A 56,992-nucleotide genomic window follows, 5' to 3' on the forward strand; every position below is an offset into this window, starting at 1 on the left:
ACGCCGCCGCCGCCCGCCGCGAATACCTCGACGAGACCGGCGGCCGCTACGTGCACGTGCTGGCCGACGGTGACATCCACACCTCCGGTGACCTGGCCAAGGCCATCGCCTGCGGTGCCGATGCAGTGGTGCTCGGCACCCCCCTGGCGCAGGCCGCCGAGTCGCTGGGCGACGGCTGGTTCTGGCCGTCGGCGGCCGCCCACCCCTCACTGCCGCGCGGGGCGCTGCTGCAGGTCGCCGTCGGGGAGCGGCCGTCGCTGGACCGGGTGCTCAACGGGCCCTCCGATGATCCGTTCGGGTCGCTGAACCTGGTCGGCGGGCTGCGCCGGTCGATGGCCAAGGCCGGTTACTGTGACCTCAAGGAATTCCAGAAGGTCGGTCTGACCGTCGGAAGCTGATCGGACGAACTTAGGTCGCCCTTTCTAGCTTGTTACCGGCCAGTAAGTTCATACTGGTTCGATGGAGCCGGATTTCGACGTTCTGATCATCGGTTCGGGTTTCGGCGGCAGCGTCAGCGCGCTGCGCCTCACCGAGAAGGGCTACCGGGTCGGCGTTTTGGAAGCCGGCCGTCGCTTCGCCGACCACGAGTTCGCCAAGACGTCTTGGCGGCTGCGGGAGTTCCTGTGGGCGCCGCGGCTGGGGTGCTACGGCATCCAGCGCATCCACCTGCTGCGCAACGTGATGATCCTGGCCGGGGCCGGTGTGGGCGGTGGTTCGCTGAACTACGCCAACACCCTCTACGTGCCGCCGGACCCCTTCTTCAACGACCCGCAGTGGAAGAACATCACCGACTGGCGCACCGAGCTGATGCCGCACTACGACCAGGCCCAGCGGATGCTGGGCGTGGTCAAGAACCCGACCTTCACCGATGCCGACCGCATCATGAAGGAAGTGGCCGACGAGATGGGTGTCGGCGACACCTTCACCCCCACCCCGGTCGGGGTGTTCTTCGGCCCGAACGGTGAAAAGACGCCCGGCAAGACTGTCGCCGACCCCTACTTCGGCGGCGTCGGCCCGGCCCGCACCGGCTGTATCGAGTGCGGCGAGTGCATGACCGGCTGCCGGCACGGCGCGAAGAACACTCTGGTCAAGAACTACCTCGGCCTGGCGGAAAAGGCTGGGGCGCAAGTCTTTCCGATGACCACCGTCACCGGCTTCGAGCAACGGCCCGACGGCGTGTGGGAGATCCACACGGTGCGCACCGGTCGGCTGGCCCGCAGGAGTTCGCGCACCTTCACCGCCCGCCAGCTGATCCTGGCCGCCGGCACCTGGGGCACCCAGAAGTTGCTGTTCACGATGCGCGACACCGGAAAGCTGCCCAAGCTGTCCGACAAGCTCGGTGTCCTGACCCGTACCAACTCGGAGTCCATCGTCGGCGCGGGCCGGCTGGAGGCGCGTCCGGACCTCGACCTCACCCACGGGGTGGCCATCACCTCGTCGATCCATCCCACCCCCGACACCCACGTCGAGCCGTGCCGCTACGGCAAGGGGTCCAATGCGATGGGGCTGCTGCAGACCCTGATGACCGACGGTCCGGGTCCCGAAGGCAGCGACGTCCCGCGGTGGAAGCAACTGTTCACCAACGCCGGCGCGGATCCAAAGGGCATGCTGCGGATGCTCAGTCCGCGCCGCTGGAGTGAGCGCACGATGATCTCGCTGGTCATGCAGCATCTGGACAACTCGATCACCACCTACACCAAGCGCGGGGTGCTGGGCATGCGCCGCATGACCAGCAAGCAGGGTCACGGCGAGCCGAACCCGACGTGGATCCCGGTCGGCAATCAGGTCACCCGCCGGATCGCCGAGAAGATCGACGGCGTTGCCGGCGGAACCTGGGGCGAGCTGTTCAACATCCCGCTGACCGCCCACTTCCTCGGCGGCGCCGCGATCGGCGACAGCGCTGAGCATGGGGTGATCGACCCCTATCAGCGGGTATACAACTATCCGACGCTGCACGTCATGGATGGTGCGGCGATCTCGGCCAACCTCGGAGTGAACCCCTCGCTGTCGATCACGGCGCAGGCCGAGCGGGCAACCTCGTTGTGGCCCAACAACAACGAGGACGACCAACGTCCCGCTCAAGGGCAGCCCTACCAGCGGCTGGCGCCGATCGCACCGAAGAACCCCGTGGTGCCTGTCGACGCGCCGGGCGGGCTGCGTCACCTGCCGATCGAGCCGGTCAACACCGGGCGTTAGTCCGGGCCCGGCAGTCGCTGATCCCGCCACTGCGGCGCGCGCCCCGGCGGTTGGGTCGGTTCGGGAAGCTGCGGTGGGCAGCTCGTGATCGGGACCGTCGTCGGACGGCGGGTGGTCAGGGTGAGGTCGTCCCCCGCGTGGCGGATGGTCAGTTCCCCGTCCGGGCCGTCGCGCAGCACATAGGTCACCGCGGTGTGGTCGATGGCTGCGCGCAGCCGGAAGTTGCGCCAGCGCAGTCCGAACTCGAGACGCGAAATACCTTCCGGCAGCCGTGGATTCAACGACAAGACGTGCTCGTCGTCGCGCAGGCCGCCAAAGCCGGCGACCAGCGCCGTCCAGGCCCCGGCCAGTGATGCCATGTGCAGGCCGTCGCCGGTGTTGGCGTGCAGGTCACGCAGATCCACCAAAGCGGCCTCCTTGGCGTAGGCGTGGGCCAGCTCCAGGTGCCCCACCTCGGCGCACATCACCGCCTGCGTGCACGCCGACAGCGACGAGTCACGCACCGTCCGGCGCTCGTAGTAGTCGACGTTGCGGGCCTTCTGATCGGCACTGAAGGCGTGGCTCTGCCACTGCATGGCCAGCACTAGATCCGGTTGCTTGACCACCTGCGCCGGGTAGAGCCGTACGTAGGGCTCGTTGAGCAGCAACGGATAGACGGTGTTGGCGTCGAAGTCCCACTCCCGCAGGGTGGTGAATCCCTCGCATTGCGGGTGCACGCCCAACTCCGGGTCGTAGGGGATGTGCACGGCGTCGGCGGCGTCGCGCCAGGCGGCGGTCTCCTCGGTGGTCACCCCCATGTCGCGGGCCGCCTCGGCATGACGCACGCAGGTGTTCACCGCGGCGCGAAGGTTGGCCGCGGCCATCAGATTGGTGAAGACGTTGTCGCGCACCACCGCGGTGTACTCGTCGGGGCCGGTCACCCCGTCGAGATGCCACACCCCGTGCCGGTCGTGATGCCCCAACGACATCCACAGTCGGGCGGTGTCGACCAGCACCGCAAGACCGCATTCGCCGTCGAGCGAGTTGTCGCCGGTGACGGTGCGATAGCGCTCGAAGGCCAGCGCGATATCGGCGTTGATATGCCATGCCGCCGTGCCCGCCGGCCAGTAGGCCGAGCACTCCTCGCCATGGATGGTGCGCCACGGGAATGCTGCACCCGCCAGGTCGAGCTGGGTCGCACGCTCGCGGGCCAGATCCAGGATCGAGGCCCGCCAGCGCAGTGCGTCCGCGGCCGCTTCGGGCTTGGTGTAGGTCAGTACCGGCAGCACGAAACCCTCGGTGTCCCAGAATGCGTGGCCGTCGTAACCCGGTCCGGTGAGCCCTTTGCCGGGGATGGCACGGCGTTCGGCGCGGGCGCTGGCCTGCAGCACGTGGAACAAGCCGAACCGCACCGCCTGCTGGCAGTCCGGGTCGCCCTCCACCTCGACGTCGGCGCAGTCCCAGAACTCGTCGAGGTAGTCGCGTTGCGTGGTGAGCAGCCCCTGCCACCCGGTGTAGCGGGCCCCGGACAGCGCACCGGCCACCTGATCGTGCAGCGCCGGCCGCGACCGCAGGCTCGACCAGCCGTAGGCCAGGTATTTCACGATCCGCAGCTTCTGCCCCGGACGCAATCCACAGATCACCGTGGTACGCGCCAGGTTCTCCCGGGCGATGGTGTCGACCTCGACGCGGCCGGGAACCTCCACCAGGTGGTCCATCGCGGCGGCGACCGAGAGCTTGCTGGCCTTGGTCCGGTGCAGCAGCAGTGCGCCTTCCTCGGTGACCTCGTGGTGCAGGGGCTCCAGCGGGTTCTTCAGCACCGCCGATACCCGCGGGTCCCCGCTGCTGTGCGGCAGGTCCTCGTTGGCCACCAGCTCGGATTGGACTGTGATGAGGGCGAATTCGTCGAGCGCCTCGACGATGTACTCGATGGCTGCCACGCTGCGCTGGGTCAGCGAAACCAGCCGCGTTGAGACGATGCCGACCTGCTTGCCCGCCGGGGAGCGCCATCGGGCCCGCCGGGTCAAGGTGCCGGCGCGCAGATCCAGCACCCGCTCATGCTCTTTCAGGTCGCCGTAGCGCACATCGAAGGGTTCGTCGTCGACGAGCAGCCGCAGGATTTTGCCATTGGTGACGTTGACGATCGTCTGGCCGGCCTCGGGATAGCCGAAGCCCGCCTCGGCGTACGGCAACGGCCGGATCTCGTAGAAGGAGTTCAGGTAGGTGCCGGGAATTCCGTGGGGTTCCCCCTCGTCGAGATTGCCGCGCAGCCCGATATGGCCGTTGGACAGGGCGAACAACGATTCCGCCTGCGCCAGTTGATCCAGATTCAGATGTGTTTCCCGGATCTGCCAGGGTTCGACCGGAAAACCGTCGCCGCCGATCATCCATTCTCCAGCAAATCGGCCAGATCGCTGACAACGACGTCGGCACCGTTGTGCCGCAACGCTTCTGCGTGTCCGACTCGGTCGACACCCACCACGAAGCCGAACTTGCCGCGCCGGCCGGCCTGCACGCCGGCCAGCGCGTCCTCGAACACCGCCGCGGCCGCCGGCGCCACGCCCAGGAGTTCGGCGCCGCGCAGGTAGGAGTCGGGGGCCGGCTTGCCGGTGATGTTCTCCTCGCGCATGGTGACACCGTCGACCCGCTGCTGCACGAAGCGGTCCAGACCGGTGACCTCGAGCATCTCGCGGGTGTTGGCGCTGGAGGACACCACCGCCGCCGGCAGCCCGGCCTGCTTGGCTGCGATCAGATAGCGCCGCGATCCCTCGAATACGTCCACGCCGTCGTCGTGCAGGACCTTCTGGAAAAGTTCGTTCTTGCGGTTGCCGAGCCCGTTGACCGTCTCCGCATCGGGCGAATCGTCGGTGTCGCCGTCGGGGAGTTCGATGCCGCGGCTGGCCAGGAACGAACGCACCCCGTCCTGGCGTTTCTTGCCGTCGACGTATTTCTGGTAGTCAGCCTCGGCGTCGAAGGGGACGAAGTCCGCCCCGGTGCGCCGGGCGCGGTCGTGCAGGTAGGCGTCGAACATCGTCGCCCAGGCTTTAGTGTGCACGCTGGCTGTGTCGGTGAGCACACCGTCGAGGTCGAACAGGCACGCGCGCACTCCGTCGGGCAGCCCCAGCACACCGACCTCCTGTGTTTCTCCTGATGCGTTTCTGCTGGGGTCCATTCCCGTTCTGAGCGCAGAACATGCGTCGGAAACCGATGCGGTGGGGCTCGCCACTAGACTCGACCCGTGACATCCTCATCGCCTCGGCCCGTGTTGGTGGTCGATTTCGGTGCCCAGTACGCCCAGCTAATCGCCCGGCGCGTCCGGGAAGCCCGGGTGTTCTCCGAGGTCATCCCGCACACCGCGACGGTCGACGAGATCAAGGCCAAAGACCCGCAGGCGATCGTGCTCTCCGGTGGCCCGGCCAGCGTGTACACCGAGGGCGCTCCGCAGCTGGACCCCGCGCTGTTCGACCTCGGGGTGCCGGTGTTCGGTATCTGCTACGGATTTCAGGCCATGGCCCAGGCGCTCGGTGGTGAAGTCGCCCACACCGGCACCAGTGAATACGGTCGCACCGAGATGGAAGTGATTGGCGGCGAACTGCATTCGGGACTTCCAGGTAAGCAGCCGGTGTGGATGAGCCACGGTGACGCTGTCACTGCGGCGCCGGCGGGATTCGAGGTGGTGGCGGTCAGCTCCGGCGCACCGGTCGCCGCGTTCGAGGACCGGTCCCGGCGACTGGCTGGGGTGCAGTACCACCCCGAGGTCATGCACTCCCCGCACGGCCAGCAGATCCTGAGCCGTTTCCTGCACGATTTCGCCGGGATCGGGGCCAGCTGGACGCCGGCCAACATCGCCGACTCGCTGATCGAGCAGGTCCGCCAGCAGGTCGGCGACGCCCACGCCATCTGCGGGTTGTCCGGCGGGGTGGATTCCGCGGTGGCCGCCGCGCTGGTCCAGCGAGCCATCGGTGACCGGCTGACGTGTGTGTTCGTCGACCACGGCCTGCTACGCGCCGGGGAACGGGCACAGGTGCAGCGGGATTTCGTGGCCGCCACCGGGGCCAAACTGGTGACGGTGGACGCCGAGGAACGCTTCCTGCAGGCGCTGTCCGGTGTGCACGATCCTGAAGGCAAGCGCAAGATCATCGGCCGGGAGTTCATCCGCGCCTTCGAGGGCGCGGTGCGCGACCTGCTGGCTGAGGGTGACTCGGACGGCCACCCGGTGGACTTCCTGGTGCAGGGCACGCTGTACCCCGACGTTGTCGAATCCGGCGGCGGCGCAGGCACCGCGAACATCAAGAGCCACCACAACGTCGGCGGCCTGCCCGCCGACCTGAAGTTCAAACTCGTCGAGCCACTGCGGCTGCTGTTCAAGGATGAGGTGCGCGCGGTCGGCCGGGAGCTGGGCTTGCCCGAGGAAATCGTTGCCCGCCAACCCTTCCCGGGGCCCGGGCTGGGTATCCGCATCGTCGGTGAGGTGACCGCGGACCGGTTGGACACCTTGCGTCGTGCCGACCTGATCGCCCGCGAGGAACTCACCTCGGCCGGCCTGGACGGCCAGATCTGGCAGTGCCCGGTGGTGCTGCTCGCCGACGTCCGCTCGGTCGGGGTGCAGGGCGACGGGCGCACCTACGGCCACCCGATCGTGCTGCGGCCGGTCTCCAGTGAGGACGCGATGACCGCGGACTGGACCCGGGTGCCCTACGAGGTGCTCGAGCGTATCTCCACGCGCATCACCAACGAGGTTCCCGAGGTGAACCGGGTGGTGCTCGACGTCACGAGCAAACCACCCGGCACCATCGAGTGGGAGTAACCGGCTAAGTTACGTCCTTGAGGCGGAGGCGATTTCGGCGATCGCCTCGTCGAGTGTCTTGTCGAACTCGTCGTCGCTCTGCTGGGCGGTCAACCCCTCGGTCAGGGCGCGGGAGAAGCTTGCGATGACGCCGTGGTTGCGGGCCGGCCGCTCGCAGGCCTCGGCGCGGGAGTATCCGCCGGACAGCGCGAGCACCCGCATGACCTTGGGGTGGTCGACCAGGTCGCGGTAGAGGTCGTCGACGTCGGGCAGGGTGAGCTTGAGCATCACCTGCTGATCGTCGCCGAGGGTGCCGAGATGATTCAGGATCGCGACCTTGAGCTGGGCCTCGGCCTCGCCCTTCGCGGGGGAGTGGATGTCGACCTCCGGTTCGATGATCGGCACCAGCCCGGCGGCCAGGATCTGGCGGGCGATCTCGAACTGCTGGTCGACGACGGCCTCGAGCCCGGCGCCGGGCAGTTTGATGACCGAGCGCATCTTGGTGCCGAAGATGCCTTTGGCGACCGCGCGGGACAGCAACCCGTCCAGACCGTCGATCGGCTTCATCACCTGGGCGCCGTCCTGTTCGGCGGCCAGGCCCTTGTCGATCTTGAGGATCGGCACGACCTTCTTGACGTTCCACAGGTAGTCGGCGGTCGGCCGGCCCTCGATGTCGCGGTCCATGGTCATCTCGAACAGGATCGCGGCGATGATCCGGTCGCCGTCGAAGCTGCCGCTGGTGATGATCCGGGTGCGCATCTGGTGAACCAGATCGAACATCTGCTCGTCACCGGAGTAGGCGTCCTCAGCGATGCCGTAGAGCGTGAGCGCCTTGGGAGTGCTTCCGCCGCTCTGGTCGAGCGCGGCGACGAAGCCGTTTCCGTGGCTGAGCTTCTCGGCTTGTTCGGTGTTTCGTGCCATCGCTGTCGTCCCCTTTCCCCGCGGTCCCGTCGTTGGGTGGTACCCGCCTGAGTGCATGGTGCCAGCCGGCGGGCGGCCGGCGGGACGGGGGTGCAACGCGACCGGCGCACCTCTGCTGCCTCAGCTGTCACGGGCGTCATGGATGGCTTGACGCTGTCGGTGGGTGGGTGTTTACTCGGATCATCGAACGTGCGTTCGAATATAGTGGATGTCGATCGCAGCTGGAGGTGGGCGATGACGGCGGCGATTGCCCTGGGTGAACATCAGCTTAACCGTGCTGAGCAGCTACAACAGCTCAGGCGCCAGATGGCGGCGGTGTCGGGGAAGGTCGGCGGCGGCCGGGGTGCGGTTGAGCGTGCCGATGAGGTGTTGCCGACCTCGGAAAGTTTGCTGCCGATCCCGGAATCGCTGGCCGGACCGCTGCCGATGGGGTTGCCGCGCGGGGTGGTCGCGGTGGCCTCGGGTGCCCGGTCGCTGCCGGTGAGTATGGCTGCAGCCGTGACGGCCGGCGGTGGACATGTGGCCGTCGTCGGGCTACCGGACTTCGGCCTGCTGGCCGCCGTGGAGATGGGTGCGGACCTGAGCCGGCTCGCGGTGATCCCGGACCCGGGAACCGATCCGGTCGAGGTGGCTGCGGTGCTGATGGACGGGATGGATCTGGTGGTACTGGGCCTGGCCGGCCGGACGGTGAGTGCCTCCCGGGCGCGGGCGGTGGTGGCCCGGGCCCGGCAGAAGGGCTGCACCCTGCTGGTCGTGCAGGGGGAGTGGCAGGGCGCCTCGATGCGCCTCGACGCACGGGTGCGCGGTTATGAGATGACCGCGGGCACCGGGGGCGCTCCGGTGTCGGGCTGCGGCCGCATCAGCCGGGTCCGGCTGTCCGTGCGGGCGCATGGTCGCGCCGCGCCGTCCAAGGCCGGCTGACGTGGCCGGCCGGGTCCTGGCGATCTGGTGCATGGACTGGCCCGCGGTGGCCGCGGCGGCGGCTGCCGGGCTGCCGGCGACCGCCCCGGTCGCGGTCACCCTGGCCAACCGTGTGATCGCCTGTTCGGCGGCTGCCCGCGCGGCCGGGGTGCGTCGCACCCTGCGGCGGCGTGAGGCCCAGGCGCGCTGCCCGCACCTGCAGGTGGCCACCGCCGACCCGGCCCGTGATGCCCGCTTCTTCGAGGGGGTGACGGCCGCGGTGGACGACGTAGTGCCCCGCGCCGAGGTGCTGCGGCCGGGGCTTCTGGTGCTGTCGGTGCGCGGCGCCTCCCGCTACTTCGGCTCCGAGCAGGCCGCCGCCGAGCGGCTGGTCGACGCCGTCGCCGCGGCCGGTGCCGAATGTCAGGTGGGGATCGCCGACCAGCTGCCGACGGCGGTCTTCGCCGCCCGGGCCGGGCGGGTGATCGAACCCGGTGGGGATGCGGCGTTTCTGGCCGCCCTGTCGATCCGGCAGTTGGCGAGCGAGCCGAGCCTCTCGGGTCCCGGTCGGGAGGAACTGGCTGACCTGTTGTGGCGCATGGGTATTCGCAACTTCGGCCAGTTTGCGGCATTGTCCGGCACGGATGTGTCCTCCCGGTTCGGGGCCGACGCGATGGCCGCACACCGGTTCGCCCGGGGCGAGCCGGTGCGCGGGCCGTCCGGTCGTGAGCCGGCCGCCGAGCTCGATGCGGTACTGCACTGCGATCCGCCGATCGACCGGGTCGACGCGGCGGCGTTCGCCGGCCGAACGCTGGCCAGCGCCCTGCATCGCAGCCTGGAGGCGGCGGGCGTGGGGTGCACCCGGCTGGCCATCCACGCCGTCACGGCGGCGGGCGGCGAGCTCACCCGGGTGTGGCGGTGCGCCGATCCACTGACCGAGGACGCCACCGCCGATCGGGTGCGCTGGCAGCTCGACGGTTGGCTGACCTCCAGGCGGGCAGGAGCAAAGCGACTCGGGGATGGATTCAGCAACCCCGGCGTGCCCAACGCGCCGGTGACGATGCTGCGGTTGCAACCGGTGGAAGTGGTTTCGGCCGAAGCGCTTCAGCTGCCGCTGTGGGGTGGCATCGGAGAAGAGGATCGGTTGCGCGCTCGCCGCGCGCTGGTCCGGGTGCAGGGCCTGCTGGGTCAGGAGGCGGTCCAGCTGCCGGTGCTCTCCGGTGGGCGCGGTCCCGCCGAGCGCATCACCTTGACCCCGCTCGGCGACGAGCTGGTGCCCCGGGTCGAACCCGACCGGCCTTGGCCCGGCCGGCTGCCGGAGCCTGCTCCGACGGTGATCCTCGATGATCCCGTGGAACTGCTTGATGCCCAAGGTAACCCGGTGCGTGTGACTGCCCGTGGGATGTTCACCGCCGAGCCGGCCCGGCTGGACGGCGGCGGTCGGCACTTCCAGGGTGAGCTCAGCTGGTGGACCGGGCCGTGGCCGGTCGACGAACGGTGGTGGGACCAGGGTCACCAGGCCAGGGCCGGTCGGACCGCGCGCGCCCAGGTGTTGGTGGACAACGGTTCCGGCGCTTCGCCGGGAACCGCACTGCTGCTGTGCTACCGGCAGCGGCGGTGGTATCTGGAGGGGGTCTACGAATGAGCCAGCCGCCGCGCGAACGGCCCCACTCGTTCGATGAACCGGTCGAAGAACGCCGCCGGATCCACGTCGACACCGACGTGTGCGTTGGGTTCTCGGTCCCACCGCCGGCTCCAGTCGGCGATCGTCATACCGCGGGTCAACGTTCCGGTGATTTCGACGTCGACGGTCGTCGTGCGAGTCTGGACCAGGCCGGGATCCAGGGCCACCGCCGCCGCGAGCGGATCGTGCAGGTGGGCCAGATATCCCTCGCCCTGATCGAAGTGGAACTCGAAGTAGAACCGCATCGCATCCTCGAGCGCCCGGATCAACGGGTTGTCGGCCACCGAGCGGGTGCCCCGGGAATCGAGCACGCTCATCGCCACCGTCGTCGACTCCGACGCGCCGGCCAGACGGGCCAGGATGGCCGGCGTCAGCGCGATGTTCTCGGTGAGGTTCAATCCGCACACGATGGGAAGCTGATGCGGTCCAACCGCTTTCGACTCCGCGGCCCGCCCCCAGGCGGCGAACACCTCGGCTGCGGCCTCCGGGTCGACGCTGATGTTCCATTCGGCCACCGGAGTCGTGTTGCCTCGGTAGTCGAAGGAGCCGCCCATGATGACCAGTCGGCGCAACAGAGACGGCAGGTTCGGTTCGGCGCGCACCGCCAGCGCCAGGTTGGTCAGTGGTCCGGTGACCAGACCGATCAGCTCACCGGGTGCGGCGTGCGCGGCGCGCACCCACGCCTCGGCGGCGTCGTAATCGGTGAGTTCGCGCTCGTGCGCGGGCAGCTCGGCGTAGCCCAGTCCGGCCGGTCCGTGGGTGTCCTCGGCGGTGCGCATCGGTGCGTCGAGCGGATGATCGAGCCCGCGTGACACCGGGATGGCGGGTGCGCGGCACAGTTCGAGAAGGCCGAGGTTGTTGCGGCACACCTGATCCACCCCGACGTTGCCACCGGTGGAGGCGATGCCGACGAGCGCCGCATCGGGACTGGCCAGCAGGTACACCAGGGCCATCGCGTCGTCGACGCCGGTGTCCACATCGGCGAAAACGGGCAGCGCAGGCTGGTCTTCCCCGATCGTCACCGCGGTAACGATACCGGCCCCGGCATCACATCCGGAGACCGCGCGTACCGCCCTGGCGGATGATCGCGGCCAGGCCGTCACGATCGGACACATCGAGTTTGAGGCACGCGCGGTACACATGGCCCTCGACGGTGCGAACCGAGACCGAGAGCTGTTGCGCGATTTCCCGGTTCGGCAGCCCCGCCGCCACCAGTTCGGCGACTTCCAGCTCGCGCGCGGTCACCGGCAGCGGTCGGGCCGCCGCCCGGATGGCGGGGGATGAGGCGCCACCGCACAGTGCAGCCAGCTGCATTGCGCGGGTTACCGATTCGATCTCCTGACGCCGGGCACCGCGATGCTCGTGGACCACGGCTGCCTGCGCGGCAGCGTCCGCGGCCGACAGCAGCAGCCCCGCCTTCTCGAAATCGACGCTGACCTCGTCAAGCGCATCGGCATCGGAATCGGCCACCGCGGCGGCGTGGCGGACGTACAGCTGCGGCAGCGGACCATCGACGATCGCTGCCAGCGCCCGCAGCCGTTGCCTCGGTTTGCGGTCGCCGAACCGCGCCGCGTCGTGCAGGGCTTCGGCCTCCACCGCGTACTGCCCGCTGTGCTGAGCGGCGTCGGCGGCCGCGCGGGCCAGGTCGATGGCTCGTCGCCCGCCGCCTCGGGCCGCCGCGATCCATGCATTGGCGATCAGCACCTGGGCGTCGAACAACGCGACCCGGGCACCGGTGTGCTCGGCAGCCTCACCGAGCACCCGCTCGGCGTCGTCGGGCCGTCCCGACCCGGCATAGGCGCGGGCCAACACAAGCCGGCCCGGCAGCCGCCACGGCAGTGAATTCTCGGCGTTGAGCGCCGCCAACGCCTGTTCGAGCGCGGGGATCGCCTCGGGGAATCTGCCGCGGCGCGTCGCGACGAGGCCGGTCATCACCTTGGCGATCGCCCACCCGAGAAACTCGCCTGAGGAAGAGAATTCGCTGTATGCCGTCGCGAGGGCCTCGGCCTTGTCGAGCTCCCCGGCGTAGACCAGGGCAAGTACCTCGCCGTACCGGACCAGCATCCGGATCAGCCCGTCGGTTGATTTCTGGCCGTCGAGGCAGCGTGCGGCGATCGCGGCGAACTCCGTGCCGCGGCCGGCGAACGGCATGGCCAGGCCGGCGACGAACGCGGCGGTCTCCACCGCCTGTTCCGGTGCCTGCGGATTGGACAACACCGCTTCGGCCATCGCCAGACCTTCGGACAGCCTGTCCTGGAAGGTCGTGAAGGCGGCGTCGGCGGCGTCGACCATCGGCCGCAGGACCGGGTCGTCGACGCGGTCGCGCAGCAACGCCATCACGTCCTCGGCGCGTGTCACATCCCCGAGCGACCAGAACACGATCGCCGCCCGCGGGATCCCCCATAACACCAGTGGCCCCTCGTCGAGGTCGTCGGGGTCGAACCGGGCCAGGATCTCGGCGGCTTCCCCGGGCCGGCCCTGCCACATCAATGCCCTGGACAACAGGTGGGCGGCGCGCAGGCCGTCGCCGCGCTCGAAAGCGGTGCGCGCCAGCCGTTCCCCCAACGGTGCATTGGCCAGCGACACCGCGTCCTTGGCGGCGGCGACCAGCAGCCCGGTGTCGGCGGTCTGGTCGCTGTCCAGGTACAGCTCGGCAAGCCGGATCCGGCCCGCCGCCGATGCCGTCTCTCGCCGGTTCAGCACGGTGACGATCTGGCCGCGCAGCATCCGCGCGGACGCGGTGCCGATCCGGCGGCGCACCACGTCGCCGTAGAGCGGGTGGCTGATCCGCGCGTTGAGGGTCGTCCCGTCACGGTCGATGCGGATCAGGTGCGCCTTCTCTGCCGCGTCGATGGCCCGCTCGCCGGCGAGCTCCACCAGCGCATCGATGTCGAGCGGTTCGCACAGCGACAGCAGCCGCAGCACCGTGACCGCATCCGGGTCGGCGTTCTCGAACCGGTTCTCCAGCAGCGTGGCCAGGCCGGAGGACACCGTGGTGGCGCCGCGCAACTGCCACACCCCGTTGACCTTGCTCAGGGTTCCGGCCTCCAGCGCCGCCTCCACCATGTGCCGCAGGAACAGCGGGTTCCCACCGGACTGCGACCAGATGACGTTGGCGCTCAGCTCTTCCAGAGTCCCATCCAGCACCGATTCGACCAGCGCGACGCATTCCTGTTTGGTGAACGGCTCGAGGTCGATGCGGTGCAGATAGCCGTCTTTCCACAACGTCATGACCGATTCGGGGACCGGTTCACCGCTACGTACCGTCGCCACAATCGAACCGGTGCGTTCCATCGCGATCTGGTGCAGCAGGGTGGCCGAGAGCTGATCGAGCAGGTGCGCGTCGTCGATGCCGATCACCGCGGGTCCGTCGGCAAGCAGGGACTGGCGCGCCGAGACCAGCAGCTCGATCGGGTCGCGCGCGTTCGTCGGTTTCACCCACTGGGCAAAGGCACCGAGTGGGATGCCGCTGGAGGATGTGGTGCACGCGGCCCACCGGGCATGGCCGGGAAGGGACGCGGTGACCGACCGAGCCAACGTCGTCTTCCCGACGCCGGCCGCACCGGTGATTACCACTCCGCTCGATTCGCTGTCCGAAAGCGCAGACAGGATGACCTCATGCTTGGCGGGCCGGTCGAGTAGCTGCCAGCCCGTCCCCATGCGGTCAGCCTAGGGCGACGCCCCGCCCAACGCTGGGTGTTCGCGCGGTCAACCAGTCCGGCGCTGATCCCCGAACCGGGCACGGAACCAGTCCGGCCAGTTCTGCTTCTGGAACTCCACCGCGTCGACGCAGACGTGGATCATCGTCGCCTCGGCGATCAGGTCCTCGCCGCGGCGGATGCCGAACCGGCTGCGCAGCGATGTCCGTCCGGGCGGGTCGAATTCCACCGCAACAACCAATTCGTCGTCGAACCGCGCCGGCTGGCGGAACTGCAGCTCGGCGGCGGCCACCACCAGATCGATCCCGCCATCGGTCAGCACCTGATAGTCACCGAAGATGTCCCGGATGGCGTCGGTGACAGCCATGTCGACCCAGGTCAGATAGTGCGCGTTGAAAACCCGGCCCTGCATGTCGCATTCGACGTACCGCACGCGCAAGGGCATCCGGAAACTCCCGGTTGCCATCTCAGAACTGGGTGACACCGTCCCAGTCTTGCAGCGTCCACCCCATGACCGGATTTCCGCTCACCACCACCCGCCCGGTGTTGGGCAGCGGGTGATCGACCAGCAGGCTGTCCCTGGCGTTACGCACGTTCAGCAGCGTCCACATCATGATCGAGGCGGCGCTGGAGAAGGCAACCGGTTTGGTGTCGCCGCTGTCGTAGATGCGCTGCACCGCGGCGGTGAACTGCCCGTTGAACTCCGTGCCGGTGACCGATCCGGGGATGGCGAAACTGGTGTCACCGCGCAGCCAGTCGCTGGGGGCGACCAAATGGTTCCCGCGGCGTTGTTGACGTTCTCGCCGTTGAACCAGCCCGCCGGGATCTCGTTGAGCCCGGGTAACACGGTGACCTGCTCGCCCAGCGCCTTGGACATCGGCGCGGCGGTCTGCTGGGTACGCACCATCTCCGAGGCGTAGATGCCGTCATAGCGGTTACTTTCCAGACGACTGGCCACCGCTTGGGCCTGCTGCTCACCGGTGGGTGTCAACGCCGGCCCGGGCACCGATGTGTCGATCACGCCGTTGGCGTTGCCCTCCGACTCGGCGTGCCGGATGAACGTCAGCGTGATCGAGCGCTCCGTCGGCGCGGGCGAACTGCAGGCGGCGAGCGGGACGACCGCGATGAGCGTGGCGATCGCCGCGACGATGGTCCTGGCGCGGGAAAAGTGCATGGGCATAGCGTGCCTTGTCCACCGCCGCGGCGGGCGCGATTTCCGCAGTGCGACGATTGAGTTTCCCAGTCCCAACCCCAGGAGTGCGGCAATGCCCATCGACCCCACGGCAATCGGCGCTGTCACCGAAGCCCAGCCCTACCAGTGGACCGAGCGCGACACGATGCTCTATGCGCTCGGTGTCGGTGCCGGCACCGACGACCTGTCGTTCACCACCGACAACAGCCACGGCATCACCCAGCAGGTGCTGCCGACCTTCGCCGTCATCTGCTGCCCGGCGTTCGGGGCCGCCACCAAGGTCGGGTCGTTCAACTGGGGCAGGCTGCTGCACGGCTCCCAGGAGATCCGGCTGCACGCACCGCTGCCCGCCTCCGGTGAGCTGTCGGTGGTCTCCGAGGTCGCCGACATCCAGGACAAGGGCGAGGGCAAGAACGCGATCATCGTGATGCGTGGGCGGGGCACCGATCCGGCTACTGGCACGCTGGTCGCCGAGACACTGTCGACCGCCGTCATCCGCGGCGAAGGCGGTTTCGGCGGACAGCCCGGCCAGCGGCCCGCCGCCCCGGAGTTCCCCGACCGCGAGCCCGACGCCCGCATCGCCATGCCGACCCGGGAGGACCAGGCGCTGATCTACCGCCTCTCCGGTGACCGCAATCCGCTGCACAGCGATCCGTGGTTCGCCCGCGAACTGGCCGGCTTCGACAGGCCGATCCTGCACGGGCTGTGCACCTACGGGTTTGCCGGCCGGGCGCTGTTGGGCGAACTCGCCGACAACGACGCCTCAAAGCTCACCGCGGTCAGTGCGCGCTTCTCGGCGCCGGTGTTCCCCGGTGAGACGCTGACGACGTCGATCTGGCGCACCGGGGCGGGCCGGGCCGTGTACCGCACCGAGGCCAGCGGGCCCGACGGCGCAGGAGCGCGCATCGTGCTCGACGACGGCTCGGCCGAGTACATCGACTAACGACGCTAGGCGACCACTCCGCCGACGAGGCGGCCGATCCCGAACGTGATCGCCATGGCCAGCGCGCCGCCGATGAGCACGCGCACCGTTGCCCGTTTGGCGTCGGCGCCGCCGAGGCGGGCGCTGATCCAACCGGTGACCGCCAGGGCGATCAGCACCGCGGCGACGGTGACCGGGATGCGCAGTGCCGGCGGCGGCAACAGGATTGCCAGCAACGGCAGCAACGCCCCCACGGTGAAGGCGATCGCCGAGGAGATGGCGGCCTGCCACGGGTTGGTCAGTTCGTCGGGGTCGATGCCCAGCTCGATATCGATGTGGGCGGCGAAGGCGTCGTGGTCGGTGAGTTCCTCGGCGACGGTGCGCGCCGTTGCCGGCGACAGCCCCTTGGCTTCGTAGAGCGCGGCGAGTTCGTCGAGTTCGGCCGCGGGCTGGGTGTCCAGCTCGGTGCGCTCCTTGCTCAGCAGTGCCTTCTCGGTGTCGCGCTGCGTGCTGACCGACACGTACTCGCCAAGCGCCATCGACAGCGCCCCGGCGGCCAGACCCGCCGTGCCGGCGGTGAAGATCGGCGCGCGCTCGAGGGTCGCGGCGGCCACGCCGACAACGATGCCGGCGACCGAGACAATCCCGTCGTTGGCGCCGAGCACTCCGGCACGCAACCAGTTGAGCTTGCTGCCGATCGCCCCGACATGCGGTTCGGCGGGATGGACGGACGGGTCCGGGGTCGATGTCACGTGTGCAGCGTAGGGCTTACCCCGTATTCGCGCGCAATGTCGGCAGAGCTCGCCCACCCCGAATACGTCGGCCGCTGCGGCCATCCGTCGGGGGAGTCCTGCCATTGTTCCTGGCGGCCCCAGGGAAGCAGGTCGAGCAGGGGAAAGGAGTAGCTGAGCTGCTCGGTGCCGCGGCCATTGGTATGCCATGTTCTGTACACGTCACCATCGCCGGTACGTAAGAAGACGTTCACCGCGAATCCCTGCCCGGGGGCGGCATCGACGTCGGCGCCGAACGAACTCTCCGACGACGAGTACCAGTCCATCGTGTTGCCGACCTTCGTCTTGTAGGCCAAGGCTTCCTCGATCGGCCCGTTCGTGACGATGACGAAGCGGGCGTCGTAGTTGTCCAGGAACTCCAATCGGGTGAATTGCGACGTGAACCCGGTGCAGCCAGGGCACTGCCACTGCGCGCCGTCGGTCCACATGTGGTGGTAGACGATCAGCTGAGACCGCCCGCCGAAGACGTCAGACAGCCGGACCGGCCCGTTGGCGCCGATCAGGGTGTAGTCGGGCATCTGCACCATCGGCAGCCGGCGACGCTGGGCGGCGATCGCGTCGAGTTCGCGGGTGGCGGCCTTCTCCCGCGTGCGCAGGTCGTCGAGTGCGGCACGCCAGGTCTGCTGGTCGACCACGGGTGGCAGGGCGGACATCCGGGCTCCTTCCGTCAGTGATGCATTCGGGTCTCAGAGATGCTGACTGCCCGGCCGCCCGGAACTCATCGCACCGCAAGCCCGGACAGCGCAGCGGGCAGCGGATGCTGATGCAGCACCCCCAACCGCTGGGTGGCGCGGGTGAGGGCAACGTAGAGCTCGGCCGCCCCGCGTGGGCCGTCGGCGAGGATGCGGTCCGGCTCCACCACGAGCACCGCGTCGAACTCGAGGCCCTTGGTCTCCGACGGCGCGACGACGCCGGGAATGTCCGGCGGCCCGATCACCACGCTGGTGCCCTCACGCCCCGCCTCCGCCACGACGAACTCCTCGATGGCGGCGGGCAGGTCCTCGGCGGTGACCCGGCGTGACCACGGCTGGACACCGCAGGCGCGCACCGACTCCGGAGACCGGACGTCGGGAGCGAACTCGGCCAGCACAGCGGCGGCGACGGCCATGATCTCGGCCGGGGTGCGGTAGTTCACCGACAGTGACCGGTAGACCCAGCGGCCGGGCACATACGGCTCCAGCATCTCGGCCCAGGAGGTCGCCCCCGCCATCGACCGGCGCTGTGCGAGGTCGCCGACCACCGTGAACGACCGGCTCGGGCAGCGCCGCATCAGCACCCGCCAGTCCATCTCGGAGAGCTCCTGGGCCTCGTCGACCACGACGTGACGGTAGGTCCAGTCCCGGTCGGCGGCGGCGCGTTCTGCCAGATCCCGGTAGTCGCGTTCGGTGAAGCGCTCGGCGAGTTCCTCGGCATCGATCAAGTCCTGCGCGAGCAGACGGTCCTCGTCGTCCATCAGATCCTCGTGCGCGACCATGTTCTCTAAAACGCCTGCGGCATAGACTGTTTCATCTCTTCGTGCTTGTTCGGCGGCAGCGTCTGCCTGCTTGTCGCGGCCCAGCAGGTCGACCAATTCGTCGAGCAACGGCACGTCCGACACTGTCCAGGCGGTGCCGTCGTCCCGCCCCAGAGCGGGGTCGGCGCCGGCGGCACGGAGCCGCTCGGGCGAGGTGTACAGCTCGGCCAGCAGATCTTGCGGCTCGAGGACCGGCCAGAGTTGGTCCAGGGCCGCCAGGAACCGGTCGTTGTCCTCCAGGTCGGCGAGCAGGTCCGCCCGCACCTTCTCCCAGGCATCGCGATTGTCGCGGGTCAGCCAGCCGCGGCCGATTCGGGCGATTCCGCGCTCGGTCAGTACGTAGGTGACGATGTCTCGGAACACTGCACGAGCCGCATTGTGCGGCAGTCCGCTCGCGCGGGCCTCGTCGATGGCCCACGCAGCGGTGTCGGCGGCGATCTGCATCGTGACATCGCCCAATGGGATCTCCAACGGGTGCTCGGGCACCCGTTGCCGGTCTGCGATCGCCGCCGCCAGCACGTCCAGCATCGCGCGGGATCCCTTGATGCGGGCCACTTCTGGGGAGTCTTCGGCCGTGACCTTCAGTCCGGGAAGCAGGTCGCCGACTGTCATGAACACCACCTCTGACTCGCCCAGTGCGGGCAGCACGCGGCCGATGTGGTTCATGAACGCCTGGTTGGGTCCGACGACGAGCACCCCGTGGCGTTCGATCCGCTGGCGTTGCGTGTAAAGCAGGTAGGCGACCCGGTGCAGGGCCACCACGGTCTTTCCGGTGCCGGGGCCGCCCTCGATTACCAGCACCCCCGGGTGATCGAGCCGGATGATCTCGTCCTGCTCGGCCTGGATGGTGGCCACGATGTCACGCATGCCGCCGCCGCGGGGGGCGTTGACCGCTGCCAGCAGGGCCGCGTCGCTGTTGAGCGGGCTGGCGTCACCGGAGTCGGGGTCGGGGCGGCCAAACACCTCGTCAGTGAAATCGATGAGTCGGCGCCCCAGCGAGTGAAACTGGCGGCGCCGACGCATCCCTTCCGGCCTGGCGCCGGTGGCGACGTAAAACGCGCGGGCCGCCGGTGCCCGCCAATCCAGAAGCAGCGGCTCGTGGTCGTTCTGCTCGTCGAAGAGGCCGAGGCGGCCGACGTAGAGCCGTTCGCCGGAAAGGGCGTCCAGCCGCCCGAAGCACAGCCCCTGATCGGCCACGTCGAACCGCGCGGCCGACTGTGCCAGCGCACGAACCTCGGCGTCCCGGGCAACCAGAGTTCCGCCGTCCTGCAGGTCGATCGGGCCACCGAGCGCGGCGCGGTACTGGGCCTTGACCCGCGCACGCTTATGGTCGAGCCGGTCGTAGAGCTCGGCCAGGTAGTCCTGTTCGGACTCCAGTTCGTGCTCGTGTGCGTGCTTCGACATGCGTTGCTGTTCCCCTCGATTTCTCGATCCGGGTTCCTATTCTGCCCGGCATCTCGCATATCGAACATATGTTCGATATGCTTGGTTGGGTGCACTGGTTCAACGGGCCGCCCAGCTGGGGCGAGATGGAGCGGGTGCTCAACGGCAAGCCCCGCCGGCCTGGGTTGTCGCTGGGGGAGCCGCACGCCGACGGCGGGGACAGCCCGGCGTGGTCGCGCCGTCGGGAACCCTACGAATCCACCGGTGAGCGCCGGTTGCGCTCGACGGTTCCCTATGCCGAGCTGCACGCGCATTCGGCGTACAGCTTTCTCGACGGGGCCAGTACCCCGGAGGAACTGGTCGAGGAGGCCGCACGGCTTGACCTGCGGGCCATCGCCTTGACCGACCATGACGGCCTCTACGGGGTGGTGCGATTCGCCGAGGCGGCCGCCGAACTCGACATGCGCACCGTTTTCGGCGCCGAGCTCTCACTGAGCAACACCGCCCGTACCGAAGTGCCCGACCCGCCCGGCCCGCACCTGCTGGTGCTGGCCCGCGGCCCGGAGGGCTACCGGCGGTTGTCGCGGCAGCTGTCGGCCGCCCATCTGGCCGGCGGGGAGAAGGGCAAGCCGCGCTATGACTACGACGCCCTCACCGAAGCCGCCGGCGGGCACTGGCATATCCTCACCGGCTGTCGCAAAGGTCATGTCCGGCAAGCGCTTTCCGAAGGCGGCCCGCAGGCAGCGGCGGAGGCGCTGGCCGACCTGGTGGACCGGTTCGGCCGCGACCGGGTCAGCATCGAACTCACCTATCACGGTGATCCGCTCGACGACGAGCGAAACGCCGCGCTGGCTGCGTTGGCGCCGCGGTTCGGAGTGGGTGTCGTCGCCACCACCGGGGCGCATATCGCCGAGCCGGGCCGGGCCCGGCTGGCCATGGCCATGGGGGCGATCCGGGCGCGTCAGTCGTTGGACGAGGCCGCAGGCTGGCTTGCCCCGGTAGGTGGTTCGCATCTGCGTTCCGGCGACGAGATGGCCAGGGTGTTCGCGCGTCACCCCGAATTCGTCAGCGCCGCAGCAGATCTCGGTGAGCAGTGTGCTTTCGGGCTGTCGCTGATCGCCCCGCAGTTGCCGCCGTTCGACGTGCCCGAGGGGTACACCGAGGACAGCTGGCTGCGCGAGCTGGTCATGGTCGGGGCCGCCCGTCGTTACGGGCCACGGCCGTCCGCTCCGGAGGCCTACGCCCAGATCGAGCGTGAACTCGATGTGATTTCCGCCCTGAAGTTTCCGGGTTATTTCCTTGTGGTGCATGACATCACCCGGTTCTGCCGGGAGAACGGCATCCTGTGTCAGGGCCGGGGATCGGCGGCCAACTCCGCGGTCTGCTACGCCCTGGGTGTGACCGCCGTCGACCCCATCGCGGGCGGGCTGCTCTTCGAACGGTTCCTGTCGCCGGCCCGCGACGGGCCGCCCGACATCGATATCGACATCGAATCCGATCTTCGGGAGAAAGCCATCCAGTACGTCTACGAACGCTATGGGCGCGATCACGCCGCGCAGGTCGCCAACGTCATCACCTATCGCGGCAAAAGTGCGGTGCGCGACATGGCCCGTGCGCTCGGCTTCTCCCAAGGGCAGCAAGACGCCTGGAGCAAGCAGATCAGCCATTGGCACACGCTGCGAGAGCAGCAATCGGACGGAGCGGCCGGTCAACCCGACGTCGAGGGCATTCCCGGGTCGGTGATCGACCTGGCGACCCAGATCAAGAACCTGCCGCGACACATGGGCATCCACTCCGGCGGCATGGTGATCTGTGACCGGCCGATTGCCGACGTCTGTCCGGTGGAGTGGGCCCGCATGGAGAACCGCAGTGTGCTGCAGTGGGACAAAGACGACTGTGCGGCCATCGGTTTGGTGAAGTTCGACCTGCTGGGGCTCGGCATGCTCTCGGCGCTGCACTATGCCATCGACCTGGTCGCCGAGCACAAGGGCATCGAGGTGGACCTGGCCCGGCTGGACCTGTCCGACCCGCGCGTCTACGAGATGCTGCAGAAGGCCGACTCCGTCGGGGTGTTCCAGGTGGAGTCACGAGCCCAGATGGCCACCTTGCCGAGGCTGAAGCCGCGGGTGTTCTACGACCTGGTGGTGGAGGTGGCGCTGATCCGCCCAGGGCCCATCCAGGGCGGTTCGGTGCATCCCTACATCAAGCGCCGTAACGGCATTGAACCCGTCGTCTACGACCATCCGTCGATGGAACCGGCGTTGCGAAAGACCTTGGGGGTGCCGCTTTTCCAGGAGCAGCTCATGCAGCTGGCGGTGGACTGCGCGGGCTTCTCGGCAGCCGAGGCCGACCAGTTGCGCCGGGCCATGGGGTCCAAGCGCTCCACCGAGAAGATGCGCCGGCTGAGGGACCGGTTCTACGCCGGGATGGAGCAGCGCCACGGCATCACCGGCGAGGTCGCCGAACGGATCTACGAGAAACTGGAGGCCTTCGCCAACTTCGGCTTCCCGGAGAGTCATTCGCTGAGCTTCGCCTCCCTGGTGTACTACTCGTCCTGGTTCAAGCTGTACCACCCGGCGGCGTTCTGCGCGGCACTGCTGCGCGCCCAGCCGATGGGGTTCTACTCGCCGCAGTCGCTGGTCGCCGACGCCCGCCGGCACGGGGTCGCCGTGCACGGACCCGATATCAACGCCAGCCTGGCACATGCCACGCTGGAGAACTCCGGTTTGGATGTGCGGCTGGGATTGGGCGCCGTGCGTCATATCGGCGGCGAACTGGCTCAGCGCATCGTCGACGAGCGTGGCGTCGGAGGGCCATACACCTCACTGCTGGATCTGACTGGGCGGGTGCAGCTTTCGGTGCCGCAAACCGAGGCGTTGGCCACCGCCGGCGCGCTGGGCTGCTTTTCTATCACCCGCAGGGAGGGGTTGTGGGCGGCCGGTGCGGCAGCGACCCAACGGCCCGATCGGCTGCCCGGGGTCGGTTCGTCGTCGAATGTGCCTGCCCTGCCCGGGATGACCGAGGTGGAACTGGCCGCCGCCGACGTATGGGCCACCGGTATCTCGCCGGACAGCTATCCCACCCAGTTCCTCCGGGAGGACCTCGACGCTTTGGGCGTGATCCCGGCCGAGCGGCTGTTGGAGGTGCCCGACGGCAGCCGGGTGCTGATCGCCGGTGCGGTGACGCATCGGCAGCGGCCGGCTACCGCGCAGGGCGTGACGTTCATGAACATCGAGGACGAGACCGGCATGGTCAACGTGCTGTGCACGCCGGGGGTGTGGAACCGGCATCGCAAACTGGCCCAGACCGCCGCGGCGCTGCTGATCCGTGGGCAGGTGCAGAACGCCACCGGGGCGGTGACGGTGGTGGCCGAACGGATGGGACATATCACCATGAAGGTGAGTTCCCGTTCGCGCGACTTTCGCTGAGATGCTGTGCGCGGCAGCGATACTAGGCCTCTGTCGGCGTGGTCCACACCTTGTCGATGCTGATCCGCAGCCGCAGGTGGTACCCACCCATCGCCTCGGTCAGGCCGAATTTGGCTGCGGCGCCGGCATATTTCGCCCAGTACGGTTCGTCATCGCGGGGATCGGCGTCCTCCGAGTCCACCGCGGCGGTGCCGCCGACGACGATGATGCCCGAACCATTGCCGTCGGAATCCAGGTTCAGGCTCACCCGCGGATGGGCCCGGATGTGGCGCACCTTGGCCGCGGCCGGCTCGGAGTAGATGACGATGTCGGCTCCGTCGAAGTAGAACCACACCAGTTTCGGCACCGGTTGGCCGGACCTGGCCACCGTCGTCAACCAGCCGTAGTGGTCCCCGACGAGCCGATCGGATACCTCTTGAGTCAGTTCGATGGACATGACCCCGAATGTAGTCTCGCCTCATGACACTCGATCTGACCGTTGATGAACTCCTGACATCCACCCGATCGGTTCGCAAGCGCCTCGACTTCGACCGCCCGGTGTCGCGCGAGGTGTTGAACGAGTGTCTGGATCTGGCCCTGCAGGCACCTACCGGGTCCAACGCGCAAGGCTGGCAGTGGGTGTTCGTCGAGGACCCGGACAAGAAGAAGGCGCTGGCCGATATCTACCGCGCCAACGCCACCCCCTACCTCAACCTGCCGAGTCCGGTGCGCGGCGACATTCGCGACCAACAGCAGCAAGCCGTGCGCTCCTCGGCCTCCTACCTCAACGACAACTTCGAGAAGGCGCCGGTCCTGCTCATCCCGTGCCTGGAGGGCCGCCCGGAGGGCGCCGACGCCGGCATGCAGGCCTCCTACTGGGGTTCGCTGCTACCGGCGGTGTGGAGCTTCATGCTGGCGCTGCGGTCACGTGGTCTGGGCTCGGCCTGGACGACGCTGCACCTGATCGGCGACGGCGAGCGCCAGGCCGCCGAGGTGCTCGGCATACCGTTCCAGCACTACGCGCAGGGTGGCCTGTTCCCGATCGCCTACACCAAGGGCACCGACTTCAAGCCCGCCAAGCGGCTGCCCGCCGAGCAGCTCACGCACTGGGATACCTGGTGATGCGACGGGCCTAGACCCCGCCGGTGAAGCCGTGCTGGCGCCACGCCTCATAGGCCGCCACCGCGGCGGCGTTGGACAGGTTCAGCGATCGCCGGCCGCCAAGCATCGGGATCCGCACCTGATCGGTGATGTGCGGGTCGGTCAGCGTGGTGGCGTCCAGGCCGGTCGGCTCCGGGCCGAACAGCAGCACATCGCCGGGCTCATAGCGCACATCGGTGAATGGCCGCTCGGCGTGCGCGGTGAACGCGAAGACCCGCGCGCCGTCCACCGCTGCCCACGCATCGGCCAAGCTGGCGTGCACGGTCACCGATGCCAGGTCGTGATAGTCCAGCCCGGCCCGGCGCAGCTTCGGTTCGGACAGATCGAAACCCAGCGGCTCGACCAGATGCAGCTCGCAGCCGGTGGCCGCCACCATGCGGATCGCGTTGCCGGTGTTGGGGGCGATACGCGGTGAGTTGAACATGATCCGGAACATGGGTCAGGTTTCGCGGCAGCGGGGTTCGAGGACGAAGATCGCCCGCTGACCGCTGCGCTCGTAGTGCTTCGCGTAGGCGGGCCACAGGGCGACCAACTCCGGCCAGTAGCGGTCCACGTCGGCACCGTGGAGCTCGCGGGCAGTACAGGTGATGACATCCGAACCGATCCGCACCGTGGCCGTCGGATCGGCCCGGATGTTGAGAACCCACGGGTTCGTCGACTCCGACGCGGGTTTGACGTTGCACACCACCACGCGACTCCCGTCCCGGAGGAAGAAAACCGGAGTCGTGTGCGCCTGCCCGGTCTTACGGCCTCGAGTAGTCAGCAACAGGATGTTGCGGCTGAGCACCCGTCCGCCCGTTCGCCGATAGATCCAGCGGTGAACAGGTGCGACAACATGCTTGACGGCCCATACCGCCGGTCGGCTGGCGCCCCATGAACCGCGACCATCCCTACCGCGCATCGACACAGCGTAGTTGGGCGTGCCACCAACTCAATTGAGCACCGAGAGATGATCTCAGTTGTGCCCCAGCCGAATTTGCTCGGCACCCCGGTGGACTACCCGGCTTGGCGCCACCGGTATCTCTCTGTTCAGTAACAACCCTGGAGATGGGAGACAATCGCTGTCATACTCGACCAATTGCCAGGGGTGGCTCGGGGTTCGGCTGTGGCCGACACGGGGCGGCGATAACCAGGAAGTCCGGATGAAGCAGGCGAGAACACTGAATTCCAGCGCGGCGGTCGGTGGCCCGGCCGCGGACCGGTGACGATGTTCGGCGCCCCGCACGGGGTGGACCGCCCCGCCCCCGGCGACCAGCAGCCACCAGCTCAGCCGCCGAAACGTCCGTCGCGCTGGTCACTGCGGAACTGGCCGGTCCGGCGCAAAGTATTCGCGATCGTGGCCGTTCCGCTGGCGCTGGCGCTGGCGTTCGGCGGGGCCCGGATCTGGGATGAGGTCAACGCGGCCCGCGACCTGCAGGTGGCCGCCGACCGCGTCGAGATGATCCCCGCCATCGAGAACTACCTGAGCGGCCTCGAGGGACTCCTGCTGGCCTACTCCGCCGGCGGGGACACCCCGTCCGCGACACAGACCTTCCAGGCCGGTTCGGCGGCCCTGCAGAACAAACTCAACGGCACCGATGTGGCCCCCGACGTCCGCACCGGGGTGACCAACCTGCTCACCGGGGGTCAGAAGGTCGTGGCCGCGGTGTCGGCGAACACCATCGGGCTGCGTGAGCGGATCACCACCTATGCGCCGATCCTGCTGACCGCCGAGGACGCGATCAACGGTTCGGTTCGCCTCGACGACGAGAGGCTGCGCGCCCAAGCCCAGGGCCTGAGCCGCGCGGTCGGCGCCCGCGGCCAGATGTTCATGCAGGAGCTGCTCGTCGAGCAGGGCGGGGAGCTGCCCGAACCGGAGCTGCGCACCTCGATGATCACGCTGGCCGGCACCGAACCCTCGACACTGGCCGGCATGAGCCAGGTGCTCGGCGTGGGTTCCCCCGATGCCAAGGTGCTCCAGGGCGAGATGGTCCGCCGGATGAGCATCCTGTCGAACCCGGACGCGGTCCTGGTCGGCAACCTCGACCTGCGCCAGTCGCTGCAGGCCACCGACACCATCGCCGGCCAGATCATCAAGAGCACCACCGCAGAGGTCACGACGTCGGTGCAACGGCAGGCCGCCGACCGGCGGACCGCCGTCATCCGCGACGCGCTGCTGGTACTGGCGGCGTTCGTCATCGCGATCGTGGTGGTGGTCGTGGTGGCGCGGTCCCTGATCCGGCCGCTGCGCACCCTGCGCGACAGCGCACTCAAGGTCGCACATACCGATCTGGAGCAGGGCATCGCCCGGGCCCGGGCCGGCGACGAGCGCGAACCCGAGCCGCTGCCGGTCTACACCACCGAGGAGATCGGCCAGGTGGCCCACGCCGTCGACGAGCTGCACACCCAGGCGCTGTTGCTGGCCGGTGACGAAGCCCGGCTTCGAGTGCTGATCAACGAGATGTTCGAGACCATGTCACGGCGCAACCGCTCGCTGGTCGACCAGCAGTTGTCACTGATCGACCGGCTGGAACGCAACGAGGAAGATCCCGAACGGCTGGAGAGCCTGTTCCGGCTCGATCACCTGGCCACCCGGATGCGGCGCATCGGCGCCAACCTGCTGGTGCTCGCCGGTGCCCAGGTCTCCCGCGACCAGCGCCAGTCGCTGCCGTTGGCCAGCGCGGTCAACGCCGCGGTGTCCGAGGTCGAGGACTACAAGCGGGTGGAGGTCGCCGACATGCCCGACTCGGCGCTGATCGGCCGGATTTCCGGCGATGCCGTGCACATGCTGGCCGAGCTGATCGACAACGCGCTGCGGTACTCCCCGCCCATCTCACCGGTGCGGGTGACCGCGGTGCACACCAGCAATGCCGGCGTGCTCGTCGAGGTGCACGACGACGGTATCGGCATGACGGACAGCGACCTGCGGATCGCCAACATGCGGCTGCACGCCGGCGGCGAGGTCACCCCGGACAACGCCCGGCACATGGGTCTGTTCGTGGTCGGACGGCTGGGGCACATGCACGGCATGGCGGTGCGGTTACGCAACACCGTCGCGGGCGAGCCGTCCTCGGGCACCACCGCCGAGCTCTACATCCCGCCGCAGCTGCTCGAACACGCCGCACCGATCGGTGCCGACGCCCGGCCCTACGGCCAGGAACCGCAGCCCGGTGACCAGGCCGGCCTGCCGCGGCGCGCACCCGGAACCAGCGGCATCACCGGAGCGCCCCCGGCACCCGAGCCAGAACCCCAACCCTCGCCCTGGTTCGCCGGCCCCGAAGCCGATGAACCTGCCCCGGCACACGAGCACCCCTCGGACACCTCGTCGTTCTTCGCCTCCCGGCTGCGCGCCGAGGAGGCCCGTGACGAGGCCCGGGCGGTCAGCGACATGGACGTACTCGCCGCCGACCTGTCGGCACCGGACGCCAGCGAGGCCGACACGGACACCGACACCGACTTCATCTATCAGAAGATGCTGTCGGAGTTCCTGGTCGACCCGCAGACCATTGCCGTGCCGCAGGACTGGAAATCGGTGTGGGACAACGGCTGGGCAGCGGCCGCCGACGTGGACAACATCCCGGCCCAGGCACACACCGAGCACGGCCTGCCGGTGCGTGACCCCGGTGCCCGGCTGGTGCCCGGTGCCGCCGACACCGCTCCGCGGCCGCCGGCACCCGAGCTTCCCCGGCGTGACCCCGAGGCCGTCCGGGCCTCGTTCAGCAGCCACTTCGGTGGCGTGCGGGCCGCCCGCTCCGAGATCGAAGCGACGTCATCAGAGAACGGACGAGAACACCAATGACCTACCCGCCACGCGCGCAGAACAACTCGCTGGACTGGCTGGTGTCCAACTTCGCCCGCGACGTTGCGGGCGTCTCCCACGCGGTGCTGGTGTCGGTGGACGGCCTGCTCATCGCGGCCAGTGAGCAGTTGCCGCGGGAACGTGCCGAGCAGCTCGCCGCGGTGACCTCCGGACTGGCCAGCCTGGCCGCCGGCGCCGCCCAGCTCTTCGAGGGCGGTCAGGTGTTGCAGTCGGTGGTGGAGATGGCCGGCGGCTACCTGCTTGTCATGCGTGTCGGCGACGGATCACATTTGGCCACCCTGGCCGCGCCCACCTGTGACATCGGCCAAATCGGTTACGAGATGGCGGTTTTGGTCGAGCGGGTGGGCAATGTCGTGTCCTCGTCCCGGCGCGCCGCGCAACCCTCGTGACCCGTCATGGACATCGTGGAGCCCCCGGCACCTGACGAGCCGAATCTGGTTCGCCCCTACTCGTTGACCGCGGGGCGCACCGACACCGGCGTCGATCTCCCGGTCGAGGCTCCGATTCAGACACTGCAGCCGGCGTTGCAGCAGCACTGGCCGTCCGGCGACGTGCGCGGCCGGATCTGCCGGGTGTGCACCGACAGCCCGTCAGTGGCCGAGATCTCGGCTCTGCTGGAACTGCCGCTCGGCGTCGCGCGCGTCCTCGTCGGTGACCTCGTGACGGCGGGCTATCTTCGGGTACAGACCACTTTGACCGACCGCTCGACACACGACGAGCGCCGCGACCTGATAGGAAGGACCCTGCGTGGCCTACGAGCCCTCTGAGAGGCGCGACGCCGCCTCGACGAAGATCGTCATCGCGGGTGGGTTCGGCGCCGGCAAGACCACATTCGTCGGCGCGGTGTCGGAGATCATGCCGTTGCGCACCGAGGCGATGGTCACCGATGCCTCCGCGGCGGTGGATATCCTGGACGCCACCCCGGGCAAGTCCACGACGACGGTGGCGATGGACTTCGGGCGCATCACCCTCGACCGGGACCTGGTGCTGTATCTGTTCGGCACGCCCGGTCAGCGCCGGTTCTGGTTCATGTGGGACGACCTGGTGCGCGGCGCGATCGGAGCGATCATCCTGGTCGACGTGCGCCGGCTGCAGGACAGCTTCGCCGCGGTTGACTTCTTCGAGCACCGCAAGTTGCCGTTCCTGGTGGCCGTCAACGAATTCGACGGAGCCCCAAACTATCCCACCGACGAGGTGCGACGGGCGCTGACCTTGTCGGAGACCACGCCGGTGATCACGGTGGACGCCAGGGACCGCAAGTCGGCGACCGACGCGCTGATCGCAATCAGCGAGTACGCGCTGGCGAGCCTGGCCCCCGGCACCGCCTAGTGGAGCCGGCACAGCGCTGGGTCGACCGCGAGTTCACCGGCGAGGACTTCCACGACGAGGATCTCTCCGGGCTGCACACCGAGCGGGTGGTATTCACCGAATGTGACTTCGGCGGCGCGAACCTGTCCGAGTCGCAACACCTGGGTTCGGCATTTCGAAACTGTCGTTTTCTCCGTACTACACTGTGGCACAGTACTTTTCGGAACTGCAGCATGCTCGGATCAACGTTCGAGAACTGCCGGCTGCGCCCGATCGTCTGTGACGAGGTCGACTTCACGCTGGCCGTGCTCGGCGGCGCCGATCTTCGCGGCGTGGACCTGTCCGGGTGCCGGCTGCGGGAGGCCTCGCTGGTGGAGGCGGACCTGCGCAAGGCGGTGCTGCGGGGCGCGGACCTGAGCGGGGCGCGCACCAACGGGTTGCGGCTGGAACAAGCAGACCTGCGGGGTGCCCGCATCGACGCCACCCTGTGGACCACCGCGGCGTGTCGGGGTGCCCGCATCGACATCGCGCAGGCGCTGGCGTTCGCCGCTGCGCACGGCCTCGACGTCGGCGGGGAGTGAACGTGGGCCTACCCGGCCGGTGCCTAGGGGCTCCCGGCGGGCTCCCAGGTGTGCATCGCGGCATCGAGTTCCACGTCACTGAGTGCATCGACCGGAAGCTTCGGCTGGCCGGGGCGGCGGCGCATGCCCTCGATCAGCAGCGCCACGTAGCGTCGCCATAGTCCGGAGTCGACGCCGCCGGCGAACTCGCTCACCGTGCCGGCCAGCAGTCCGATGACCGGCATGTCCGCAGCCGCCAGCCCGGGCCGCAGATGCCCGTCAGCCTGCGCCCGGTCGACGAGTGCGGTCAGGGTCGGGACCAGGCGCTCCTGCGCAGCGTTCACCCGGGCGCCGGCGTAGCACTTGCTGAAGGCCACTTCGCGCAAACCGCGGTCGCTTGCCGTCACCTGACACATCTGCCCGACGAACCAGACGAACCCTTCCCATGAATCCTCATGTTGCAGACCGGTTTCCGCGTAGCAGGTCAGCTGCTTGAGGCCATCCTCGAAGATGGCCTCCAAGAGTTCCTCTTTGGTCGCGAATCGGCGGTAGACGGTGCCCACGCCCACGCCCGCGTGGTGAGCGACCTCGTTCAGATTGGGCTCGAGGCCCTTCTGGGCGAACAGGTCGCGGGCCGCGTCGATGATCCGCTGTCGGTTGCGTTGCGCGTCCTTGCGTAACGGGCGATCCGTCGGTGGATTGGACTTCATCTGGGTGAGTGTAACGACCGCCACACTAAGTGGATTGACTTCATCCGCTTTTATGGTTAGCTTCTCTTCCTAGCACTGCGCTGGCCGCCATCGGCGGTCTTCGGTCACGCGGAAAGGCCAGACGCCATGAGATCTGTCGGTGGATCACCACCCACAATTGCCGTTGCACCACAACGTAAACGGTTCACGCTGACGCGGATCCTGGGGCGGGTGTGGATCCCCGTTCTCGTGGTTGTCGTCGCCGCGGCGGGGATTGCTGCGGTGAAGAACGCCCGTGCCGTATTCGGCTCGAACCCGGTCATCGTGACGCCGAGGACGTCGGACAGCGCCGAGGATTTCGATCCCAAGGTGGTGACCTACGAGGTGTTCGGGTCGGGCGGCACGGCGGTGGTCAACTACCTCGACCTCGACGGCATACCTCAGCGGGCCGGGAGCGTGGCGCTGCCCTGGTCGTTGACGCTGAGCACGACAGACCCTGCGGCATCGCCGAACATCCTGGCGCAGGGGGACGGGACCGCCATCGGCTGCCGCATCACCGTCGATGACGTGGTCAAGCAGGAGAGGACTGCTACGGGAATGAATGCCGCAACCTTCTGCCTGGTGAAGTCGGCGTGAGCGCCGACCTCGGCGATGCGCCGACCGACGCCATTGCAGTCCCTCGCCATCGGGCCCAGCCGCGGCTGCCACGGTTCATCCGCACGTTCGCGGTGCCGATCATCCTGGGCTGGGTCGCCCTGATCGTCGTGTTGAGCACCGTGGTGCCCACGCTCGAGGACGTCAGCAAGTTGCGCGCGGTGTCGATGAGTCCCAATGACGCGCCCTCGCTGATCGCGACCAAACGGGTCGGTCAGGTGTTCAAGGAGTACGACACCAGCAGCTCGGTCATGGTGGTCCTCGAAGGCGACCAGCCGCTTGGCGCCGAGGCGCACGCGTTCTACGACAAGATCGTTTCCGACCTGCGCGCCGACACCAAGCACGTCCAGCATGTCCAGGATTTCTGGGGAGATTCGTTCACCGCTGCCGCCGCGCAGAGCGCCGACAACAAGGCCGCCTACGTTCAGGTGTACATCGCCGGTGACCAGGGCGAAACGCTGGCCAACGAATCGGTGGAGGCCGTCCGTAAGGTCGCCACCGAGACCCCGGCGCCACCGGGGGTGAAGGCCTACGTCACCGGACCTGCCGCCACCACCACCGATCAGAACATCGTCGGCGACAAGAGCATGCAGCTGATCGAGCTTGTCACCTTCGGTGTCATCACCATCATGCTGTTGATCGTCTACCGGTCGGTCATCACCACCCTGATCGTGCTGGTGATGGTGGTGCTCGGATTGTCCGGCGCCCGGGGGCTGGTCGCGTTCCTGGGGTACCACAACGTTTTCGGGTTGACGACGTTCGCGACCAACATGGTCGTCACCCTGGCCATCGCCGCGGCGACGGACTATGCGATCTTCCTGATCGGCCGGTATCAGGAAGCGCGCCGAGCCGGTGAGGACCGGGAATCGGCTTACTACACCATGTTCCACGGCACCGCGCACGTCGTGCTCGCCTCGGGCATGACCATCGCCGGTGCGACGTTCTGCTTGCATTTCACTCGACTGCCCTATTTCCAGACCATGGGAATCCCACTGGCCGCCGGTATGACGATCGTGGTCGCCTCGGCGCTGACGATGGGGCCGGCGCTGATCGCGGTGTGCAGCCGGTTCGGCCGGATCCTTGAGCCCAAAGGCGTTGGGAAGCAAAAGCTGTGGCACCGTGTCGGTACTGCGACGGTGCGCTGGCCCGGTGCCGTTCTGGTGTGTGCGGTGGCGGTGGCGCTGGTCGGTCTTCTGACGCTGCCCGGATACCACACCACCTACAACGACCGGATCTATCTGCCCGACACCGTGTCGGCCAACGTCGGCTACGCGGCCGCAGAGCGGCACTTCTCCCGGGCGAAGATGAACCCCGACCTGCTGATGGTCGAAGCCGATCACGATCTGCGTAACCCCGCTGACTTTCTCGTCATCGACAAGATCGCCAAGGCGCTGGCCCGGGTGCACGGAATCGCCCAGGTGCAGACCATCACCCGGCCCGAAGGAAAGCCCATCGAGCACTCAACGATTCCGTACTCGTTGAGCCAAAACGGCACCGGCCAGCTGATGAACAACGATTACCAACAGGCGGTCATCGACAACATCATGAAGCAGGCCGACGAGATGCAGGTCAGCATCGACTCGATGACCAAGATGCAGAGCATCACCCAGCAGCTCTCCGAGGTAACCCGCAGTATGGCCGGCAAGATGGACGTCACGTCCGAAGACATCGCCACGGTGCGCGATCATCTCGCCGATTTCGACGACCAGTTCCGGCCGATACGCAACTATTTCTACTGGGAGCCGCACTGTTTCGACATCCCGATGTGCTGGTCGCTGCGCTCGGTCTTCGACTCCCTCGACGGCATCTCGACGATGTCCGACGACTTCCAGGACATCGTGCCTGACCTTCATCGGATGTCGGACCTGACCGGGCAGATGGTTGCGATCATGCCCCCGATGATCGCGTCGATGAAGACTCAGAAACAGTTGATGCTCAACCAGTATCAGGCCCAGAAGGCGCAGCAGGACCAGAACATGGCGCAACTGCAGGATGCCACCGCGATGGGCCAGGCCTTCGACACGGCCAAGAACGACGACTCGTTCTATCTGCCGCCGGAAGCCTTCCAGAATGACGATTTCAAGCGCGGCATCAAGCTATTCCTGTCCCCGGACGGGCACGCCGTCCGATTCACGATCATCCACCAGGGCGATCCGCTGACCGAGGAAGGCACCTCCCGCATCGAGGGAATCAAGGTCGCCGCCGCGGACGCGATCAAGGGGACACCGCTGGAGGGGGCCAGCATCTATCTGGGTGGCAGTGCGGCGATGTACGCCGACATGCAACAGGGCGCCAACTACGACCTGATCATCGCCGCGATCTCGGCGCTGATCCTGATCTTCGTCATCATGGTGATCCTCACCAGGGCCATCGCCGCGGCGGCGGTGATCGTCGGCACCGTCGTGCTCAGCCTGGCCGCCTCCTTCGGTCTATCGGTTCTGCTCTGGCAGCACGTCATCGGCCTACCCCTGCACTGGATGGTGCTGCCGATGTCGGTGATCGTTTTGCTCGCGGTCGGCGCGGATTACAACCTTCTGCTGGTGTCGCGCATGAAGGAGGAGCTTCACGCCGGCCTGAATACCGGGATCATCCGGGCGATGGTGGGAACCGGGTCCGTGGTCACCGCCGCGGGTCTGGTGTTCGCCTTCACCATGGCCTCGATGGCGGTAAGCAGCCTGACCATCATCGGACAGGTCGGGACAACCATCGGGCTGGGTCTGCTGTTCGACACCGTGGTGGTCCGTTCGCTGATGACGCCGTCGATCGCGGCGTTGCTCGGCCGCTGGTTCTGGTGGCCGCAGCGGGTCCGCCAGCGCCCCCGCCCCCAGCCGTGGCCGGCGCAGCAGACCGCCTCCGAACGCGACGCGGCGCTGGTATGAAGAAGACGATCGCGGCCGTTGCACTCGCTGCACTGATGGTCACCGAATCGGCTGTCGCTCATGCCGACTCCGACACCGACTTCGGGAATCAACTGCATACCGTCGGCGTGTACGGGCCGAAGGACTACAACGCCTGGATCGCGAAGATCGCGTGCGAGCGGCTCGACCGCGGCGTCGACCGCAGCGCCTACGACTCCGCACGGTTCGTCTCCAGCCAGCTGCCGACGGACGCTACGACAGCACAGGCGTGGCAGTTCCTAGCCTTGGCCTATCCGATCTACTGTCCGGACCGGCAGATCCTGCTGCAGCAGGCTGCCACTCAAATCGAAAAGTGAGAAACACGATGCGCTTTCGGCATAGCAGCCTGATGCGGACGGGTGCGGTCGCCGCCGCAATCGTCGCGGGCCTGACCGTCGTCCCTGGCACGGCCGCCGCGGATGCCAGCGATGACTACCCGATCCCCAAGCGGATCATCGACACCGCGTGCACCGTCGACCAGTACATGGCCGCGGCGCGCGATACCTCGCCGATCTACTACGAGCGCTACATGATCGACTACAACAACCGTCCCGTCGATGTCGAGGATGCGGCCCGGGATCGCATCTACTGGTTCTTCTCACTCGACTCCGCGGCTCGCCGGCAGTATTCGGAAGACACCGCGACCAACGTCTACTACGAGCAGATGGCCACCCACTGGGGCAATTGGGCCAAGTTGTTCTTCAACAACAAGGGTGTGGTCGCCAAGGCCACCGATGTCTGCGCGGACTACCCGCAGGCGGATCCGACCGTGTGGAACTGGGGACCCAACCAGCGCTAGCCGGTCGGTCCGCTACTTCCAGACCAGCAGGTCGGACACGCCGTTGTTGTAGACGACCTGCGTGGGTGCCGGGCCGGTCACGTCGAAATACAGCTTGCCGGTGGACTTCACACCCTGGGGGATGGTCGCGCCACTGATGCCGTCGGTGGTCGCGGCCTGCCACAGCACCGGGTAGTTGACGCCACCGGCGGCACGCGCGTTGAAGTCGGGGATGATCGGCGTGACGGTGCCCTTGGCGGCGCGCACGGAGGCGGTCGCCTCCCATAGCGTGCCCGCTACCGGGTAGCCGGGGATGGTGTCGGTGCTCGGCTTCAGATTGCTGATCTTCCACACCGTGATGACCGCACCGCCGTCGTCGATCAGGTGGTTCCAGCCGCCGAACTTGTCCACGCTCGGGTCGGCTGCTGCGGTCGGCGCCAACGCGATCGACAGGCTCACCGCTGCGGCCAGCGCCGCCACTTTCATCCTCATGCGCCGCACGCTATGGACGCTCGATGAACGGCAGACAACCGCGACACGAACTCCGGTGATCTCCCCGATTTCGGCGCGGAAACCGCCGCTGGGCGAGCGAAAGCGCGCCGAAAACGCTGGGGGCTACGCGCTCTTGAGCCGGATCTTCCAGCGCACGAAGGACAGATACCCCACGCACAGGGCTCCCAGCATCGCCATATCGAACCACCACGCCGACCCGGTGTGCTCCCAGTGCCGGTCCTTGGGCGTCAACGGCCCGGGCACCAGCTTGATCAGGTCCACCGTCGAGGCCGAGGCGGCGAAACCCCATCGGGCCGGGGTGAACCAGGACAGCTGGTCGAGAACAAGGCGGCCGGTCACCGGGATCATGCCGCCGGAGAACACCAGCTGACTCATCACGGCCACGACCAGCAGCGGCATGATCTGCTCGTTGGACTTGGCCAGCGCCGACAGCGCCAGACCCACCATCGCGGCGGTGACCGTCGTCGCCGCCATCACCACGAACAGCTCCAGCGTCGGATTCAGGAACGTCAGCGAACCCTGCGTCGGGGACCCCTTGCCGGCGACGGTGATCGCCGTGACGATCGTGGACTGCACGATCGCGAAGGCCGCATAGATACAGACCTTCGCCAGCAGATAGGCGGTCGTGGACAACCCGACGGCTTGCTCGCGGCGGAAAATCGCCCGTTCACCGATCAGATCGCGAACGGTCAGGGCGGTGCCCATGAAGATGGCACCGACGTTCAGCAGCACCAGGATCTGACCCGGCTCGTTGGGGGCGTCACCCATGGGATTGGGCACGCCGAAACCGACCGTGCCCGGAACCGACAACGACAGCACGCCCATGATGAACGGCAGCATCGCCAGGAACGCGAAGTAGCCCCGGTCGGAGATGATCAGCCGCATCTGGCGGCGCGCGATCGTGGAGAACTGGCGGATCAGGCTGGTGTGGGTCGGCTCGCCGATGTCGGAGGGCTTCTCCACCGGCGGCGGCGGGGGAGTGGGCCCGGTGTGCGCCAGGTAGCGCTGGTAGGCCGCGTCGGGATCACCGGCAACGGCGCTGAAGATGTCGGCCCAATTGGTTGTGCCCATCGCCGGTCCGATCTGGCTGGGCGGCCCGCAGAACGCGGTCTTGCCGCCCGGTGCCAGCAGCAGCACCTGATCGCACACGTCGAGGTAGGTCAGCGAGTGGGTGACCACCAGCACCACGCGGCCCGCATCGGCGAGCTGGCGCAACATCGTCATGACCTGCCGGTCCAGTGCCGGATCCAGGCCCGATGTCGGCTCGTCGAGGATCAGCAGCGAGGGGCCGGTCAGCAGCTCGAGAGCCACCGAGGCGCGCTTGCGCTGACCGCCGGAGAGCTTGTCCACCCGGGTCTCGGCATGCTGGGTCATCTCCAGCTCGCTGAGCACCTGGGCCACCACCTGCTGGCGGTCCTCCTTGGTGGTGTCGGGCGGCAGCCGCAGCTCGGCGGCATACATCAGTGCCTGGTGCACCGTCAGCTGCCCGTGCACCACGTCGTCCTGCGGCACCATCCCGATTCGGGAGCGCAGCGAGGCGTACTCGGCGTGGATGTTGTGACCCTCGAAAGTGACTGTGCCGCTTGTCGGGTGGGTGTAGCCGGCGACCAGCCGCGCGAACGTCGACTTGCCCGCACCCGACGGGCCGATCACCGCCGTCAGCGTGCCGGGGCGCGCGGTCAGCGAGATGTTGTCCAGCAGTGTCTTGTTGTGCTCGATCGTCCACGTCACCGCGCGCACATCCAGACCGCCGGTGGCGGTGGCCGCCTCGGTCTCGGTGCGCCGGACCAGCGTGCCGCCGGCGAACACCAGGTCGACGTTGCCGATGGTGACGGTATCGCCCTCGTCGAGCAGCGCGGTATCGACGCGGGTGCCGTTGACGAACGTGCCGTTGATGCTGCGGTTGTCGACGATCTCGGTGCCGCCCGGCGTCGGGATCAGCGTTGCGTGGTGGCGCGACGCCAGGACGTCGGGGATGACGATGTCGTTGTCGGTCGCGCGGCCGATGGTGATCCCGCCCGGCGGTACCTCACTGGGCGCACCCGGGCGCAGGATCTTCAGCATCGATGTCGCGATGTTCGACGACGCGGCGGGCTTGCCGACCGCCGGACGCATCTGGGTCGCCGCGGCCGGGGTAGGCGCGGCGGGTGCGGTGGGCTGGTGGTACGTCGGTTGTGCCCGTGAGCCAGTGGTCGGGTAGGCCGGCTGCTGATAGGTCGGCTGCGGGCGAGACGGCGGTGGCGGCCACGCACCGGCGGTCGGGGTGGCGGTGCTGGGGGCGGCCGGCCACGACGGCGAGGACGGCGGCGCGATGTTCACCGACGACGTCTGCGGCGGGCGACCCACCGAACCCTGGTGACGGCCGAGTTCGAAGTGCATCGCCGGGCCGTCGGGATTGCCCACGTTGACGGTGAGCCCGTCGGTGATGTCGACCGACGACATCCGGCGCCCGTTGACGAACATGCCGTTGAGTGAACCGTTGTCGATGGCCAGCCAGCGGCCGTGGTCGAAGCGCAGCACCAGGTGGGCGCGCGAGATCAACGGGTGGGCGATCCGGACGTCGGCACGCAGGTCGCGGCCAACCACGACATCGTGCCCTGCGGCAAAGGTGCGCTCAGACCCGTCGTACCGAACGGTCAGCACAGGCGCGGCTGGTCGACTCATCGACACCAACTCTATCGGTATCGCGGCCGCTGGCTCGTCAGGCTGGGGCGCCGGTCACCACACAGAGTGTCCGCGAGTAGATCGTCGGCATGCATTTGTTGCAGTGCGTGCACAGCGACTTCACCGAGTGCGCGGAGCCGTCGGCCTGGATGCGGTTGATGAGATCGGGCTCGGCCAGCAGCGCACGGCCCATCGCCACGAATTCGAAGCCCCCGGCCATCGCGCGGTCCATGCTCTCGCGGTTGGTGACACCGCCGAGCAGGATCAGCGGCATGGTCAGCTCCTTGCGGAACGCCTCGGCGTCGCGCAGCAGGAAGGTGTCCCGGTAGGGATATTCGCGCATGAACTTCGTCCCGGTCATGCGCATACCCCAGTTCAGCGGCCACTTCTGCGCCGCCGCGAACTCCTTGACCGGGGCGTCGCCACGGAACAGATACATCGGGTTGAGCAGCGAGCTGCCCGCGGTCAGTTCGATGGCGTCCAGACCGCCGTCGTCCTGCAGCCATTTCGCGGTCTGTAGCGACTCGTCGATGGTGATGCCGCCGCGCACACCGTCGGCCATGTTGAGCTTGGCGGTCACGGCAATCGGGGCCGGCCCCAGCCGCTCGACCTCCCGGCGCACCGCCATCACGACGCCGCGGGCCACCTTGGCCCGGTTCTCCAGCGAGCCGCCGAACTCGTCGTTGCGGCGGTTGATCAACGGGGACAGGAAGGAGCTGGCCAGATAGTTGTGGCCGAGATGGATCTCGACGGCGTCGAACCCGGAATCGATGGCGAACCGGGCCGCCGACGCGTGCGCGGCGATGACGTTGCTGATGTCATCTCGGGTGGCGTGCCTGGCGAACTTCATCGACAGCGGGTTGAAGAACCGGACCGGGGCCAGCGCCGTGGCCTTGTTCGAGCGCGCATTGGCCACCGGGCCGGCATGCCCGATCTGGGCACTGATCGCCGCACCCTCGGCGTGCACGGCCTCGGCCAGCCGGCGCAGACCGGGGACGGCCTCCGGGCGCATCCAGATCTGTCCGCCGTTGGTGCGCCCGCCCTGGCTGACCGCGGTGTAGGCGACGGTGGTCATGCCGACGCCACCGGCGGCGATGGCGCGGTGGAAGGAGATCAGGTCGTCGGAGACGACGTCATCGGGGGTGCGGGCCTCGAACGTGGCGGACTTGATGGTGCGGTTGCGCAACGTGATAGGGCCGAGTTTGGCCGGGCTGAACACATCTGGCGCACTGTTCATAGGCGCAGCTGACCACGCGGTGATCAGTGCTGTCAACGGTCGCGTCGTGGTCAATGGAACAATACGGTTCGTGGTCGCGATCAGCCTGGACGGCAAGCTCACCCGTGACGAGATATTCGTCGATCTGTCCCAGCGTGTGGCGGCATTGACCGCGGCCGGACGCACCCCGGGGTTGGGCACCGTGCTCGTCGGCGACGACCCCGGCTCGCACGCCTACGTCCGCGGTAAGCACGCCGACTGCGCCAAGGTCGGCATCACCTCGATCCGCCGCGATCTGCCCGCCGACGTCAGCCAGGCACAGCTGGACGACACCCTCGACGAACTCAACGCCAACCCGGAGTGCACCGGCTACATCGTGCAGCTGCCGCTGCCGCGCCATCTGGACGAGAACGCCGCGCTGGAGCGTGTCGACCCGGCCAAGGACGCCGACGGGCTGCACCCGACCAACCTGGGTCGGCTGGTGCTGGGGAAAGCCGCGCCGTTACCCTGCACCCCGCGCGGCATCGTGCACCTGCTGCGCCGCTTCGACGTGCCGATCGCCGGCGCGCACGTGGTGGTGATCGGCCGGGGCGTGACGGTGGGCCGTCCGATCGGACTTCTTCTCACCCGCCGCAGCGAGAACGCGACGGTCACCCTGTGCCACACCGGAACCCGTGATCTGCCCGCGCTGACCCGGCAGGCCGACATCATCGTCGCCGCGGTCGGGGTGCCGCACATGCTGACGCCCGACATGGTGCGCCCGGGGGCGGCCGTCGTCGACGTCGGGGTGAGCCGGGTGGACGGAAGGCTCACCGGCGACGTGCATCCCGACGTGTGGGAGGTCGCCGGCCACGTCTCGCCCAATCCCGGCGGGGTGGGCCCGCTGACCCGCGCCTTCCTGCTGACCAACGTCGTCGAGCTGGCCGAAGGGGCGTGATGACCGCGCGGGCCAAGCGCCGGCTGCCGACTCCTGCGGAGGCGGTGGACTTCACCCGGCGGGTCGTCCGCTCGCAGTGGCCCATCCTGGGCGTCGGCGCGATCTTCCTCGTCGCGTTTGTCTTGGTGGCTGCCGGGTTCTGGCGCCGGGGCGCCCTGCTCATCGGTATCGCGGTCGGGGTGGCCGCGGCGTTGCGGCTGCTGCTGACCGAGGAGCGGGCGGGTCTTCTGGTGGTGCGTTCACGCAGTCTCGATTTCGCCACCATGACCACGGTCTGCGTGGTGATGGTGTACATCGCCTCGACGATCGATCCCCTCGGAACGTCGTAGCCACAGTTTTGCACGATAGGCAATCTTGCACACTAGGCAAGATTGGGCGTACGGTGGCGGCATGACCGCACCGCAGGGACTGCGCGAACGCAAGAAGGCCGAAACCCGCAGAGCGCTCAGCGATGCCGCCCTGCGGCTGGCCTTCGAGCGGGGTTTGGAGAACGTCACCCGCGAGGACATCGCCGAGCGGGCCGGTGTTTCGCTGCGAACGTTCAACAACTACTTCACCGGCAAGTACGAGGCCATCGCCTACCGCCAAGTGGAGCGAATGCGGCTTAGCATCAACTCCTTTCGCGGGCGTCCGGCCGGCGAGCCACTGTGGTCGGCGATCGCCGAGACACTGCTGGAGCCGCTGATCGCCGAGGGAGCCGACGGTGTCGCGCCGACCCGAGAGCAGCTCGCCGAGGTCCGCAAGCTCTCGATGGCGACCGAGGTCCGCACGGTGCTGTCCAAGGAACTCACCGCAGAGTGGATCGAGGCCATCGCCGAGCGCACCGGCACCGATCCGGTGCGCGACATGTATCCGCGTCTGGTGGCCGGCGTCATCCGCGCCGTCGCCGAAGCGGCCGCCGAGGCATACATCGCCGCCGATCCGCCCGTGCCCATCGTCGGCCTGCTGCGCCGCGGCCTCGCCGACGTGGCCGCCGGCCTTCCCGAGCCCACCGCAGGCAGCCGAAGGAGCAATCGTGGCTGACCAGCATGCCGACGTCGTCATCTCCGGTGCCGGTCCCAACGGGCTGATGCTGGCCTGCGAGCTTGCGCTGGCCGGCATCACGCCGGTCGTACTCGACGCACTGCCCGGCCCTAGCGCTGAACCGAAAGCCAACGGCCTTGTTGGACAGGTCATCCGGGTGCTGGACATGCGCGGTCTCTACGAAGACTTCACCGGTGACCAGCAACCGCCGCAACCCCTGCCCGGGTGGATGTTCTCCGGGCTGCAGCTGCGCTACCCCGACCCGTCCACCAGCCCGATGTACGCGATGATGCTGCAGCAGCCGAGGCTGGTCCGGCTGCTGGAGAAGCGCGCCCGTGACCTGGGCGTCGACCTTCGCTGGGGTCACGAACTCACCGAACTGCACCAGGGTAGAGACCACGTGGGGCTGAGCGTGGCCGGCCCGGCCGGCCGCTACGAGTTGACCGCGGGTTACCTCGTCGGCGCCGACGGCGGTCGCAGTCTGGTGCGCAAGAGCGTCGGCATCGACTTTCCCGGCACTACCTCGCACACCGTCGCGCGGCTGGCGCAGGTCCACGTGCCCGACGAACTGCGCGCGCTGGACGGGGGTCTCGATATCCCCGGCATCGGGCGTATCCCGTTCGGGCACAACTGGTTCGAATCGGGAATGGTACTGGTCGGGGCGTTGCGGGAGGATCTGGTGCTGGTCGGCACCAAGGAGGAGGGCCCCGCCGACGAGCAGGGGCCGATGTCGCTAGCGGAGCTGCGCGCTAGCCTGCGTCGGATACTGGGCGTCGACGTGAAACTCGAAGAGCCCCGCGGCCCCGGCCCGCATGCGCTGCGCCGAATCGACGGCCAGAACACCCGGCAAGCCGACCGCTACCGGGTGGGGCGGGTGCTGCTGCTCGGCGACGCGGCCCACGTGCACTCGGCGATGGGTGGCCCGGGGTTGAACCTGGGTCTGCAGGATGCGGTGAACCTGGGCTGGAAACTGGGCGCCGAACTCAACGGCTGGGCACCGCCGGGGCTGCTCGACAGCTACCAGAACGAGCGCTACCCGGCGGGGCAGCGCGTCATGATGCACTCGATGGCGCAAAGCGCCTTGATGGGCCCGGGTCCCGAAGTTGGGGCATTGCGAACACTTTTCGGTGAGCTGATCGACATACCGGAGGTCAGTGCACATCTCGGCCGGCTGCTGGCCGGCTCAGATGTGCGCTACGACGTCGGCGACGACCACCCGCTGTCAGGGTATCTGGTGCCCGACCTGACCCTCGGCGACGGGCGCCGCGTCGCCGCCCTGCTGCACTCCGCGCGGCCGGTGCTGCTCGACCTGTGCGGCGGTGCGGCGGCCGCGCCCGCCCGCGGATGGGCGGATCGCGTCGACATCGTAACCGGGGGACTGGCGGGCGGCCCGGCCGCCGTGCTGATCCGCCCCGACGGATATGTGGCTTGGGCCGCAGACTCTTTCGGGAGCGACGAGGCCGACCGCCAGTCCGCGGTGCTGCACCGCTGGTTCGGCGCCGCCCTCAGCTCGACAGCGTCGCCCGGATACACACCGTGATGTACGGCAGTGCCAATCCGGCCGAGTTCGCCAGTGCGGGATGGGTGTTCAGCAGCTCGCGGACCTGGTCGAGGGTCTGGTTACGCACCGCCGCCGGCGAGGTGATGCAGTAGCTGCGCGAGGCCACCAGGTCGATCAGCGCCTGCGGTGTCAGGTAACTCGTCCACTCCACGTGATGGCGCTCCACCTCGCTGAACGGCGCGGGCACCGTGGTGGTGTCGTTGAGCTGAGCGTTCTCGTGGCCGATGATGTCGCCGAGATCCTTGATCCAGCCCAGCCGTTCGTCACGGGCATTCCACACCAGCCCGAGTCGCCCGCCCGGGCGCAGCACCCTGGCCACCTCGGCGACCGCGCGCTCCGGGTCGAACCAATGCCAGGCCTGGGCCACCAGGACAGCGTCAACGCTGTTGTCCGGCAAAGGGATCTGCTCGGCGGTGCCTAGCAGCGCGGGCGTGTCGGGCAGGGCGGAGCTGAGTAACTCCAACATCTCGGCCAGCGGATCGACGGCCACGACGTCCAGGCCGCGCTCGACCAGCCGGGTGGTGAGCTTGCCGGTACCGGCACCGAGGTCCAGCACGTCGCGCGCGCCGGGCGGCAGCAGCCAGTCGATCGCTTCCGGCGGGTACGACGGGCGTCCGCGCTCGTAAGCGGCGGCCTCGGACCCGAAGGACAGTGAACGTTCACGCCGCGATTCGATCACCGCGTGCGCAGTCCCGTGCCGTCGGCCAGGTCGAGGGTTTGGCGGATCAACCCACCCACCGCCTCGGTCTCGACGAGGAAGCCGTCGTGGCCGCAGATCGACTCCACCACATTGAGCCCGGTGCAGTTCGGCAACAAGTCGGCCAGCTCTTGCTGCAGCCGCAGCGGGTAGAGCCGGTCGGAGGTGATCCCGCCGACCACCGTGGGCACCGGGCACGACCGCAGGGCGGCGGCCACCCCACCACGGCCACGCCCGACGTCGTGGTTGGACAGCGTCTCGGTCAGGGCCACATAGCTGCCCGCGTCGAACCGCTCGACCAGCTTGGCGCCCTGGTATTCGAGGTAGCTCTGCACCGCATACCGGCCGCCGGTCAGCGGGTCCTCGTCGTCCTGGGCGTCATTGCCGAACCGGCTGTCGAGTTCGACCTCGCCGCGGTAGGTCAGGTGCGCGAACCGCCGGGCCAGCTGCAGGCCGATATCGGGACTGCGGCCGGTGCCGTGATAGTCGCCGCCCTGCCAGTTCGGGTCGGATTTGATGGCCGCGATCTGAGTGCTCTGCGTCCCGATCTGGTCGGCCGTCGCACGGCCGCCGACGGCCAGAACCAGCGCCGCCCGCACCCGCTCGGGGTAGCCGACCATCCACTCCAGGGCCCTGGCGCCACCCATCGAGCCACCGACCAGCGCGGCAACCTCGGTGATGCCGAGTGCGGCCAACGCGGCCACATCGGCGTTGACCTGGTCACGCACCGTGATGATCGGAAATCTCGAGCCCCAGGGTTTGCCGTCGCGGGCCAGCGAGCTGGGCCCGGTCGAGCCGCGGCAGCCGCCCAGGACATTGGTGGCCACCGCGCACCAGCGGGTGGTGTCGATCGGGGCTCCGGGACCCGCGACGCCGTCCCACCAGCCCGGCGTCGGGTGACCTGGGCCGGCGGGTCCGGTCAGGTGCGAGTCGCCGGTCAGCGCATGCAGCGCGACGACGACGTTGTCACGGTCTTCGGAGAGCTCACCCCAGCGCTGCACCGCGATCGACACGTGTTCGAGCACCTCGCCGCTCTCCAGCGTCAGCGGGCCGATGTCGACCACGCCGATCTCACCTTCGGCCGGCAGGGTCACCAGACGTTCATCCGAGATAGTCATGTCAGGCTCACTCAAAAGGCCGCCACGGCCCGCGGGTCCGAAGCTTCCGCGCCGGACAGGGATTTGGCGGCCGCGAAGCCACGTTCCAGGTCGGCGAGGATGTCCTCGATGCCCTCGAGGCCGACGGCGAGTCGGACGAGGCCGGGTGTGACACCGGTAGCCAGCTGCTCTTCGGCGGACAGCTGCTGATGGGTGGTCGAGGCCGGATGGATCACCAGGGACCGCACGTCACCGATGTTGGCGACGTGGCTGTGCAGGCGCAGGGCGTTGACGAACGCCTTTCCGGCCTCGACACCGCCGCCCAGTTCGAAGGACAGCACCGCGCCGGTTCCCCTGGGCGCCAGCTTCTTCGCGCGTTCGTGCCACGGCGAGCTGGGCAGGCCGGCGTAGTTGACCGACACCACGTCGGAGTGGCCGGCCAGGTACTCGGCGACCCGTTGCGCATTGGCGACGTGGCGTTCGACCCGCAGGCTCAGCGTCTCCAGTCCCTGGGCGATCAGGAAGGCATTGAAAGGTGCTACGGCGCTTCCTAAATCGCGCAGCAACTGGACGCGGGCCTTGAGCGCGTACGCCGGCGCGCCGAGGTCGGCGAAGACCACCCCGTGGTAGCTGGGATCGGGGTTGGTGAAGCCGGGGAACTTGCCGTTGGCCCAGTTGAACGTGCCGCCGTCGACGATCACACCGGCGATCGCCGTACCGTGGCCGCCCAGGTATTTGGTGGCCGAATGCACGACGATGTCGGCACCGTGGGCGATCGGCTGGATCAGATACGGCGTGGCGATGGTGTTGTCGACGATCAGCGGCACACCGTTTTCATGGGCGACCGTCGAGACGCCCGGAATGTCGAGGATGTCGATCTGCGGGTTGGAGATGGTCTCGGCGAAGAACGCCTTGGTGTTCGGCCGCACCGCCGCCTGCCACGAGTCCAGGTCGTCGGGGTCCTCGACGAAGGTGGTCTCGATGCCGAGCTTGGGCAGCGTGTAGTGCAGCAGGTTGTAGGTGCCCCCGTACAGCCGCGGGCTGGACACGATGTGATCACCCGCGCCGGCGATGTTGAGGATCGCGAAGGTCTCCGCGGCCTGGCCGGATGCCAGCAATAGCGCGGCCACACCACCTTCGAGCGCGGCGATGCGCTGCTCGACGGTGTCCTGGGTCGGATTCATGATCCGGGTGTAGATGTTGCCGGGCTCGGCGAGCCCGAACAGGGCGGCGGCGTGTTCGGTGTTGTCGAACGTGTACGAGGTGGTCTGGTAGATCGGCAGGGCGCGGGCGTGTGTTGCGACGTCCGGCGTCTGTCCGGCGTGGATCTGCTTGGTCTCGAACGACCAGTTGACGCTGGGGTCCTCGATCTCAGGTGTGCTCATGGAGAAGTGGCTCCTCGGGGAAGGTGTTTATCAGTTTCCGGGGTGCCGCGGCATGGCTCGGTCACAGCGGACGACGAACGCCGACGGCGGTTTTCTACGGAGAGGGGCTAATGAAAGGCCTCCGCATCAGGTTTCCCTGTCTACTCGGGGGGCCCGTCATAGCGGACCCGCGCTTGCCGTGCAGCCGGTTGGGGCTGCTCAACCTGGTCATCACCCGGGGCACCCCACCGCGGTTGGAGGGTTGCCGGCCAGCGAGCCGGGGCTTGACGCTGGCGCTCATGACCGACCCAAAGCCTAGCGCACACCCGTAACAGGAGGCCAGCGGGATATCCAGGCCGTCCGATCGGGGAACTGTGACGTAGACCTCGGCACGGATCCGACGACCGCGATCACGTAGCGTCGGGAGCGACGCGATACTGATAGCCGCCAGCGAACTGACTGAAGACGACGCGGAGAGAACAGCACATGAGCGACGAGCAGCCGACCATCATCTACACGCTCACCGACGAGGCGCCGCTGTTGGCGACATACGCCTTCCTGCCGGTCGTCCGGGCCTTCGTCGAACCGGCGGGGATCACCGTCCGGTCCAGCGACATCTCGGTGGCCGCCCGCATCCTGGCCGAGTTCGGTGACTACCTCACCGAGGAGCAGCGGGTCCCGGACAACCTGGCCGAACTCGGCGAGCTGACCCAGCATCCCGAAGCCAACATCATCAAACTGCCCAACATCAGTGCCTCGGTGCCGCAGTTGCTGGCAGCCATCAAGGAGCTCAAGGCCAAGGGCTACAACCTGCCCGACTATCCCGGCGACCCCAAGACCGACGACGAGCGCGAGATCAAGAACCGCTACGCGAAGATTCTCGGCAGCGCGGTGAACCCCGTTCTGCGTGAAGGCAACTCAGACCGCCGCGCACCCAAGGCGGTCAAGGAGTACGCCCGCAACCACCCGCACAGCATGGGCCAGTGGTCGCAGGCGTCGCGCACCCACGTGGCGACCATGAAGCACGGCGACTTCTACCACGGTGAGAAGTCACTGACCCTGGACAAGGCGCGCAACGTCCGGATGGAGCTCAAGACCACCAGCGGTCAGACCGTCGTCTTGAAGCCCGAGGTCAAACTCGACGACGGCGATGTCATCGACAGCATGTTCATGAGCCGCAAGGCGCTGATCGACTTCTACGAGGAGCAGATCGAGGACGCCTACACCACGGGCGTGATGTTCTCGCTGCACGTCAAGGCCACCATGATGAAGGTCAGCCACCCGATCGTGTTCGGGCACGCGGTGAAGGTGTTCTACAAGGACGCGTTCGCCAAGCACCAGAAGCTCTTCGACGAGCTGGGCGTCAACGTCAACAACGGCCTGTCCGACCTCTACGACAAGATCGAGTCGCTGCCCGCGTCCCAGCGCGAGGAGATCATCGAAGACCTGCACAAGTGCCACGAGCATCGGCCGGAATTGGCGATGGTCGACTCGGCGAAGGGCATCTCGAATTTCCACTCGCCGTCCGACGTGATCGTGGATGCGTCGATGCCGGCGATGATCCGGCTCGGCGGCAAGATGTACGGCGCCGACGGCCGCACCAAAGACACCAAAGCGGTCAACCCCGAGTCGACGTTCTCCCGCATGTACCAGGAAGTCATCAACTTCTGTAAGACCAACGGTCAGTTCGACCCGACCACCATGGGCACCGTCCCCAATGTCGGTCTGATGGCGCAGAAGGCCGAGGAGTACGGCAGCCACGACAAGACGTTCGAGATCCCCGAGGCCGGGGTTGCCGACATCGTCGACATCGACACCGGTGAAGTCCTGCTGAGCCAGAACGTCGAAGAAGGCGATATCTGGCGGATGCCGATCGTCAAGGACGCCCCCATCCGGGACTGGGTCAAGCTGGCCGTCAACCGGGCCCGGTTGTCCGGGATGCCGGTGGTGTTCTGGCTCGACGACGAGCGCCCGCACGAGAACGAGCTGCGCGCGAAGGTGAAGACCTACCTGGCCGAGCACGACACCGAGGGCCTGGAGATCACGATCCTGCCGCAGGTGTGGGCGATGCGCTACACCCTGGAGCGGTTGATCCGCGGTCGCGACACCATCTCGGCGACCGGCAACATCCTGCGCGACTACCTGACCGACCTGTTCCCGATCCTGGAGCTGGGTACCAGCGCCAAGATGCTCTCGATCGTGCCGCTGATGGCCGGCGGCGGGATGTACGAGACCGGCGCCGGCGGGTCGGCGCCCAAGCACGTCAGCCAGCTGGTGGAGGAGAACCACCTGCGGTGGGATTCGCTGGGCGAGTTCCTGGCGATCGGCGCCAGCCTGGAGGACCTGGGCAACAAGACCGGCAACGACAAGGCCAAGATCCTGGCCTCCACGTTGGACACCGCGGTTGGAAAGTTGTTGGAGGCCAACAAGAGTCCGTCGCGCAAGACCGGCGAGCTGGATAACCGCGGCAGCCAGTTCTACCTGGCCCTGTACTGGTCGGCCGAGCTCGCCGCGCAGACGCAGGACAAGGAACTGGCCGAGCATTTCGCTGCGCTGGCCAAGGCGCTCGCCGACAACGAGGACACCATCGTCGCCGAGCTCAACGCGGTGCAGGGCAAGCCGGTCGACATCGGCGGCTACTACTACCCCGACCCGGACAAGGCCACCGCGGTGATGCGCCCCAGCAAGACATTCAACGAGGCGCTCACCGTCTGAGGTCGGCTCACCCTGCCGGGTTGATCTCTGCGACCGGTGGCACCTGCTGATCGAGCCAGTCGACGATCAGGTCGGCGACGCGCTGCGGGGCCTCGAACATCGGGATGTGCCCGACGCCGTCGAGCTGGGTGACCTTGTCGATGGCCGGGATGTGTTTGAGGAAGTGCTTGGTGAACCGCGGGTGCGGCAGCACCCGGTCGCGCTCGCAGACCACCAGATGAGTCGGGATCGTGGTGTCGGTCAGCTCCATCAACCCTGGCATCAGCAGGGCCTTGACCAGCAGCTGGTAGTAGGCCCGGCAGTGGGTGACGTCGTCGATGATCTCGACGAGCTGCTCGTGGGACAGTCCGGCGGGGGTGGCGCTGATCGGGACGCTGGCCGCCGCCTTGGCCAACGGCAGGCGCAACGCGCGCTCACGCAGCAGCAGGGCGGTCAACCAGACCGGCGCGCCGGCCACAAACTTCGCGACGATCTCGTACTTCACCGGTGACCAGCGGTGCCAGCCACCGGCCGGGGCGATGGCGGTCAACGTGCGGGCGCGCCCGCGCCGCTCGAGTTCGAAGGCGACCCAGCCACCCAGTGAGTTGCCGACGATGTGAGCGCAGTCCCAGCCCAGGTCGTCGAGCTGTGCTTCGACGTGGTTGGCCAGGGTGTTGGTGTCCAGGAACACCGACCGGGTGCGCGGGCCGCCGTTGTGGCCGGCCATGGTCGGCGCGAACACCTCGTAGCGGCCGGTGTCGGCCAGTCGGGGCGCGACCTCGGACCAGACGTAGGAGGACATCATGAAGGGGTGCAGCAGCAGGACGGGTTCCCCGGATCCGAGGAGAATCGGTTCTCGTGACGCCACACCCCGACCGTAAAGGTGATACCGCCGGTACCGCAAGATAGGTTTTGTTCCGTGATCGTGTCGACCATCAACGTCAATGGCGTGCGCGCCGCGGTGCGCGAGCGTTCGCCGGAGAACCTCGGCCTGCTCGCCTGGTTGTCGGCCACCGCCTCGGAGGTGGTGTGCCTGCAGGAGACCCGCGCCGACGACGAGCAGCTCGCCGAGGCGCTTGCCCCCGCCGTGGCCGCCGGCTGGCATGTCGCGTCCGCGTGCCCGCACCTCAAGGGGCGCAGCGGAGTGGCGGTGCTGTCCCGCATCCCGATAACCGAAGCCCGAATAGGTCTGGCGGCAACCGAATTCGAGCTGCACGGCCGCTACCTCGAGGTGGATCTGGACAGCGGCGCGACCGTCGGCAGCGTCTATGTCCACACCGGCGAAGCCGGCACCGACCGGCAGCTGGAGAAGGAGCGGTTCATGTCTGCGCTGGCCAAGCGGATGGCCGAGTTGACCGCCGACGGCCGCGACGCGGTGATCTGCGGCGACTGGAATATCGCGCACACCGAGAACGACATCAAGGCCTGGAAGGCCAACGTCAAGAAGGCGGGCTTTCTGCCCAGCGAGCGGCAGTGGCTGAGCGACCTGCTGGACGCCGGCTGGGTGGACGTGGTGCGTCGGATGCACCCCGACGTCGCGGGCCCCTACAGCTGGTGGTCGTGGCGCGGGAAGGCCTTCGACAACGACGCGGGCTGGCGCATCGACTATCAGCTGGCCAGCGCTTCTCTGGCGGCCCGCACGATCGCCGCGCGGGTCGAGAAGCCCGCTGCCTACGCGCTGCGCTGGTCGGACCACGCGCCGGTGACGGTGGAGTTTGCCGACGGGGCCGCCTCGTGAGCGTGCTGATCAAGAATGTCCGTGTCTTCGACGGACTTTCGGGCTCGGTCGCGCCGGGCCACGTGCTCATCGACGGCTCGACGATCGCCGCCGTCGACACCTCGCCGATCGCCGAGTCCGCCGCCACCACCGTCATCGACGGGGGAGACCGGGTGCTGATGCCGGGGATGATCGACGCGCACGCCCACCTGGTCGGCATGGCCAACACGCTGCTCGACCTGGCGATGGCCTCCCAGACTCAACTGGCCGCCACCACGCTGGCCCGCGCCAAGGGCACGTTGCTGCGCGGGTTCACCACCGTGCGGGACATGGCCGGCGACACCGCGGGGATCAAGAAGGTGATCGACGGCGAGCCGGCGCTGGGCCCGCGCATCTATCCCAGCCAGGCCGCGATCTCGCAGACCGGCGGCCACGGCGATTTCGGTTTCGTCTACGAGCGCCCGACGGCGTTGGGCGGCAACGAATCCCGTGCCGAGACGATCGGCTTCATGCGGGTGGCGGACGGGGTCGACCGGGTCGTGGCGGCGGTGCGTGAGCAGCTCAAGCTCGGTGCCTCACAGATCAAGCTGATGGCCGGCGGCGGCGCCGCCTCGCTCTACGACCCGCTCTATACAGTGCAGTTCAGCGAGCAGGAAATGGCGGCCGCGGTGCGGGCGGCCGCCGACTACGGCACCTACGTGGCCACCCACGTGTACAACGTGACCGGCATCCATCGCGCGGTGCAGGCCGGGGTGAAGTCCATCGAGCACGGCCACCTGGCCGACGAGGCCACGGTCGCGATGCTCGCCGAACAGGACGTGTGGCTGTCCACCCAGCCGTTCGCCGAACACGACCACAGCTTCCTCAATCCCGACAGCGCCGAGAAGAACCGGGAGATCTGCAGCGGTACGCCGCACATCTACGAATGGGCCACCAAGCACGGGGTCAAGCTCGGCTGGGGCACCGATCTGCTTTTCGAGCCGGAAAACGTTGGGCGGCAAAGCGAAATGATGGCCCGCCTAGGCGACTACGTCAGCAATGTCGACGCGCTGAAGATGGTCACCTCGGGTAACGCGGCGCTGCTGCGGATGGCCGGCCAACGCGACCCGTACCGCGCCGCCCGCCTGGGTGAGATCACCAAGGGGGCGTGGGCCGATGTGCTGCTGGTCGAGCGCGATCCCACGGCGGACCTCAGCGTGTTGGCCGCCCCGGACACGGGTATCGCGGTCATCGTCAAGGACGGCGTCATCGTGAAGAACACCCTCGGCTAGATCGGCGCTAGGCCGCCGGGCAACCTTCGCGGTTGGGACTGGCCAGCTCCTGGGGCGCGCCGTCGATGGCCTTGTGCACGGTCTCGAGCACAGCCGGGTCCCACGTCAGTGCCGTCTTCCAGTCCAGCCCTGCCGCGTTGGAGACGTAGATGCTGTGGGTGTCGTCGAAGGTGTAGCAGCGCCGGTGCGGCAACACCGAGTCGCTGATGTCCTTGGCCAGCGCGCTCTGCAGGGCCACCAGACCGTCGTTGGGCCACACTTCGGGGTTCACCTGGCCGTCTTTGGTGAACTTCTTGCCGCCGATCAGCACCACCGGGATCTTGTCCAGCACGCCGGACTGGAATTCGTTCCAGCCGTCCTTGCCCATCAGGAACGCCTTGTTGACCTCGCGCCCGGACCCGGCCATCAGCTGCAGCACCCGGTCTTTGAAGATCTTCATCGCGGACTCACAGAGCTTGTCGCCCAGGCAGTCGGTCAGCGGAACCAGGTTGTTGGCGTAGTCGGAGAGGTAGGAACCCTGCCACGGGGTCCCAAGCGTGGTCAGCGAGCGGATCTTCACCGGGGAGTTCGTCGAGGTCAGCACCCGGATCGCGGCGCGCGAGTACAGCCCACCCATCGAGTGGGCCACCAGGTCCACCTCGGTGACGCCCTTGTCGGTGTGCAGCCAATTCAGAAAACGGGCCAGGTGCTCGCCGGCGGTGTCGATACTGCCCGTCGAGTTGACCGTCATGTTCTCCGGCAGGGTGACCGGGCAGACCCCGAACGGCCCGAAACCGGTTTGGTCGGTCACCTGGCCGCGACCGTTCATCGCCGGTGAGGTGTAGACGGCGTAGCCCTTGCCGAGCAGGAATTCCCGCAGCGCGGTGTCGGTGTTGCCGGCCGCCAGTCCGGTGGCGCAGGCCTGGTCCGGGGTGGTGAACGGGCTGGTGGCGTCACCGCCGGAGACGATCACCACCGCCGTCGACGCGGGCCGCTTCTGGTCGCCGGAATCGCTCTGGCAACCGGCCAGCACGAACAGCATCGTCACAGCGGCGGCCAGCGCCAGTATTCGTTGCACGAAGCAGGATGCTAGCGGCAAAACGCCTCGTGACAGGATTGATGGACCATGAACAGTTCTTCGCGTCGTGTCGTTTTCTCCGGTGTGCAGCCCACCTCCGACTCCCTGCATCTGGGTAATGCGCTGGGTGCGATCAAGCAATGGGTCGGACTCCAGGACGACTTCGACGCCTTCTTCTGCGTCGTCGACCTGCACGCGATCACCGTTGCTCAGGACCCTGGCACGCTGCGGCACCGCACCCTGGTCACCGCCGCGCAGTACCTGGCCCTGGGCATCGACCCGGCCCGCGCGACGATCTTTGTGCAGAGCCACGTGCCCGCCCATACCGAGCTGGCCTGGGTGCTGGGCTGCTTCACCGGGTTCGGCCAGGCATCGCGGATGACCCAGTTCAAGGACAAGTCGCAGAAGCAGGGCGCCGAGGCCACGACGGTGGGCCTGTTCACCTATCCGGTGCTGATGGCCGCCGACGTGCTGCTCTACGACACCGACCTGGTGCCGGTCGGCGAGGACCAGCGCCAGCATCTGGAACTGGCCCGCGATGTGGCCCAGCGGTTCAATGTCCGCTTCCCCGACACCTTCGTGATCCCGGAACCGATGATTCCGAAGGTCACCGCCAAGATCTACGACCTGCAGGATCCGACCGCGAAGATGAGCAAGTCCGCCGCGACCGATGCCGGGCTGATCAGCCTGCTCGACGACCCGAAGGTGACGGCCAAGAAGATCCGTTCGGCCGTCACCGACAGCGAACGCGAGATCCGGTTCGACGTCGAGAACAAGCCGGGAGTCTCCAACCTGCTGTCGATCCAGTCGGCGGTCACCGGCACCGACATCGACACGCTGGTCGCCGGTTACGCCGGCCGCGGCTACGGCGACCTGAAGAAGGACACCGCCGACGCCGTCGTCGACTACGTCACGCCGATCCAGCGACGCGTCGACGAACTGCTCTCCGACCCCGCCGAGTTGCAGGCCATCCTGGCCGAGGGCGCCCAGCGGGCCCGGGAGGTGTCTGCCAAGACCGTCGCACGGGTATACGACCGGTTAGGGTTTCTGCCGACGACTCCCTAGACGCGGTGAGAGGCGGGCATGACCGAACCGGCCAAGCCGGGCATCCTGGACCGGCTGCGAGCCCGCTACGGGTGGTTCGACCACGTGATGCGCGCCCAGGGGCGCTACCAGGACACGCGGGGCGACTTCTTCGCCGCCGGCGTCACCTACTTCACGATCTTCGCGTTGTTCCCATTGCTGATGGTCGGTTTCGCGGCCGGCGGGTTCATCCTGGCCAGCCGGCCGGAGCTGCTGAGCGAGATCGAGGCCCGGATTACGGCGACTGTCTCCGGCGACTTCGGGACCCAATTGGTGAAGTTGATGGAGTCGGCGATCCAGTCCCGCACCTCTGTCGGGGTCATCGGTCTGGCCACCGCGGCCTGGGCCGGCCTGGGCTGGATCTCGAACCTGCGCGAGGCGCTCAGTCAGATGTGGGGTGAACAGCGCGGTGAGGCGCTGGGCTTCGTGCGGACCAAGCTGTCGGATCTGTTGGCGTTGCTGTCGGTGTTCGTCGCGATCACGCTGACGATCGCGCTGACCGCGCTGGGCGATCCCTCGGTGATGACCAGGGTCTTGGAATGGGCTGGTGTGCACCATGTTCCGGACTTGAACGTCGGGCTGCGGGTGGTGTCGATCCTGACGTCGTTCGCGGTGTCCTGGCTGTTGTTCACCTGGATGATCGCCCGGCTGCCGCGCGAGTCGCTGAGTTTCCGCAGCAGCGCACGGGCCGGTCTGTTGGCCGCGGTGGCCTTCGAGATCTTCAAGATGGTGGGCTCGATCTACCTGCGCTCGGTGGTGCACGGCCCAGCGGGTGCGACCTTCGGTCCGGTGCTCGGGTTGATGGTGTTCGCCTACATCACTGCCCGCCTGGTGCTGTTCGCCACCGCCTGGGCGGCGACGTCGCGCGACGAGCTGCGTGCCGAGCCGGTCGCGGCCCCCGCGCCGGCTGTGATCACCGTGCGGGTCGGCCCCGACGAGGGATTGTCGACCCGGCAGTGGTTGGGCGCGATGGGCGTGGGCGCTCTTGGCGCGCTGGGGCTTTCCCGGTTGTGGCGGGGCGGTCGGTAGGGCTTACCGGCTTACCGGGCACATGCTTGTTGCCCGCCTCTGCGCGACAATTGGTGTGCAGGTCGCGGCGAATGCGCTGGCAATGGTGCCGATGGCCCTGCGACAGAGTCGCTCGAAGGTGGGCACCAGGGTGCCACTCCGGTGGCGTCGCCCGACGGCGAAGGCGCTTACCGGCCTCGCGCGGGCCTGCGGTTGACCGAACGAGCCATCATGATCAGCCCGAATACGACCAGCGTGCCCACCACCGCGACACCGACCCGCACCGGCACCGTGTCGGCCTCGGGTAGCACAGCTGAGGCCTTGGCGGCCACTGCGCTGTCCGGATCTGGCTTGGGTGGCATCAGCGAGGGGTCCGGGTCGATCAGGTTGCCGATCTTGGTCCCCGGCGGGGTGGCGAAGCCGTAGTCGAGCAGGTGCGCGGCCTGCTGCCACGGCGGAATCGGCTGGCGGGTGCCGCGCATCAGGACCGCCACCAGCCGGCGGCCATCCCGGTTGGCGGCGCCGACGAAGGTCTGGCCGGCGTCGTCGGTGTACCCGGTCTTGCCGCCGAGTGCGCCCGGATAGTTGTAGAGCAGCTGATTGTCGTTCTCCAGCTCGTACCCGGGGTGGTCACCGTCCTCGCCCGGCTTGGCCGGATGCCCGGGAAACGGGTAGGTCTGGGTGGCGACGATGCTCGCGAAAGTCGGGTTCTGCCAGGCATATCGGTAGAACAGGCCGATGTCGTAGGCCGACGTGCTCATCCCCGGCCCGTCCAGCCCGGATGGCGTGGCCGCCCGGGTGTCCTGTGCACCCAGCTTGCGGGCCAGCCCGTTGATCTTCTGCAGGGTGACATCCATCCCGCCGAGCTGGCCGGCCAACGCGTGTGCCGCGTCGTTGCCCGAGTGCATCAGCAGGCCGTGCAGCAGATCGTTGACGGTGTAGTGCCCGCCCTCGTCGACGCCGACCCTGGTGCCCTCCGCGTTGGCGTCGTCCTGGGTGCCCTCGACCATCTTGTTCAGCGGCAGCTCGTTGATCGACTGCATCGCAGTGAGCACCTTGATGATGCTGGCGGGCCGGTGGCGGGCGTGCGGATCACGCGCGGCGATGATGTCGCCGGTGTCCAGATCGGCGACCACCCAGGATTCGGCCGAGATGTCGTCGGGCACCGGCGGCGTACCGGCCGCGACGATCACACCGCAGCCCGACAGCGCGTCGCCGCCGACGGTTTTGGCCGGGACGGGCAGCGGCTGCGGCGGGTCGCCTGCCTCGGGTACTTCCGAGGAGTCGACGGCCGGGGGTGTGCTCACCCGGTAGGGGCAGGTGTTCGGGTCCGGTGCCGTGTTGGGTTCGGCCCATGCGATCGCCGGGGTGCCGACAACGCACAGTGCCGCGGCCACTGCGGCAGCAAACCGCAAGATTCTTGAGCTCGCCATCGAGTCGCAGAGTAGGGGATTTCGGCACCGAAACCGTGGAGCCGCGCTGTGACTGGAGTGGTTATTGTTACAAATCGAGACATGCGAGGGCGGCCGACCCGATGCAGCCCAGCCATAGCCTGCCGTCGTGTTCGACCACCCCGGTGGCCAGCGCGAACCGCGGATCTTCGGTGCGTAGCTGGGCCCGAAGACGCCCGTCGAGATCGATCGCGATCGCCCACACCTGCGGACTCGGACTGGGTAGCCACCGGTAGGGCAGGCGCCACAGCAACCGGCGCACCGCCGGGGCGCGCGGCACCAGCCATTCACCGATCCGGTTACGGTCGCTGACCAGGGCCACCCAGATCCGTCCGTCGGGGGCCAGCGAGATGTTGTCCGGATACCCGGGCAGGTTCTGCACCAGCGGCACCGGCTCGCCCACCCCGGAACCGGTCAGCGGATACTTCGAGACCCGGCATGCGGTGGTCTCGGCGACCAC

General features: G+C 68.1%; 49 protein-coding genes, 1 pseudogene and 1 riboswitch (2 of these 51 cut by a window edge). Of the genes and pseudogenes, 26 read left to right on the forward strand and 24 right to left on the reverse strand.

What is annotated here, in order from left to right:
- Both ADBZ9K_RS13300 and ADBZ9K_RS13305 read left to right on the forward strand, forming a co-directional pair.
- Window positions 1–398, forward strand: the final stretch of a protein-coding gene (locus ADBZ9K_RS13300; RefSeq protein WP_526622621.1) for a GuaB3 family IMP dehydrogenase-related protein. The gene continues 730 nt to the left of window position 1, outside the view; only the last 398 of its 1,128 coding nucleotides appear in the window; its start codon lies off the left edge, out of view; the stop codon is at window positions 396–398.
- Window positions 399–459: 61 nt separating this feature from the next.
- Window positions 460–2,196, forward strand: a complete 1,737-nt coding sequence (locus tag ADBZ9K_RS13305) for a GMC oxidoreductase (protein WP_526621206.1) — start codon at window positions 460–462, stop codon at window positions 2,194–2,196.
- On the opposite strand, the gene ADBZ9K_RS13310 is transcribed toward ADBZ9K_RS13305, so the two are convergent.
- Entirely contained in the window at window positions 2,193–4,562 is a 2,370-nt protein-coding gene (locus tag ADBZ9K_RS13310) for a glycosyl hydrolase family 65 domain-containing protein (RefSeq protein ID WP_526621208.1), read from the reverse strand. The two genes, ADBZ9K_RS13305 and ADBZ9K_RS13310, sit on opposite strands and share 4 nt — an antisense overlap.
- Complete coding sequence (locus tag ADBZ9K_RS13315) at window positions 4,559–5,347, reverse strand: beta-phosphoglucomutase family hydrolase (protein WP_526621209.1); 789 nt, start codon at window positions 5,345–5,347, stop codon at window positions 4,559–4,561. The genes ADBZ9K_RS13310 and ADBZ9K_RS13315 overlap by 4 nt, the downstream gene beginning before the upstream one ends.
- A gap of 66 nt (window positions 5,348–5,413) precedes the next feature.
- Between ADBZ9K_RS13315 and guaA the strand changes: the two genes are divergently transcribed.
- Window positions 5,414–6,982 (forward strand): glutamine-hydrolyzing GMP synthase, encoded by a 1,569-nt coding sequence (guaA, locus tag ADBZ9K_RS13320; RefSeq protein ID WP_526621211.1) that lies wholly within the window; start codon window positions 5,414–5,416, stop codon window positions 6,980–6,982.
- A 9-nt stretch (window positions 6,983–6,991) separates the two neighbouring features.
- On the opposite strand, the gene ADBZ9K_RS13325 is transcribed toward guaA, so the two are convergent.
- Window positions 6,992–7,882 (reverse strand): fructose bisphosphate aldolase, encoded by an 891-nt coding sequence (locus ADBZ9K_RS13325; RefSeq protein WP_526621213.1) that lies wholly within the window; start codon window positions 7,880–7,882, stop codon window positions 6,992–6,994.
- A 234-nt stretch (window positions 7,883–8,116) separates the two neighbouring features.
- Here ADBZ9K_RS13325 and imuA' point away from each other — a divergent pair, with 234 nt between their 5' ends.
- Window positions 8,117–8,803, forward strand: a complete 687-nt coding sequence (gene imuA', locus ADBZ9K_RS13330; RefSeq protein ID WP_526621215.1) for a DnaE2-dependent mutagenesis accessory factor ImuA' — start codon at window positions 8,117–8,119, stop codon at window positions 8,801–8,803.
- Entirely contained in the window at window positions 8,772–10,427 is a 1,656-nt protein-coding gene (locus ADBZ9K_RS13335; protein WP_526621217.1) for a DNA polymerase Y family protein, read from the forward strand. The genes imuA' and ADBZ9K_RS13335 overlap by 32 nt, the downstream gene beginning before the upstream one ends.
- Here the strand turns inward: ADBZ9K_RS13335 and ADBZ9K_RS13340 are convergent.
- The 4 genes and pseudogenes from ADBZ9K_RS13340 to ADBZ9K_RS13355 form a co-directional block, all read right to left on the reverse strand.
- Window positions 10,418–11,461, reverse strand: coding sequence for a nucleoside hydrolase (locus tag ADBZ9K_RS13340; RefSeq protein WP_526622622.1), 1,044 nt, complete (start codon window positions 11,459–11,461; stop codon window positions 10,418–10,420). The two genes, ADBZ9K_RS13335 and ADBZ9K_RS13340, sit on opposite strands and share 10 nt — an antisense overlap.
- 52 nt (window positions 11,462–11,513) lie before the next feature.
- On the reverse strand, window positions 11,514–14,126 hold the full coding sequence (locus ADBZ9K_RS13345; protein WP_526621218.1) for a LuxR C-terminal-related transcriptional regulator: 2,613 nt from the start codon (window positions 14,124–14,126) through the stop codon (window positions 11,514–11,516).
- 48 nt (window positions 14,127–14,174) lie between these two features.
- Complete coding sequence (locus ADBZ9K_RS13350; protein WP_526621220.1) at window positions 14,175–14,570, reverse strand: acyl-CoA thioesterase; 396 nt, start codon at window positions 14,568–14,570, stop codon at window positions 14,175–14,177.
- A gap of 22 nt (window positions 14,571–14,592) precedes the next feature.
- Window positions 14,593–15,299: pseudogene (locus ADBZ9K_RS13355) on the reverse strand (histidine phosphatase family protein).
- Window positions 15,300–15,390: 91 nt separating this feature from the next.
- Here ADBZ9K_RS13355 and ADBZ9K_RS13360 point away from each other — a divergent pair.
- Window positions 15,391–16,260 (forward strand): MaoC family dehydratase, encoded by an 870-nt coding sequence (locus ADBZ9K_RS13360; RefSeq protein WP_526621222.1) that lies wholly within the window; start codon window positions 15,391–15,393, stop codon window positions 16,258–16,260.
- A 5-nt stretch (window positions 16,261–16,265) separates the two neighbouring features.
- On the opposite strand, the gene ADBZ9K_RS13365 is transcribed toward ADBZ9K_RS13360, so the two are convergent.
- The 3 genes from ADBZ9K_RS13365 to helR form a co-directional block, all read right to left on the reverse strand.
- On the reverse strand, window positions 16,266–16,991 hold the full coding sequence (locus ADBZ9K_RS13365) for a VIT1/CCC1 transporter family protein (RefSeq protein WP_526621224.1): 726 nt from the start codon (window positions 16,989–16,991) through the stop codon (window positions 16,266–16,268).
- Window positions 16,988–17,683, reverse strand: a complete 696-nt coding sequence (locus tag ADBZ9K_RS13370; protein WP_526621226.1) for a DUF899 domain-containing protein — start codon at window positions 17,681–17,683, stop codon at window positions 16,988–16,990. Before ADBZ9K_RS13370 ends, ADBZ9K_RS13365 begins: the two co-directional genes overlap by 4 nt.
- A 65-nt stretch (window positions 17,684–17,748) precedes the next feature.
- Window positions 17,749–19,947: an RNA polymerase recycling motor ATPase HelR gene (gene helR, locus ADBZ9K_RS13375; protein ID WP_526621228.1), complete on the reverse strand. Its 2,199-nt coding sequence runs from the start codon at window positions 19,945–19,947 to the stop codon at window positions 17,749–17,751.
- A gap of 89 nt (window positions 19,948–20,036) precedes the next feature.
- Between helR and ADBZ9K_RS13380 the strand changes: the two genes are divergently transcribed.
- Window positions 20,037–23,354 carry a DNA polymerase III subunit alpha gene (locus tag ADBZ9K_RS13380; RefSeq protein ID WP_526621230.1) on the forward strand — a complete coding sequence of 1,106 codons (3,318 nt, stop codon included), beginning with the start codon at window positions 20,037–20,039 and terminating at the stop codon, window positions 23,352–23,354.
- A gap of 22 nt (window positions 23,355–23,376) precedes the next feature.
- On the opposite strand, the gene ADBZ9K_RS13385 is transcribed toward ADBZ9K_RS13380, so the two are convergent.
- Window positions 23,377–23,790 (reverse strand): TIGR03667 family PPOX class F420-dependent oxidoreductase, encoded by a 414-nt coding sequence (locus ADBZ9K_RS13385; protein WP_526621232.1) that lies wholly within the window; start codon window positions 23,788–23,790, stop codon window positions 23,377–23,379.
- A 23-nt stretch (window positions 23,791–23,813) separates the two neighbouring features.
- Between ADBZ9K_RS13385 and ADBZ9K_RS13390 the strand changes: the two genes are divergently transcribed.
- Window positions 23,814–24,455, forward strand: coding sequence for a nitroreductase family protein (locus ADBZ9K_RS13390; RefSeq protein WP_526621234.1), 642 nt, complete (start codon window positions 23,814–23,816; stop codon window positions 24,453–24,455).
- Between the two features lie 10 nt (window positions 24,456–24,465).
- Here ADBZ9K_RS13390 and ADBZ9K_RS13395 read toward each other — a convergent pair whose 3' ends face one another.
- On the reverse strand, window positions 24,466–24,930 hold the full coding sequence (locus tag ADBZ9K_RS13395; RefSeq protein ID WP_526621236.1) for a tRNA (cytidine(34)-2'-O)-methyltransferase: 465 nt from the start codon (window positions 24,928–24,930) through the stop codon (window positions 24,466–24,468).
- A gap of 3 nt (window positions 24,931–24,933) precedes the next feature.
- The gene (locus ADBZ9K_RS13400; RefSeq protein ID WP_526621238.1) at window positions 24,934–25,395 is read right to left on the reverse strand and encodes a nitroreductase/quinone reductase family protein; all 462 of its coding nucleotides are present in this window, start codon (window positions 25,393–25,395) and stop codon (window positions 24,934–24,936) included.
- 306 nt (window positions 25,396–25,701) lie between these two features.
- Between ADBZ9K_RS13400 and ADBZ9K_RS13405 the strand changes: the two genes are divergently transcribed.
- Genes ADBZ9K_RS13405 through ADBZ9K_RS13425 form a run of 5 tightly spaced genes read left to right on the forward strand, consistent with a single transcriptional unit; the run spans window position 25,702 to window position 30,182 of the window.
- Window positions 25,702–28,272 (forward strand): sensor histidine kinase, encoded by a 2,571-nt coding sequence (locus ADBZ9K_RS13405; protein ID WP_526622624.1) that lies wholly within the window; start codon window positions 25,702–25,704, stop codon window positions 28,270–28,272.
- Window positions 28,269–28,682, forward strand: a complete 414-nt coding sequence (locus tag ADBZ9K_RS13410) for a roadblock/LC7 domain-containing protein (protein WP_526621240.1) — start codon at window positions 28,269–28,271, stop codon at window positions 28,680–28,682. Before ADBZ9K_RS13405 ends, ADBZ9K_RS13410 begins: the two co-directional genes overlap by 4 nt.
- A gap of 6 nt (window positions 28,683–28,688) precedes the next feature.
- Window positions 28,689–29,060 carry a DUF742 domain-containing protein gene (locus ADBZ9K_RS13415; RefSeq protein ID WP_526621242.1) on the forward strand — a complete coding sequence of 124 codons (372 nt, stop codon included), beginning with the start codon at window positions 28,689–28,691 and terminating at the stop codon, window positions 29,058–29,060.
- Window positions 29,041–29,622: a GTP-binding protein gene (locus ADBZ9K_RS13420; protein ID WP_526621244.1), complete on the forward strand. Its 582-nt coding sequence runs from the start codon at window positions 29,041–29,043 to the stop codon at window positions 29,620–29,622. Before ADBZ9K_RS13415 ends, ADBZ9K_RS13420 begins: the two co-directional genes overlap by 20 nt.
- A complete protein-coding gene (locus ADBZ9K_RS13425) occupies window positions 29,622–30,182 on the forward strand; it encodes a pentapeptide repeat-containing protein (RefSeq protein ID WP_526621246.1) in 561 nt (186 codons plus the stop codon). Before ADBZ9K_RS13420 ends, ADBZ9K_RS13425 begins: the two co-directional genes overlap by 1 nt.
- A gap of 23 nt (window positions 30,183–30,205) precedes the next feature.
- On the opposite strand, the gene ADBZ9K_RS13430 is transcribed toward ADBZ9K_RS13425, so the two are convergent.
- Entirely contained in the window at window positions 30,206–30,871 is a 666-nt protein-coding gene (locus tag ADBZ9K_RS13430) for a TetR/AcrR family transcriptional regulator (protein WP_526621248.1), read from the reverse strand.
- A gap of 189 nt (window positions 30,872–31,060) precedes the next feature.
- Between ADBZ9K_RS13430 and ADBZ9K_RS13435 the strand changes: the two genes are divergently transcribed.
- Genes ADBZ9K_RS13435 through ADBZ9K_RS13450 form a run of 4 tightly spaced genes read left to right on the forward strand, consistent with a single transcriptional unit; the run spans window position 31,061 to window position 35,200 of the window.
- Window positions 31,061–31,486: an MmpS family transport accessory protein gene (locus ADBZ9K_RS13435; RefSeq protein WP_526622626.1), complete on the forward strand. Its 426-nt coding sequence runs from the start codon at window positions 31,061–31,063 to the stop codon at window positions 31,484–31,486.
- Complete coding sequence (locus tag ADBZ9K_RS13440; protein WP_526621251.1) at window positions 31,483–34,383, forward strand: MMPL/RND family transporter; 2,901 nt, start codon at window positions 31,483–31,485, stop codon at window positions 34,381–34,383. Before ADBZ9K_RS13435 ends, ADBZ9K_RS13440 begins: the two co-directional genes overlap by 4 nt.
- Window positions 34,380–34,718: a DUF732 domain-containing protein gene (locus ADBZ9K_RS13445; protein WP_526621253.1), complete on the forward strand. Its 339-nt coding sequence runs from the start codon at window positions 34,380–34,382 to the stop codon at window positions 34,716–34,718. The genes ADBZ9K_RS13440 and ADBZ9K_RS13445 overlap by 4 nt, the downstream gene beginning before the upstream one ends.
- Window positions 34,719–34,750: 32 nt before the next feature.
- Window positions 34,751–35,200, forward strand: coding sequence for a DUF5078 domain-containing protein (locus ADBZ9K_RS13450; protein ID WP_526621255.1), 450 nt, complete (start codon window positions 34,751–34,753; stop codon window positions 35,198–35,200).
- Between the two features lie 12 nt (window positions 35,201–35,212).
- Here ADBZ9K_RS13450 and ADBZ9K_RS13455 read toward each other — a convergent pair whose 3' ends face one another.
- The 3 genes from ADBZ9K_RS13455 to ADBZ9K_RS13465 form a co-directional block, all read right to left on the reverse strand.
- Window positions 35,213–35,671: a DUF1942 domain-containing protein gene (locus ADBZ9K_RS13455; RefSeq protein WP_526621257.1), complete on the reverse strand. Its 459-nt coding sequence runs from the start codon at window positions 35,669–35,671 to the stop codon at window positions 35,213–35,215.
- Between the two features lie 123 nt (window positions 35,672–35,794).
- Entirely contained in the window at window positions 35,795–38,362 is a 2,568-nt protein-coding gene (locus ADBZ9K_RS13460; protein WP_526621259.1) for an ATP-binding cassette domain-containing protein, read from the reverse strand.
- 31 nt (window positions 38,363–38,393) lie between these two features.
- Window positions 38,394–39,593, reverse strand: a complete 1,200-nt coding sequence (locus tag ADBZ9K_RS13465) for an NADH:flavin oxidoreductase (protein WP_526621261.1) — start codon at window positions 39,591–39,593, stop codon at window positions 38,394–38,396.
- A 70-nt stretch (window positions 39,594–39,663) separates the two neighbouring features.
- On the opposite strand from ADBZ9K_RS13465, the gene ADBZ9K_RS13470 reads away from it, so the two are divergent.
- The 4 genes from ADBZ9K_RS13470 (at window position 39,664) to ADBZ9K_RS13485 (ending at window position 43,072) form a co-directional block, all read left to right on the forward strand.
- Window positions 39,664–40,509: a bifunctional methylenetetrahydrofolate dehydrogenase/methenyltetrahydrofolate cyclohydrolase gene (locus ADBZ9K_RS13470; RefSeq protein WP_526621263.1), complete on the forward strand. Its 846-nt coding sequence runs from the start codon at window positions 39,664–39,666 to the stop codon at window positions 40,507–40,509.
- The gene (locus ADBZ9K_RS13475; RefSeq protein ID WP_526621265.1) at window positions 40,509–40,838 is read left to right on the forward strand and encodes a DUF3017 domain-containing protein; all 330 of its coding nucleotides are present in this window, start codon (window positions 40,509–40,511) and stop codon (window positions 40,836–40,838) included. Before ADBZ9K_RS13470 ends, ADBZ9K_RS13475 begins: the two co-directional genes overlap by 1 nt.
- Before the next feature lie 61 nt (window positions 40,839–40,899).
- Entirely contained in the window at window positions 40,900–41,532 is a 633-nt protein-coding gene (locus tag ADBZ9K_RS13480) for a TetR/AcrR family transcriptional regulator (protein ID WP_526621267.1), read from the forward strand.
- A complete protein-coding gene (locus tag ADBZ9K_RS13485) occupies window positions 41,525–43,072 on the forward strand; it encodes an FAD-dependent oxidoreductase (RefSeq protein WP_526621269.1) in 1,548 nt (515 codons plus the stop codon). Before ADBZ9K_RS13480 ends, ADBZ9K_RS13485 begins: the two co-directional genes overlap by 8 nt.
- Here the strand turns inward: ADBZ9K_RS13485 and ADBZ9K_RS13490 are convergent.
- The 3 genes from ADBZ9K_RS13490 to ADBZ9K_RS13500 are packed head-to-tail and all read right to left on the reverse strand — an operon-like array spanning window position 43,038 to window position 46,272.
- Window positions 43,038–43,772: a class I SAM-dependent methyltransferase gene (locus ADBZ9K_RS13490; RefSeq protein WP_526621271.1), complete on the reverse strand. Its 735-nt coding sequence runs from the start codon at window positions 43,770–43,772 to the stop codon at window positions 43,038–43,040. The genes ADBZ9K_RS13485 and ADBZ9K_RS13490 overlap by 35 nt on opposite strands.
- Window positions 43,769–44,908: a homoserine O-acetyltransferase MetX gene (metX, locus tag ADBZ9K_RS13495; RefSeq protein ID WP_526621273.1), complete on the reverse strand. Its 1,140-nt coding sequence runs from the start codon at window positions 44,906–44,908 to the stop codon at window positions 43,769–43,771. Before metX ends, ADBZ9K_RS13490 begins: the two co-directional genes overlap by 4 nt.
- A gap of 11 nt (window positions 44,909–44,919) precedes the next feature.
- Entirely contained in the window at window positions 44,920–46,272 is a 1,353-nt protein-coding gene (locus ADBZ9K_RS13500; RefSeq protein WP_526621274.1) for a bifunctional o-acetylhomoserine/o-acetylserine sulfhydrylase, read from the reverse strand.
- A gap of 164 nt (window positions 46,273–46,436) precedes the next feature.
- Window positions 46,437–46,556: riboswitch (SAM riboswitch) on the reverse strand.
- A gap of 181 nt (window positions 46,557–46,737) precedes the next feature.
- Here ADBZ9K_RS13500 and ADBZ9K_RS13505 point away from each other — a divergent pair.
- On the forward strand, window positions 46,738–48,966 hold the full coding sequence (locus ADBZ9K_RS13505) for an NADP-dependent isocitrate dehydrogenase (protein ID WP_526621275.1): 2,229 nt from the start codon (window positions 46,738–46,740) through the stop codon (window positions 48,964–48,966).
- Between the two features lie 7 nt (window positions 48,967–48,973).
- Here the strand turns inward: ADBZ9K_RS13505 and ephH are convergent, their stop codons facing one another.
- A complete protein-coding gene (gene ephH, locus ADBZ9K_RS13510) occupies window positions 48,974–49,813 on the reverse strand; it encodes an epoxide hydrolase EphH (RefSeq protein WP_526621277.1) in 840 nt (279 codons plus the stop codon).
- A 51-nt stretch (window positions 49,814–49,864) separates the two neighbouring features.
- Here ephH and ADBZ9K_RS13515 point away from each other — a divergent pair, with 51 nt between their 5' ends.
- Both ADBZ9K_RS13515 and ADBZ9K_RS13520 read left to right on the forward strand, forming a co-directional pair.
- On the forward strand, window positions 49,865–50,683 hold the full coding sequence (locus ADBZ9K_RS13515) for an exodeoxyribonuclease III (RefSeq protein ID WP_526621279.1): 819 nt from the start codon (window positions 49,865–49,867) through the stop codon (window positions 50,681–50,683).
- 2 nt (window positions 50,684–50,685) lie between these two features.
- On the forward strand, window positions 50,686–51,933 hold the full coding sequence (locus ADBZ9K_RS13520; protein ID WP_526622628.1) for a metal-dependent hydrolase family protein: 1,248 nt from the start codon (window positions 50,686–50,688) through the stop codon (window positions 51,931–51,933).
- 7 nt (window positions 51,934–51,940) lie between these two features.
- Here the strand turns inward: ADBZ9K_RS13520 and ADBZ9K_RS13525 are convergent, their stop codons facing one another.
- Window positions 51,941–52,990, reverse strand: a complete 1,050-nt coding sequence (locus tag ADBZ9K_RS13525; RefSeq protein WP_526621281.1) for an alpha/beta hydrolase — start codon at window positions 52,988–52,990, stop codon at window positions 51,941–51,943.
- A 48-nt stretch (window positions 52,991–53,038) separates the two neighbouring features.
- On the opposite strand from ADBZ9K_RS13525, the gene trpS reads away from it, so the two are divergent.
- Window positions 53,039–54,055: a tryptophan--tRNA ligase gene (gene trpS / locus ADBZ9K_RS13530; protein WP_526621282.1), complete on the forward strand. Its 1,017-nt coding sequence runs from the start codon at window positions 53,039–53,041 to the stop codon at window positions 54,053–54,055.
- An 18-nt stretch (window positions 54,056–54,073) separates the two neighbouring features.
- The gene (gene yhjD, locus ADBZ9K_RS13535) at window positions 54,074–55,102 is read left to right on the forward strand and encodes an inner membrane protein YhjD (RefSeq protein WP_526621284.1); all 1,029 of its coding nucleotides are present in this window, start codon (window positions 54,074–54,076) and stop codon (window positions 55,100–55,102) included.
- 167 nt (window positions 55,103–55,269) lie between these two features.
- Here yhjD and ADBZ9K_RS13540 read toward each other — a convergent pair whose 3' ends face one another.
- Complete coding sequence (locus tag ADBZ9K_RS13540) at window positions 55,270–56,514, reverse strand: D-alanyl-D-alanine carboxypeptidase family protein (protein ID WP_526621286.1); 1,245 nt, start codon at window positions 56,512–56,514, stop codon at window positions 55,270–55,272.
- A gap of 67 nt (window positions 56,515–56,581) precedes the next feature.
- On the reverse strand, window positions 56,582–56,992 hold the 3' portion of the coding sequence (locus tag ADBZ9K_RS13545; protein ID WP_526621287.1) for an SMP-30/gluconolactonase/LRE family protein. Its footprint extends 585 nt past the window's final position; the window shows 411 of its 996 coding nt (coding positions 586–996); its start codon lies off the right edge, out of view — the gene reads right to left on this strand; its stop codon occupies window positions 56,582–56,584.

Source organism: Mycobacterium sp., from assembly GCF_965229265.1.
Lineage (GTDB): Bacteria > Actinomycetota > Actinomycetes > Mycobacteriales > Mycobacteriaceae > Mycobacterium.

What these genes read in the sequence shown, in the direction of transcription:
- ADBZ9K_RS13305 (WP_526621206.1), top strand. Translation starts at nt 460, where the DNA reads ATGGAGCCGGATTTCGACGTTCTGATCATCGGTTCGGGTTTCGGCGGC.
- ADBZ9K_RS13310 (WP_526621208.1), bottom strand. Translation starts at nt 4,562, where the DNA reads ATGATCGGCGGCGACGGTTTTCCGGTCGAACCCTGGCAGATCCGGGAA.
- ADBZ9K_RS13315 (WP_526621209.1), bottom strand. Translation starts at nt 5,347, where the DNA reads ATGGACCCCAGCAGAAACGCATCAGGAGAAACACAGGAGGTCGGTGTG.
- ADBZ9K_RS13325 (WP_526621213.1), bottom strand. Translation starts at nt 7,882, where the DNA reads ATGGCACGAAACACCGAACAAGCCGAGAAGCTCAGCCACGGAAACGGC.
- imuA' (WP_526621215.1), top strand. Translation starts at nt 8,117, where the DNA reads ATGACGGCGGCGATTGCCCTGGGTGAACATCAGCTTAACCGTGCTGAG.
- ADBZ9K_RS13335 (WP_526621217.1), top strand. Translation starts at nt 8,772, where the DNA reads ATGGTCGCGCCGCGCCGTCCAAGGCCGGCTGACGTGGCCGGCCGGGTC.
- ADBZ9K_RS13345 (WP_526621218.1), bottom strand. Translation starts at nt 14,126, where the DNA reads ATGGGGACGGGCTGGCAGCTACTCGACCGGCCCGCCAAGCATGAGGTC.
- ADBZ9K_RS13350 (WP_526621220.1), bottom strand. Translation starts at nt 14,570, where the DNA reads ATGCCCTTGCGCGTGCGGTACGTCGAATGCGACATGCAGGGCCGGGTT.
- ADBZ9K_RS13360 (WP_526621222.1), top strand. Translation starts at nt 15,391, where the DNA reads ATGCCCATCGACCCCACGGCAATCGGCGCTGTCACCGAAGCCCAGCCC.
- ADBZ9K_RS13370 (WP_526621226.1), bottom strand. Translation starts at nt 17,683, where the DNA reads ATGTCCGCCCTGCCACCCGTGGTCGACCAGCAGACCTGGCGTGCCGCA.
- helR (WP_526621228.1), bottom strand. Translation starts at nt 19,947, where the DNA reads ATGTCGAAGCACGCACACGAGCACGAACTGGAGTCCGAACAGGACTAC.
- ADBZ9K_RS13385 (WP_526621232.1), bottom strand. Translation starts at nt 23,790, where the DNA reads ATGTCCATCGAACTGACTCAAGAGGTATCCGATCGGCTCGTCGGGGAC.
- ADBZ9K_RS13390 (WP_526621234.1), top strand. Translation starts at nt 23,814, where the DNA reads ATGACACTCGATCTGACCGTTGATGAACTCCTGACATCCACCCGATCG.
- ADBZ9K_RS13395 (WP_526621236.1), bottom strand. Translation starts at nt 24,930, where the DNA reads ATGTTCCGGATCATGTTCAACTCACCGCGTATCGCCCCCAACACCGGC.
- ADBZ9K_RS13400 (WP_526621238.1), bottom strand. Translation starts at nt 25,395, where the DNA reads ATGCGCGGTAGGGATGGTCGCGGTTCATGGGGCGCCAGCCGACCGGCG.
- ADBZ9K_RS13405 (WP_526622624.1), top strand. Translation starts at nt 25,702, where the DNA reads ATGTTCGGCGCCCCGCACGGGGTGGACCGCCCCGCCCCCGGCGACCAG.
- ADBZ9K_RS13410 (WP_526621240.1), top strand. Translation starts at nt 28,269, where the DNA reads ATGACCTACCCGCCACGCGCGCAGAACAACTCGCTGGACTGGCTGGTG.
- ADBZ9K_RS13415 (WP_526621242.1), top strand. Translation starts at nt 28,689, where the DNA reads ATGGACATCGTGGAGCCCCCGGCACCTGACGAGCCGAATCTGGTTCGC.
- ADBZ9K_RS13430 (WP_526621248.1), bottom strand. Translation starts at nt 30,871, where the DNA reads ATGAAGTCCAATCCACCGACGGATCGCCCGTTACGCAAGGACGCGCAA.
- ADBZ9K_RS13445 (WP_526621253.1), top strand. Translation starts at nt 34,380, where the DNA reads ATGAAGAAGACGATCGCGGCCGTTGCACTCGCTGCACTGATGGTCACC.
- ADBZ9K_RS13450 (WP_526621255.1), top strand. Translation starts at nt 34,751, where the DNA reads ATGCGGACGGGTGCGGTCGCCGCCGCAATCGTCGCGGGCCTGACCGTC.
- ADBZ9K_RS13455 (WP_526621257.1), bottom strand. Translation starts at nt 35,671, where the DNA reads ATGAGGATGAAAGTGGCGGCGCTGGCCGCAGCGGTGAGCCTGTCGATC.
- ADBZ9K_RS13465 (WP_526621261.1), bottom strand. Translation starts at nt 39,593, where the DNA reads ATGAACAGTGCGCCAGATGTGTTCAGCCCGGCCAAACTCGGCCCTATC.
- ADBZ9K_RS13475 (WP_526621265.1), top strand. Translation starts at nt 40,509, where the DNA reads ATGACCGCGCGGGCCAAGCGCCGGCTGCCGACTCCTGCGGAGGCGGTG.
- ADBZ9K_RS13480 (WP_526621267.1), top strand. Translation starts at nt 40,900, where the DNA reads ATGACCGCACCGCAGGGACTGCGCGAACGCAAGAAGGCCGAAACCCGC.
- metX (WP_526621273.1), bottom strand. Translation starts at nt 44,908, where the DNA reads ATGACTATCTCGGATGAACGTCTGGTGACCCTGCCGGCCGAAGGTGAG.
- ADBZ9K_RS13500 (WP_526621274.1), bottom strand. Translation starts at nt 46,272, where the DNA reads ATGAGCACACCTGAGATCGAGGACCCCAGCGTCAACTGGTCGTTCGAG.
- ADBZ9K_RS13505 (WP_526621275.1), top strand. Translation starts at nt 46,738, where the DNA reads ATGAGCGACGAGCAGCCGACCATCATCTACACGCTCACCGACGAGGCG.
- trpS (WP_526621282.1), top strand. Translation starts at nt 53,039, where the DNA reads ATGAACAGTTCTTCGCGTCGTGTCGTTTTCTCCGGTGTGCAGCCCACC.
- yhjD (WP_526621284.1), top strand. Translation starts at nt 54,074, where the DNA reads ATGACCGAACCGGCCAAGCCGGGCATCCTGGACCGGCTGCGAGCCCGC.
- ADBZ9K_RS13540 (WP_526621286.1), bottom strand. Translation starts at nt 56,514, where the DNA reads ATGGCGAGCTCAAGAATCTTGCGGTTTGCTGCCGCAGTGGCCGCGGCA.